Annotated in this window: 48 protein-coding genes, 3 pseudogenes and 1 riboswitch (2 of these 52 only partly in view); of the genes and pseudogenes, 27 read left to right on the forward strand and 24 right to left on the reverse strand. The window is 68.0% G+C overall.

Annotated elements, in window-relative coordinates; genetic code table 11:
- Together CDN38_RS08230 and CDN38_RS08235 are read left to right on the forward strand one after the other, a co-directional pair.
- Positions 1-2013, forward strand: partial view of an ATP-binding cassette domain-containing protein gene (locus CDN38_RS08230; protein WP_075510978.1) — the 3' portion only. Its footprint begins 606 nt before the window's first position; only the last 2013 of its 2619 coding nucleotides appear in the window; its start codon lies beyond the left edge, outside the window; its stop codon occupies positions 2011-2013.
- Positions 2014-2037: 24 nt separating this feature from the next.
- The gene (locus CDN38_RS08235; RefSeq protein WP_075510977.1) at positions 2038-4509 is read left to right on the forward strand and encodes an ATP-binding cassette domain-containing protein; all 2472 of its coding nucleotides are present in this window, start codon (positions 2038-2040) and stop codon (positions 4507-4509) included.
- Positions 4510-4532: 23 nt separating this feature from the next.
- On the opposite strand, the gene CDN38_RS08240 is transcribed toward CDN38_RS08235, so the two are convergent.
- From CDN38_RS08240 to CDN38_RS08260, 5 genes are read right to left on the reverse strand one after another with little or no spacing between them, the layout of a single operon-like run.
- Positions 4533-5093 carry a pentapeptide repeat-containing protein gene (locus tag CDN38_RS08240; protein WP_075510976.1) on the reverse strand — a complete coding sequence of 187 codons (561 nt, stop codon included), beginning with the start codon at positions 5091-5093 and terminating at the stop codon, positions 4533-4535.
- A gap of 5 nt (positions 5094-5098) precedes the next feature.
- Positions 5099-5692, reverse strand: a complete 594-nt coding sequence (locus CDN38_RS08245; RefSeq protein ID WP_075510975.1) for a GTP-binding protein — start codon at positions 5690-5692, stop codon at positions 5099-5101.
- Positions 5673-6056 carry a DUF742 domain-containing protein gene (locus CDN38_RS08250; RefSeq protein ID WP_036418194.1) on the reverse strand — a complete coding sequence of 128 codons (384 nt, stop codon included), beginning with the start codon at positions 6054-6056 and terminating at the stop codon, positions 5673-5675. The genes CDN38_RS08245 and CDN38_RS08250 overlap by 20 nt, the downstream gene beginning before the upstream one ends.
- The gene (locus CDN38_RS08255) at positions 6032-6463 is read right to left on the reverse strand and encodes a serine protease inhibitor (RefSeq protein ID WP_075510974.1); all 432 of its coding nucleotides are present in this window, start codon (positions 6461-6463) and stop codon (positions 6032-6034) included. Before CDN38_RS08255 ends, CDN38_RS08250 begins: the two co-directional genes overlap by 25 nt.
- Positions 6460-9204 carry a sensor histidine kinase gene (locus CDN38_RS08260; RefSeq protein WP_099318896.1) on the reverse strand — a complete coding sequence of 915 codons (2745 nt, stop codon included), beginning with the start codon at positions 9202-9204 and terminating at the stop codon, positions 6460-6462. Before CDN38_RS08260 ends, CDN38_RS08255 begins: the two co-directional genes overlap by 4 nt.
- A gap of 532 nt (positions 9205-9736) precedes the next feature.
- Between CDN38_RS08260 and CDN38_RS08265 the strand changes: the two genes are divergently transcribed.
- On the forward strand, positions 9737-10405 hold the full coding sequence (locus CDN38_RS08265; RefSeq protein ID WP_075510973.1) for a GAF and ANTAR domain-containing protein: 669 nt from the start codon (positions 9737-9739) through the stop codon (positions 10403-10405).
- 25 nt (positions 10406-10430) lie between these two features.
- On the opposite strand, the gene CDN38_RS08270 is transcribed toward CDN38_RS08265, so the two are convergent.
- Positions 10431-11462 (reverse strand): helix-turn-helix transcriptional regulator, encoded by a 1032-nt coding sequence (locus CDN38_RS08270; RefSeq protein ID WP_233026811.1) that lies wholly within the window; start codon positions 11460-11462, stop codon positions 10431-10433.
- Between the two features lie 193 nt (positions 11463-11655).
- On the opposite strand from CDN38_RS08270, the gene CDN38_RS08275 reads away from it, so the two are divergent.
- Together CDN38_RS08275 and CDN38_RS08280 are read left to right on the forward strand one after the other, a co-directional pair.
- The gene (locus CDN38_RS08275) at positions 11656-12138 is read left to right on the forward strand and encodes a tRNA (cytidine(34)-2'-O)-methyltransferase (RefSeq protein ID WP_075511033.1); all 483 of its coding nucleotides are present in this window, start codon (positions 11656-11658) and stop codon (positions 12136-12138) included.
- A 121-nt stretch (positions 12139-12259) separates the two neighbouring features.
- A pseudogene (locus CDN38_RS08280) lies at positions 12260-14038 on the forward strand (PE family protein).
- A 12-nt stretch (positions 14039-14050) separates the two neighbouring features.
- Here CDN38_RS08280 and CDN38_RS08285 read toward each other — a convergent pair.
- The gene (locus CDN38_RS08285) at positions 14051-14695 is read right to left on the reverse strand and encodes a nitroreductase family protein (RefSeq protein ID WP_075510972.1); all 645 of its coding nucleotides are present in this window, start codon (positions 14693-14695) and stop codon (positions 14051-14053) included.
- 23 nt (positions 14696-14718) lie between these two features.
- On the opposite strand from CDN38_RS08285, the gene CDN38_RS08290 reads away from it, so the two are divergent.
- Positions 14719-15129 (forward strand): TIGR03667 family PPOX class F420-dependent oxidoreductase, encoded by a 411-nt coding sequence (locus CDN38_RS08290; protein WP_075511032.1) that lies wholly within the window; start codon positions 14719-14721, stop codon positions 15127-15129.
- A gap of 79 nt (positions 15130-15208) precedes the next feature.
- Here CDN38_RS08290 and CDN38_RS08295 read toward each other — a convergent pair whose 3' ends face one another.
- Complete coding sequence (locus tag CDN38_RS08295; RefSeq protein WP_075510971.1) at positions 15209-18511, reverse strand: error-prone DNA polymerase; 3303 nt, start codon at positions 18509-18511, stop codon at positions 15209-15211.
- A gap of 175 nt (positions 18512-18686) precedes the next feature.
- Here CDN38_RS08295 and CDN38_RS08300 point away from each other — a divergent pair, with 175 nt between their 5' ends.
- The 3 genes from CDN38_RS08300 to CDN38_RS08310 all read left to right on the forward strand — a co-directional run bounded on the left by CDN38_RS08300 (position 18687) and on the right by CDN38_RS08310 (position 22959).
- Entirely contained in the window at positions 18687-20045 is a 1359-nt protein-coding gene (locus CDN38_RS08300) for a wax ester/triacylglycerol synthase domain-containing protein (RefSeq protein WP_082277151.1), read from the forward strand.
- 41 nt (positions 20046-20086) lie between these two features.
- Complete coding sequence (gene otsB, locus CDN38_RS08305; RefSeq protein WP_075510970.1) at positions 20087-21250, forward strand: trehalose-phosphatase; 1164 nt, start codon at positions 20087-20089, stop codon at positions 21248-21250.
- Positions 21251-21558: 308 nt separating this feature from the next.
- Positions 21559-22959, forward strand: coding sequence for an APC family permease (locus CDN38_RS08310; RefSeq protein WP_267888277.1), 1401 nt, complete (start codon positions 21559-21561; stop codon positions 22957-22959).
- A gap of 829 nt (positions 22960-23788) precedes the next feature.
- On the opposite strand, the gene CDN38_RS08320 is transcribed toward CDN38_RS08310, so the two are convergent.
- The 3 genes from CDN38_RS08320 to CDN38_RS08330 form a co-directional block, all read right to left on the reverse strand.
- Positions 23789-24313 (reverse strand): bifunctional adenosylcobinamide kinase/adenosylcobinamide-phosphate guanylyltransferase, encoded by a 525-nt coding sequence (locus CDN38_RS08320; RefSeq protein ID WP_075510968.1) that lies wholly within the window; start codon positions 24311-24313, stop codon positions 23789-23791.
- Between the two features lie 123 nt (positions 24314-24436).
- A complete protein-coding gene (locus CDN38_RS08325) occupies positions 24437-26143 on the reverse strand; it encodes a PPE family protein (RefSeq protein ID WP_075510967.1) in 1707 nt (568 codons plus the stop codon).
- A gap of 313 nt (positions 26144-26456) precedes the next feature.
- A riboswitch (cobalamin riboswitch) is annotated at positions 26457-26637 on the reverse strand.
- 291 nt (positions 26638-26928) lie between these two features.
- Entirely contained in the window at positions 26929-27798 is an 870-nt protein-coding gene (locus CDN38_RS08330) for a MaoC family dehydratase (RefSeq protein WP_075510966.1), read from the reverse strand.
- 92 nt (positions 27799-27890) lie between these two features.
- On the opposite strand from CDN38_RS08330, the gene CDN38_RS08335 reads away from it, so the two are divergent.
- The 3 genes from CDN38_RS08335 (at position 27891) to CDN38_RS08345 (ending at position 31470) form a co-directional block, all read left to right on the forward strand.
- Positions 27891-28616: a histidine phosphatase family protein gene (locus CDN38_RS08335; protein WP_075510965.1), complete on the forward strand. Its 726-nt coding sequence runs from the start codon at positions 27891-27893 to the stop codon at positions 28614-28616.
- Positions 28617-28657: 41 nt separating this feature from the next.
- Positions 28658-30664: an SDR family oxidoreductase gene (locus CDN38_RS08340; RefSeq protein ID WP_075511030.1), complete on the forward strand. Its 2007-nt coding sequence runs from the start codon at positions 28658-28660 to the stop codon at positions 30662-30664.
- A gap of 137 nt (positions 30665-30801) precedes the next feature.
- Positions 30802-31470 carry a 2OG-Fe dioxygenase family protein gene (locus tag CDN38_RS08345; RefSeq protein ID WP_075511029.1) on the forward strand — a complete coding sequence of 223 codons (669 nt, stop codon included), beginning with the start codon at positions 30802-30804 and terminating at the stop codon, positions 31468-31470.
- Here CDN38_RS08345 and cmaA1 read toward each other — a convergent pair.
- Positions 31454-32317, reverse strand: coding sequence for a cyclopropane mycolic acid synthase CmaA1 (gene cmaA1, locus CDN38_RS08350; RefSeq protein WP_075510964.1), 864 nt, complete (start codon positions 32315-32317; stop codon positions 31454-31456). The genes CDN38_RS08345 and cmaA1 overlap by 17 nt on opposite strands.
- A gap of 33 nt (positions 32318-32350) precedes the next feature.
- Between cmaA1 and CDN38_RS08355 the strand changes: the two genes are divergently transcribed.
- Positions 32351-33301: a nucleoside hydrolase gene (locus CDN38_RS08355; RefSeq protein ID WP_075510963.1), complete on the forward strand. Its 951-nt coding sequence runs from the start codon at positions 32351-32353 to the stop codon at positions 33299-33301.
- Positions 33298-33657 (forward strand): hypothetical protein, encoded by a 360-nt coding sequence (locus tag CDN38_RS08360; RefSeq protein WP_233026812.1) that lies wholly within the window; start codon positions 33298-33300, stop codon positions 33655-33657. The genes CDN38_RS08355 and CDN38_RS08360 overlap by 4 nt, the downstream gene beginning before the upstream one ends.
- A gap of 67 nt (positions 33658-33724) precedes the next feature.
- On the opposite strand, the gene CDN38_RS08365 is transcribed toward CDN38_RS08360, so the two are convergent.
- Positions 33725-34837: an enolase C-terminal domain-like protein gene (locus tag CDN38_RS08365; protein ID WP_075510962.1), complete on the reverse strand. Its 1113-nt coding sequence runs from the start codon at positions 34835-34837 to the stop codon at positions 33725-33727.
- 44 nt (positions 34838-34881) lie between these two features.
- Between CDN38_RS08365 and CDN38_RS08370 the strand changes: the two genes are divergently transcribed.
- The 3 genes and pseudogenes from CDN38_RS08370 to CDN38_RS08380 form a co-directional block, all read left to right on the forward strand.
- On the forward strand, positions 34882-35145 hold the full coding sequence (locus tag CDN38_RS08370) for a trehalase-like domain-containing protein (RefSeq protein WP_408633005.1): 264 nt from the start codon (positions 34882-34884) through the stop codon (positions 35143-35145).
- A gap of 98 nt (positions 35146-35243) precedes the next feature.
- Positions 35244-35468, forward strand: coding sequence for a recombinase family protein (locus tag CDN38_RS08375; RefSeq protein WP_408633061.1), 225 nt, complete (start codon positions 35244-35246; stop codon positions 35466-35468).
- Positions 35455-35885 (forward strand): annotated as a pseudogene (locus CDN38_RS08380) (glycoside hydrolase family 15 protein); the annotation flags it as partial. The gene CDN38_RS08375 and the pseudogene CDN38_RS08380, both read left to right, overlap by 14 nt.
- Before the next feature lie 1035 nt (positions 35886-36920).
- Here the strand turns inward: CDN38_RS08380 and CDN38_RS08385 are convergent.
- Together CDN38_RS08385 and imuA' are read right to left on the reverse strand one after the other, a co-directional pair.
- Complete coding sequence (locus tag CDN38_RS08385) at positions 36921-38471, reverse strand: DNA polymerase Y family protein (protein ID WP_075511028.1); 1551 nt, start codon at positions 38469-38471, stop codon at positions 36921-36923.
- A gap of 37 nt (positions 38472-38508) precedes the next feature.
- Positions 38509-39171: a DnaE2-dependent mutagenesis accessory factor ImuA' gene (imuA', locus tag CDN38_RS08390; RefSeq protein ID WP_075510958.1), complete on the reverse strand. Its 663-nt coding sequence runs from the start codon at positions 39169-39171 to the stop codon at positions 38509-38511.
- A gap of 110 nt (positions 39172-39281) precedes the next feature.
- On the opposite strand from imuA', the gene CDN38_RS08400 reads away from it, so the two are divergent.
- Complete coding sequence (locus CDN38_RS08400; protein WP_408633006.1) at positions 39282-39935, forward strand: hypothetical protein; 654 nt, start codon at positions 39282-39284, stop codon at positions 39933-39935.
- 47 nt (positions 39936-39982) lie between these two features.
- Here CDN38_RS08400 and guaA read toward each other — a convergent pair whose 3' ends face one another.
- Positions 39983-41563 carry a glutamine-hydrolyzing GMP synthase gene (guaA, locus tag CDN38_RS08405; RefSeq protein ID WP_180276307.1) on the reverse strand — a complete coding sequence of 527 codons (1581 nt, stop codon included), beginning with the start codon at positions 41561-41563 and terminating at the stop codon, positions 39983-39985.
- A 135-nt stretch (positions 41564-41698) separates the two neighbouring features.
- Positions 41699-42346 carry a winged helix-turn-helix transcriptional regulator gene (locus tag CDN38_RS08410; RefSeq protein WP_075510956.1) on the reverse strand — a complete coding sequence of 216 codons (648 nt, stop codon included), beginning with the start codon at positions 42344-42346 and terminating at the stop codon, positions 41699-41701.
- A gap of 80 nt (positions 42347-42426) precedes the next feature.
- Here CDN38_RS08410 and CDN38_RS08415 point away from each other — a divergent pair.
- The 5 genes and pseudogenes from CDN38_RS08415 to CDN38_RS08435 form a co-directional block, all read left to right on the forward strand.
- Positions 42427-43460: pseudogene (locus CDN38_RS08415) on the forward strand (MFS transporter); the annotation flags it as partial.
- A gap of 8 nt (positions 43461-43468) precedes the next feature.
- The gene (locus tag CDN38_RS08420; protein WP_099319357.1) at positions 43469-44164 is read left to right on the forward strand and encodes a class I SAM-dependent methyltransferase; all 696 of its coding nucleotides are present in this window, start codon (positions 43469-43471) and stop codon (positions 44162-44164) included.
- The gene (locus tag CDN38_RS08425) at positions 44161-44730 is read left to right on the forward strand and encodes a class I SAM-dependent methyltransferase (protein WP_075510955.1); all 570 of its coding nucleotides are present in this window, start codon (positions 44161-44163) and stop codon (positions 44728-44730) included. The genes CDN38_RS08420 and CDN38_RS08425 overlap by 4 nt, the downstream gene beginning before the upstream one ends.
- A 96-nt stretch (positions 44731-44826) precedes the next feature.
- Entirely contained in the window at positions 44827-45567 is a 741-nt protein-coding gene (locus CDN38_RS08430; RefSeq protein WP_075510954.1) for a beta-phosphoglucomutase family hydrolase, read from the forward strand.
- The gene (locus CDN38_RS08435) at positions 45564-47927 is read left to right on the forward strand and encodes a glycoside hydrolase family 65 protein (protein ID WP_075510953.1); all 2364 of its coding nucleotides are present in this window, start codon (positions 45564-45566) and stop codon (positions 47925-47927) included. Before CDN38_RS08430 ends, CDN38_RS08435 begins: the two co-directional genes overlap by 4 nt.
- 17 nt (positions 47928-47944) lie before the next feature.
- Here CDN38_RS08435 and CDN38_RS08440 read toward each other — a convergent pair whose 3' ends face one another.
- Positions 47945-48508 carry a TetR/AcrR family transcriptional regulator gene (locus CDN38_RS08440; protein WP_082277149.1) on the reverse strand — a complete coding sequence of 188 codons (564 nt, stop codon included), beginning with the start codon at positions 48506-48508 and terminating at the stop codon, positions 47945-47947.
- Between the two features lie 57 nt (positions 48509-48565).
- Here CDN38_RS08440 and CDN38_RS08445 point away from each other — a divergent pair, with 57 nt between their 5' ends.
- Positions 48566-49456 (forward strand): TauD/TfdA dioxygenase family protein, encoded by an 891-nt coding sequence (locus tag CDN38_RS08445; RefSeq protein WP_075510951.1) that lies wholly within the window; start codon positions 48566-48568, stop codon positions 49454-49456.
- Between the two features lie 8 nt (positions 49457-49464).
- Here the strand turns inward: CDN38_RS08445 and CDN38_RS08450 are convergent, their stop codons facing one another.
- Complete coding sequence (locus tag CDN38_RS08450) at positions 49465-51210, reverse strand: GMC oxidoreductase (RefSeq protein WP_075510950.1); 1746 nt, start codon at positions 51208-51210, stop codon at positions 49465-49467.
- Between the two features lie 113 nt (positions 51211-51323).
- On the opposite strand from CDN38_RS08450, the gene CDN38_RS08455 reads away from it, so the two are divergent.
- Both CDN38_RS08455 and CDN38_RS08460 read left to right on the forward strand, forming a co-directional pair.
- Positions 51324-51545, forward strand: a complete 222-nt coding sequence (locus CDN38_RS08455) for a hypothetical protein (RefSeq protein WP_036411107.1) — start codon at positions 51324-51326, stop codon at positions 51543-51545.
- A 7-nt stretch (positions 51546-51552) separates the two neighbouring features.
- Positions 51553-51969, forward strand: coding sequence for a type II toxin-antitoxin system VapC family toxin (locus CDN38_RS08460; RefSeq protein WP_075510949.1), 417 nt, complete (start codon positions 51553-51555; stop codon positions 51967-51969).
- A gap of 72 nt (positions 51970-52041) precedes the next feature.
- Here CDN38_RS08460 and CDN38_RS08465 read toward each other — a convergent pair whose 3' ends face one another.
- Together CDN38_RS08465 and guaB are read right to left on the reverse strand one after the other, a co-directional pair.
- Entirely contained in the window at positions 52042-53181 is a 1140-nt protein-coding gene (locus CDN38_RS08465; RefSeq protein ID WP_075510948.1) for a GuaB3 family IMP dehydrogenase-related protein, read from the reverse strand.
- Positions 53182-53190: 9 nt separating this feature from the next.
- Positions 53191-54810 (reverse strand): IMP dehydrogenase, encoded by a 1620-nt coding sequence (gene guaB / locus CDN38_RS08470; RefSeq protein ID WP_075511025.1) that lies wholly within the window; start codon positions 54808-54810, stop codon positions 53191-53193.
- Between the two features lie 176 nt (positions 54811-54986).
- Between guaB and CDN38_RS08475 the strand changes: the two genes are divergently transcribed.
- Positions 54987-55400, forward strand: a complete 414-nt coding sequence (locus CDN38_RS08475) for a DUF5319 domain-containing protein (RefSeq protein ID WP_023371174.1) — start codon at positions 54987-54989, stop codon at positions 55398-55400.
- 23 nt (positions 55401-55423) lie between these two features.
- Here the strand turns inward: CDN38_RS08475 and CDN38_RS08480 are convergent, their stop codons facing one another.
- The 3 genes from CDN38_RS08480 to CDN38_RS08490 all read right to left on the reverse strand — a co-directional run.
- Positions 55424-56308, reverse strand: a complete 885-nt coding sequence (locus CDN38_RS08480; protein ID WP_075510947.1) for an anti-sigma-D factor RsdA — start codon at positions 56306-56308, stop codon at positions 55424-55426.
- The gene (sigD, locus tag CDN38_RS08485; protein WP_082277148.1) at positions 56301-56876 is read right to left on the reverse strand and encodes an ECF RNA polymerase sigma factor SigD; all 576 of its coding nucleotides are present in this window, start codon (positions 56874-56876) and stop codon (positions 56301-56303) included. The genes CDN38_RS08480 and sigD overlap by 8 nt, the downstream gene beginning before the upstream one ends.
- 80 nt (positions 56877-56956) lie before the next feature.
- A protein-coding gene (locus CDN38_RS08490) for a hypothetical protein (RefSeq protein ID WP_075510945.1) crosses the window boundary here: on the reverse strand, positions 56957-57671 show its 3' portion. It continues 104 nt past the right edge of the window; only the last 715 of its 819 coding nucleotides appear in the window; its start codon lies beyond the right edge, outside the window; its stop codon occupies positions 56957-56959.

A 57671-nucleotide genomic window follows, 5' to 3' on the forward strand; every position in this document is an offset into this window, starting at 1 on the left:
CAGATGCAGCCCAGCGCCGCCAAGCCGCCGGACGTGGCGAACCTGGCGACCAAGATGATCCATGCGCTGTTGCCGCGGACCGGGTCCAACGAAATGCCGGCGGGCTCAGTCACTATCGGCCGCGCCACCGACAACGACGTCGTCATTCAGGACGTCCTGGCGTCGCGACACCACGCATTCCTGACCATGACACCGCTGGGCACCGAAATCCGCGACGCCCACAGCGTCAACGGGACGTTCGTCAACGGGGTCAGGGTCGGGTCGGCGATCTTGAGCGACGGCGACATCGTCACCATCGGCAACGTCGACCTGGTATTCACCGGGGGCACGCTGATTCGCCGCACCGAAGCGGCCACCCGCACCGGCGGCCTGGAGGTCAAGTCGGTCAGCTTCTCCATCGACGGCAAGCAACTGCTCGACCAGATCTCGCTGACCGCGCGGCCCGGCACGCTGACGGCCATCATCGGCGGTTCCGGCGCCGGCAAGACCACACTGTCGCGGCTGATCGCCGGGTATACCAGCCCCAGCTCGGGAACGGTGACCTTCGAGGGCCACAACATCCACACCGAGTACGCGTCCATGCGCAGCCGGATCGGGATGGTCCCCCAGGACGACGTCGTGCACCGGCAGCTGACCGTCAACCAGGCCCTCGGTTACGCCGCCGAACTGCGGCTGCCGCCCGACACCAGCAAAGCCGACCGTGACCAAGTGGTCGCCCAGGTACTCGAGGAACTCGAGCTGACCAAACACGCCGACACCCGGGTGGACAAGCTGTCCGGCGGACAGCGCAAGCGAGCCTCGGTGGCGCTGGAGCTGCTCACCGGGCCGTCGCTGCTGATCCTCGACGAGCCGACCACGGGTCTGGACCCGGCGTTGGATCGACAGGTGATGATGATGCTGCGGCAACTCGCCGACGCCGGCCGGGTGGTGCTGGTGGTCACCCACTCCGTGTCCTACCTGGACGTTTGCGATCAGCTGCTGCTGGTGGCACCGGGCGGCAAGACGGCGTTCCTGGGTCCGCCCGACGAGATCGGCCAGGCCATGGGAACCACCAACTGGGCCGATATTTTCGCCAAAGTCGGCGCCGACCCCGACGAGGCCAACCGCCGCTTCCTGGCCGACAAGCAGGCCCAGCCGGCGTTTCCGTCCCAGGCCAGTCCCGCTGCCGACTTGGGCGAACCGGTGCACACCGACGTGCTTCGCCAGTTCTCCACGGTCGCCCGCCGCCAGGTTCGCTTGGTCGTTTCCGACCGCGGCTACACGGTGTTCCTGGCATTGCTGCCGTTCCTCATCGGGGTGCTGAGCCTGACCGTTCGCGGCAAGACGGGGTTCGGCATGTCGGATCCGATGGGCAACAATCCCGCCCAGCCCGACCAGATTCTGGTGATGCTCAACGTCGGCGCGGTGTTCATGGGCACCGCGTTGACGATCCGCGACCTCATCGGTGAGCGTCCCATCTTCCGTCGCGAACAGGCGGTCGGCTTGTCGACCGCGGCCTATCTGGCCGCCAAGATCGTGGTGTTCTCCGCGTTCGCGATCATGCAGGCGGCGATCGCCACCACCATCTGTGTGATCGGCTGGGGCAAGCCGCTTTCCGACGCGGTGCTGCTGGGAGACGTCAGATTCGAGCTGTTCGTCACCGTGGCCGCGACCTGTGTGGCTTCGGCGCTGCTGGGCATGGCACTGTCGGCGCTGGCTCAATCACAGGACCAGGTCATGCCGATGCTGGTGTTCTCCATCATGTCTCAGCTGGTGTTCTCCGGCGGCATGATCTGGGTGACCGACCGGATCCTGCTCGACCAGCTGTCTTGGGCCACGCCCGCCCGCTGGGGCTATGCGGCATCGGCGTCGACGATCGACACCCACCGGCTGGTACCCGGCCCGACCGATCCGAAAGACCAGCACTGGGACCACAAGGCGAGCGCGTGGCTGTTCGACATGGCCATGCTCGGGGTGGTGTCGATCGCCTATACCACCATCGTGTGGTGGAGGATTCGGCTCCGACGCCGCTGACGCGGGCGCAACTAGGGTGAAGCGATGACCCGAGCTCACCGGCCGGTGCTGACAGTGCGGTCGGACCGGTCGCAGCGCAGCTTCGCACCGGACGCTGACGCGATCGTGGGCAGTGACCTGCGTGCCGACCTGCGCGTCGCGCACCCGCTGGTCGCCGGGACGCACGTGGTGGTGCGCTTCGAGCAGGGCAACTGGATCGCCATCGACAATTCGCGGACCGGGATGTACGTCGACGGCCGCCGGGTGCCGCTGGTGGACATCCGGGACGGTCTGATCGTCCACCTCGGCAGGCCCGACGGGCCACGCATCAGCTTCGAGGTCGGGCATCACCGAGGCATTATCGGCCTGCTCCCGCAGACCGGCTCCCCGCCGCCGGGGGGTGGGCCCGTCGGCACCGAGCAGCAGCGTCGGCCGCCCGCACAGTCACCGGGAGCCGCGCCGCCGGCTCCCGGCCCACCCGGCTACCCCGGCTACCCGGAAGCCCGGCGCACCACCGTCATACCGGTTTCCCCGCCTCCCCCGCAGGCGGGACGCGACACCACGACGCGCAACGTCCTGGCCGCCGACTCCCACCCCGCGCCGCCACGCGGGGACATCGCCTGGATCGGCCGGGCCCTCGACAACGACATCGTCGTCGCCGACGTGCTGGCATCGCGCCACCACGCATTCTTGACCCCCACGCCGGTGGGCACCGAGATCAACGACGCACACAGCATCAACGGGACGTTCGTCAACGGGATCCGGGTCGGCTCGGCGATCCTCCGCGAGGGCGACGTGGTCACCATCGGCAACGTCGACTTGGCGTTTACCGGGGACACCCTGGTCCGTCGCACCGAAGCCGCGGCCCCCACCGGCGGCCTGGAGGTCAGCGCGGTCAGCTACCGCGTCGACGGCACCGCGTTGCTCGACAACGTGTCGCTGACCGCGCGGCCCGGCACGCTGACCGCCGTCATCGGTGGCTCCGGCGCGGGCAAGACCACGCTGTCGCGGCTGATCGCCGGCTACGCCAGCCCCACCTCGGGCACGGTGACCTTCGAAGGCCACAACATCCACACCGAATACGCATCGTTGCGCAGCCGGATCGGGATGGTCCCCCAAGACGACGTGGTGCACCGGCAACTGACCATCAACCAGGCGCTCGGCTATGCCGCCGAGCTCCGGCTGCCACCCGACACCAGCAAGCAGGATCGCGCGCGGGTGGTCGCCGGCGTGCTCGAGGAGCTGCGGCTCACCGAGCACGCCGACACCCGCGTCGACAAGCTGTCCGGCGGCCAGCGCAAACGCGCCTCGGTGGCCCTGGAACTGCTCACCGGCCCGTCGCTGCTGATCCTCGACGAGCCGACCTCGGGCCTGGACCCGGCGCTGGACCTGCAGGTGATGACGATGCTGCGGCAACTCGCCGACGCCGGCCGGGTGGTGTTGGTGGTCACCCACTCGCTGACCTACCTCGATGTCTGTGATCAGGTGCTGCTGATGGCGCCCGGGGGTAAGACCGCGTTCCTGGGTCCGCCCGACCAGATCGGCCAGGCGATGGGCACCACCAACTGGGCCCAGATTTTCGCGAAGGTCGGCGCCGATCCCGACGAGGCCAACCGGCGCTTTCTGGCCCGCAACCAGCCCCCCGCACCGGCACAGACCGAGACGCCCACGGACCTTGGCGCACCGGCGCACACCAGCGTGCGCCGCCAGTTCTCCACCATCGCGCGCCGACAGGTTCGGCTGGTCGTAGCCGACCGGGCCTACTTCACCTTCCTGGCGGCGTTGCCGTTCGTCCTGGGCGCGCTGTCGCTGACGGTTCCGGGCGACACGGGGTTCGGCATGGCCCAGCCGACCAGCCAGACGCCCGACGAGGCCGCACAGATTCTGACGCTGCTGTCCATCGCCGCGATCTTCATGGGTACCGCACTGACCATCCGCGATCTCATCGGCGAGCGCGCCATCTTCCGTCGCGAGCAGGCCGTGGGGTTGTCGACGAGGGCCTACCTGGGCGCCAAGGTCACGGTGTTCTCCATGTTCGCCATCACTCAAGCGGCGATCACGACCGGGGTCGTGCTCCTGGGCAAGGGCGTACCGACCCAGCAGGCGGTGCTGCTCGGCAACCCCGGCTTCGAGCTGTTCACCACGGTCGCTGCCACCTGTGTGGCCTCGGCGATGCTGGGCTTGCTGCTGTCGTCGGTCGCCCGGTCCAGTGAGCAGATCATGCCGTTGCTGGTGGTATCGCTGATGCTGCAGCTGGTACTCTCCGGCGGCCTGGTCCCGGTGACCAACCGGATCTTCCTGGACCAGTTGTCGTGGGCGGTCCCCGCGCGGTGGGGTTATGCGGCGTCGGCGGCAACGGTCAACCTGCGCGAGCTGGTGCCCGGCTCGTACAGTCCCGAGGACAGCCACTGGACGCACTCGCGCGCGGCGTGGCTGTTCGACATGGCGATGCTCGCGACGCTGTCGGCGGCCTATGCCGGCCTGGTGTGGTGGCGCATCCGGCTCAAACGCCATTGACCGGTCAGGCCCGGAGCCTGGCCTTACGCGTCGGCGCCGCCGTCCAGCCGCAGCCCGTGTGCCAGCGCAAATGCGAGGGCCTGCGGAACGTCAATGCGGGCACCTGTCAGCGACGCCGTCGTCCACAATGACGGGTCCACGGTGGCCCCGCGCAGGTCGGCGCCGTCCAACTGGGCGCCGGTGGTGCGCGCGCCGCTCAGGTCGGCGCCGCGCAGCACGGCCTTGCGCAGGTCGCTCTCCACCAGGCTGGCCTCGCGCAGCCGGCAGCCGCTCAAGTCGACCCCGCGCAGGTCGTTACCGGCGAGCACCGCAAGGGTGAAGTCGACCTCGTCAAACGTCAGCGGCCGCATCCGGCACTGCGCAAACACCGAGCCAAGCATGCTGCATTGTGCAAATGTGCTGTGCCACAAGGTAGTTCGTTCAAATGTGCAGTTGCGAAACGCCGATCCCCGATGTTCGGATTCGCTGAGGTTGACGCCGCTGAAGTCGCATTCGGTGAACACCACGCGTTCTGTGCACAACCGGCTGAGGTCTTCGTCGCGGAAATCCCGGCCGTCGAACTCGCGGTCCACCCAATGCCGCAACGCGGTCAGCTGCCCGTCAGGCTGGCCAGGGCGTATTCGCTGACCGCGATCAGCGCGTCGGTGGCAGACCTGCGGCTGCGGGCGTCGATGCTGATCACCGGGATGTGCGCGGGCAGCGTCAGCGCCTGACGCACCTCGGCGGCCGGATACCGTGGCGCGCCGTCGAATTCGTTGACCGCGACCAGGAACGGCAGGTTGCGGTGCTCGAAGAAGTCGACCGCGGCGAAGCCGTCCTCCAGACGACGGCAGTCGACCAGGACGATCGCGCCGATGGCGCCGCGCACCAGGTCGTCCCACATGAACCAGAACCGGCGCTGGCCCGGAGTGCCGAACAGGTAGAGCACCAGATCCTCGCCGAGGGTGATACGGCCGAAGTCCATCGCCACCGTAGTGGTCCGCTTGTCGGGGGTGGCCTCGATCATGTCGACGCCGGCCGAGGCATCGGTGACCATCGCTTCGGTGCGCAACGGCATGATCTCCGACACCGCGCCAACGAACGTGGTCTTGCCGGCGCCGAATCCGCCCGCGATCACGATCTTCGTGGAGGCATGGGCCGCGGAACCCCGCCCCGGGTGCACCTCAGAGTGCTTGGAGGCCACGCAGCGTCCTTCCTATGAGTTCGCGGCGCTCATCGCTGGTCGAGCGGTCGGTCATCGTCCGATGCACCCGAAGGTAGTCGGAGCTGACCAGATCACCCACCAAGACGCGCGCGACGCCGACCGGCAAATCCAGCCGGGCAGCAATTTCGGCCACCGACGGGTTCGACGGGCCGTCGAGGCACAACCCGATGATCTTGCCTCTCGTGTCGTGCGGCGGCCACCGGTGAGCCGAGCCCGCCGGCAGCGCCTGGACCGCGGCTTCCAGTGGCAGGTCGATGTCGGTGCCGGTGCGTCCGGCCGTCAGGGTGTACGGGCGGACCAGATTCGCCCCCGGCCGGGCTAGCGGCGGCTCGCGTCTGTCCATTGCGGCTCGGGTTGGGCACGGCGGGAGGACTGCACGACGCTGCCGACCCGCTCGACCAGGAGGGCCATCTCGTAGCCGATCTGTCCGATGTCGCATCCGGTGACCGCCAACGTCGCCAGGTGCGAGCCGTCGCCGACCCGCATCAGCAGCAGAAAGCCGTTCTGCATCTCGACCACCGACTGCAACACCTGACCACCCTCGAACAGCTGGGCGGCCCCGGTGGCCAGGCTGGCCAGGCCGGAAGCCACGGCCGCCAGCTGGTCGGCGCGTTCCTGGGGTAGATACTCGCTGGCGGCCAGCGGCAGACCGTCGACGGACACCAGCAGGGCATGCGCGACGCCGGGCACCTCGCGGGCGAACTTCGACACCAGCCAGTCCAGCGGGCTGTCCAACGAACGGGTGTTCATTGCTGATCGGCTTCCTGACTGGTCGTGCGGGCGTGCGCCCGGCCGGTGTGCACGCCACCGAAGTGGCTGCCGATGGAGGCTCGAACCGCATCGGGGTCGCGCACCGCGGCCGCAGCCGGCGGTTGCCGGTCGGGCTGCGGTCCGCCGCCGGGCTCGGGTTCGGCGGCGCCGGGGACCAGCCGGGCGCCGGGGGTGCGCACCGGCAGGCCGTGGTCGGTGCGCGATTCCACCGGCTGGTCCTGGGCCTGGGCGGCGGCCGACCAGCCGCGGTCCCACACCGACCGCCAATCCAGATCCGGGCTTGCGGCCAGCTCGCGCGGGTCACCCAGCATTTCCGACAGCATTCGTTGGTAGATCACGTCGTCATCAACGGGACCGGCTGGAACCGACGGCGTGGGCGGCGGATCGGCGGGCCGGGCACCGGCGGCAGCCGAGCGCTGTGCGAAAAACGCCGAGGTATCCGACGCGCTGGCCTGCTTGGCGGGCGGTTTCTGAGCCGGGGTCTGTCCGGCATCCTGGCGGGCTTCGTGTCCGGCATCCTGGCGGGCTTTGTGTCCGGCATCCTGGCGGGCTTCGTGCTGGGTCTCCCACCAGGGCGTTTTCAGTTCGCGCCGGGCCGGTGGCTGGCGCCCGGCGGGCTGGGCGGGAATGTCGGTGATGCCGCTGGAGCCCGGGTTGCGGCGCGGCAGCAAGGTCACCGGCGGCACCGGCTTGTCGGCACCGTTTTGGTACGACGCCTCCGAGGCGGCCGGGTCCGGCGCCGGTTCGGGGGCGGGCGGCTTGATGATGAAGGGCCGCGGCGTGGCCGCGGGCGCGCCGGCCTGGCCCACTGCCGCCTCGCCGGCCAGCACGGCAACGGGCAGGTAGACCTCGGCCGTGGTGCCATTACCGGCTTCACCGGTCGACGGGCCGCGCAACCCCACCCGGATGTCATGGCGGGCCGCCAGCCGGCCAACCACGAAAAGACCCATGTGGCGCGCATTGTCAGGGGTCACCTCGCCGCCGGACTGCAGCCGCATGTTGGCGATGCGCCGATCGGAGTCGGTCATGCCCAAGCCGCAGTCGGCGATGCGCAGCAGCACCCCGCCGGCGCTGCCGCGAACCGCCGACACCCGAACCGTCGTGGTGGGCGGCGAATAGCTCAGCGCGTTGTCGATCAGCTCGGCGAGCAGGTGGATGACACCGCCGCCGGCCGTCCCGATCACCATGCAGTCGGCCACGCCGCCGACGGAGACGCGGCGATAATCCTCGACTTCCGAGACGGCGGCGCTGACCACCGTCGGCAACGGAACCGGCTCACGTCGTTCCCGGGAAATCTCCGCGCCCGCCAGAACCAGCAGGTTGGCGCTGTTGCGGCGCAGCCGCGCGGCCAGGTGATCCAGCCGGAACAGGCTGTCGAGCCGGTCGGGGTCCTGCTCGTTGCGCTCGAGCCGGTCGATCAGCGACAGCTGCTGGTCGACCAGGGAACGGCTGCGCCGCGACATGGTTTCGAACATGTCGTTGACCAGCAGCCGCAGCCGCGCCTCATCGCCGGCCAGCAGCAGGGCCTGGGTGTGCAGCGCGTCGACCGCATGGGCGACCTGGCCGATTTCCTCGGTGGTGTAGACCGCCAGCGGCTCCGGCTGCGGCTCGGCGCCGGCTCGCACCCGGGCGATTTCGCCCTCGAGGTCGGTGTGGGCGACTTTCAGCGCGCCGTCGCGCAGCACCCGCAGCGGCCGGACCAGCGCGCGCGCCACGAGCAACACGACGATCAGGGCGATCGCGATGGCGGCCAGCACCACCGCGGCGTCGCGGATGGCGGCGTCGCGCCGCGCGGTGGCCTGCGCCTGGACCGAGTTCGTCACCGACGCGGTGGCGTCCTTGATGACCTGTTCGGCGATTCCGTCGGTGACCTTGATCGAACGCAGCAGGTCGGGGTTGTCGACGAGTTCGCTGGCCGGATCGGACATGATCGCCATCCGGGTGAGCAGCTGCTGCTGCAGATTCTTGGCGTCCGGCGAGCCGACGCCGAGCACTTCGCTCATCCCGAACAGCGTCGACGGTTCGGTACCGGCCAGGGTGATCATCGAGGTGCGCAGTTGCGGCTCGGGAAGATCGGCGCCGCGGGTCACCAGGATCTCCTGCATCGTCATCTGCCCGCGGGCTCCGACGGCGCGGCTCAGACCCTGAACCTGGGCCCGGATCTGCTCACTGTCCACCCGCACCGACGCGTTGATCGCATCCTCGGCCGTCAACAGCTGCGACGCATAGGTGGTGATCCGGTCCCGCAGGCCGATGCTGTTCTCCAGCACCTTGTCCAGCAACACCTGGCCGCCGTTCAGCAAGGTGTTCACCCCGGACCGGACGTCGGGGATCACGTCGGTGTCGGCCAGCCGGGTCTGCAGCTCGTACTTGCGGGACGTGAAGTTCTTCTTGGCTCCCTCGACGTCGCGTCCGGTGGAACCCGCCAGCAATGCCACGTCCAGGGCCGACATGTACTTGGTGATCGCCGGTATCACGTTGGCGCGGGCGGCGGCCAGTCGCAGATTGCCGGAATTGGCCATCGCGGCGTCGACCCGCAATACCCCGAACACCATCGCCAGCAGCAGCGGTACCACGGCGATCGCGACGACTTTCCAGCCCACCGGCCAGTTGCTCAGCGACCAGGCCGCGGGGCGGGCCCTCGCGGGCCGCGGTCGGGCGCCGGGCACCCTGGGTGGAACCGCCGCGACCGGGGTGGTCGGGCGGGCGAACATGGTCACGTTATTGCGGCCGGGCAACCGGCCGCACCCCTGATTCGTCGCGCTCGCAGAGACCAGAGACTCATCAAAACTTCCTGCCTTGTTCCGCCCGGCCCGGCAGCTCAGAGCCAACGCAACGCCTGGCAATCCGACGAGTATGACAGGCTCCCCTGTGAACAAAGCCGAGGCCTCCACAATTGTTACTGAGCAGATAACGCCCGCCGCAACACACCGGGGCGCCGGCAGTAGTCCGAAATGCGAAGACTGCGTGGTCGGCGGCAATCCGGCATGCGAAGCAGTTTCCGCCTTGCTCCTCAATTGTGTTGTGCTGCAATGGATTAGCGTATGCCAGGGCACCATGCGCAGCGATGAGCACATCGGCGGCGGCGTTTGTCGGCCTGGTCGGCGGATGGGATAGTCCTGCATGAAGGGGGCTGCACGGGTGCCGGTCGGGAGGGAGTGAGGATTCATGCGCTGCGGTGAGGGTGCCGACTCGCGCTCCCACGACGGCTCGAGACGGCCCGAGACGGCGTTGTCGCCTGAGCGACAACACATGTACACGGTGCTCAGCGAGGTCGACGAGTTGCAACGCCGGGGCGAAACGGATTTCGAATCGGCGCTGCGCGACATCAACGCGATCACGGTGGCTTCGGTCCCCGGCGCTCAGTACCTCGGCGTCACCGTCGTCGACACCTCCGGGACCATCAAGACGTTGGCTGCCACGCACCGTTACCCGGCCTTGCTCGACGACATCCAGCGCGATGTCCGCGAGGGCCCGTGTCTGTCGGCGGCCTGGGATCAGCACACCATCCGCATCGACGACCTGGCGACCGATGGGCGCTGGCCGCGCTATCGCACCGCCGCGCTGGACCGCACCCCGGTGCGCTCGATCATGTCGTTCCGGCTCTTCGGCAGCGACAAGGCACTAGCCGCCCTGAACTTCTACGCGGAGCCCTCCCGGGCCTTCGACGACGAATCCATCGAGCTGGGACTGATCTTTGCCGCACACACCACCGTGGTCTGGAACCTGATCCGCCGCCAACAGCAATTTCGCAGCGCGCTGGCCAGCCGCGATCTGATCGGCCAGGCCAAGGGCATCCTCATGGAACGGTTCGACATCAACGGAGTCGCCGCTTTCGAATTGCTGCGCCGGCTGTCCCAGGAATCCAACACCAAGATCGTCGAGATCGCCGAGAAGCTGATCGAACTCAAGCGCCGCTAGCGCGCTTAGTGTCCTACCCCTGGGTTCAACCCCGCAACGTCGCATGGGGCGAGCGGCCGTAGGTCTCTCGGTAGTAAATGGCGAACCTGCCGATGTGGGTAAAGCCCCATCGACTGGCGATCTGCTTGACCGTGGCGCTGGCCCGGGAGGAATCCAGCAGCTCGCGGTGAGCCCGGTCCAGCCGGACTCGGCGAAGATACTGCATCGGCGTGCAGTCCAGGCGCTGGCGGAACATGTACTGCAGGGCACGCGGGGTCACGTAGACGTGGGCGGCGATGTCCGCCAACGCGATGTCTCGGTGAGCGTTTTCCTCGACGAAGGCCATGGCCCGGCGCAGCAGCACCGGCTGGGCCGAATCGCGCCGGTCGGTCGCAGTGGGATCGAGCAACGCGCTATGGGGGAAGGCGTTGAGGATGGCGACGGCCAGGTGCGCTGCCGCGGTGTCGATCACCAGCGGCGCCGAGGCGGCGCTCGGATCAGCCAGAATGTGGTCACGCAGATAGTCGATCAAGGCGCAGAGTCTGTTGCCGGCCGCAACCGACACCGGTCGATGGCCGGTCAACCGAACCGGTTGGTGGGCGCTGTCCGGGGCATTGGCTGCCACCCGATCCAGCAACGTGGGGTCAAACCCGGTCAGCTGGTAGCCCGCGTGGCTCACCCGTCCGGAATGGGGCAGCTCCGGCGGGCCGATCACGGCGAGCTCACCGGGGGCGAACACGTGCTGCGGTTCGCCGACGAAGTTCTCCTCGATCCGGCCACTGCGGACCCGGCAGACCAGGATCTTCCCCAGCGGGTTTGCGTCGTAGCTCATGTCGTAACTGAACGCGAGTTCGTCGACGCTGAGCGAGCCCAGGCAACGACGTTGGATACGGGCTCGGCACTGGCGGCCCTCGCCGCTGATACGCATCTTGGTATAGGTCCGCACGAGGAAATCTTCGGTCTCAGCGAGATCGCTGCTGTCGAAATCGACGTCGCGCAGCGCACTCGTGGCCGGTTCGCGGGCCGGTGGCTTGGACCGGGCCGCCGGCCCGGTCGAAATCGAGATCTCACACCGCACTCTTTGCCCTTTCGCCGCAACGGTCCAGTCGCCGTTACCGCGGCACCGCCGCCCGCGGTCCGGGCCCCGAATTCCCGATGTGGCGGGCCGCTGATCCGGTCCACGCAGCGCCTTATTCAACCGTACCGGTGTTGGTCACCTGGGTCCGCTTCGTCGCAATGTGACGCGACGCATGCGCTGAGAGGATGGCGTGGTGTTCAAGCTGATGTTTGTTTCCCCACGTATTGCCCCCAATACCGGAAACGCCATCCGCACCGCCGCCGCAACCGGTTGCGAACTGCATCTGGTGGAACCACTGGGTTTCGACCTGTCCGAGCCCAAGCTGCGGCGGGCCGGTCTGGACTACCACGACCTGGCGTCGGTCACCGTCCATGCGTCGCTGGCGGCGGCGTGGGACGCGCTGTTGCCGGCGCGGGTGTTCGCCTTCACCGCCCAGGCCATGACGTCTTTTTCCGACGTCCGCTACGGCGCGGGGGACGTGCTGATGTTCGGCCCGGAACCCACCGGGCTCGACGAGACGACCCTGGCCGACGCGCACATCACCGAGCAGGTGCGCATTCCCATGCTGGCGGGGCGGCGGTCGCTGAACCTGTCCAACGCCGCGGCGGTGGCCGTGTACGAGGCCTGGCGGCAGCATGACTATTGCGGAGCAATCCAGGGGCCCGGTTGCCTGTGAGCCAGATGCCCTTCGCCTGCGAAACCGGCTGTGGCTGCCGGACAAACGCCGGATCGGGCCTGCCGGGCCGCAATACGGTGAAGAATCGCGGATTTCGCAGTAATGGCCCTAAAGGACAGCGATGTCTTACGTGGTAGCGGTCCCCGAAGCGGTGAGCGCGGCGGCGGCGAAAGTGGCCGGCTTCCGGGATGGCGCTCAGTGACGCGAATTCGTCGGCGGCGCTCGCCACCACCGGGTTGCTGGCCGCCGGTGGCGACGAGGTGTCGGCGGCCATAGCGTCGTTGTTTTCCGTGCACGGCCAGGGCCACCAACAGGTCGCCGCGCAGATGACGGCGTTTCACGACCGCTTCGTGCAGGCATTGACCGCCGGTGCGGGCGCTTATGCCCACGCCGAGGCGGCCAACGCCTCCCCCCTGCAGACCCTGGAGCAAGACGTGCTCGGCGTGATCAACGCCCCGACCCAGGCCTTGTTGGGGCGTCCGTTGATCGGCGACGGTGCGGCCGGCACCGCTACCCATCCAACGGAGCAGACGGCGGACTGCTGTTCGGCAACGGCGGCGTCGGCTACAACAACAGCGCCACCGCCGCCATGGCCGGCGGCAACGGCGGCAGCGCCGGGCTGATCGGCAACGGCGGCGCCGGCGGGGGCGCGGCCGGTGGCGCCGGTGGCGCGGGCGGCTGGCTATACGGCAGCGGCGGCAACGGCGGCATCGGCGGGAATGCGGTCATCGCCGGTGGCGCGGGCGGCAACGGGGGCCCCGGCGGCGCCGCCGGGCTGTGGGGCACCGGAGGCAGCGGCGGCCACGGCGGCAACGGCCTGCCCGGCAACGATGGCGTCAATCCCACCCCCGTCACAAACCCCGCGCTCAACGGCGCCGCCGGCGACAGCAATATCGAGCAAAACACCCTCTGGAGCGGCACGCGAGGCGGTGACGGCACGCCCGGGGGTACCGGCGTCAGCGGCGGCAACGGCGGCACGGGCGGAGACGCCAATGCCAACGTCCAAAATTCCTCGGGTGGCCTCGCGGGCAGCGGCGGAAACGGTGCCACCGGTGGCGATGGCGGCGCCAACGGCGGCACGGGCGGCGCCGGCGGGCAGGCCGCGTCCTCCGGCTTCAGCTCGGGCGGTGACGGCGGCGCCGGCGGCGCTGGCGGTACCGGCACGAACGGCCAGACCGGCGGTGCTGGCGGCACCGGCGGTGCCGGTGGTCGCGGCGGCTGGCTGGCCGGCAGCGGCGGCAACGGCGGCAACGGCGGCAACGGCGCCACCGGCGGCGACGGCGCCATCGGCGGTATGGGTGGCGCCGGCGGCAGCCCCGCCAACCAGGGTGGTAACAGCGCCCTAGGCACCCAGGCGTACGGGGGCGACGGCGGCGACGGCGGCAGCGGCGGTACCGGCGGAACCGGCGGGCACGGCGGCGCCGCGGGATCCGGCGGTGACGGCGGCGCCGGCGGCTGGCTGATCGGCAATGGCGGCAACGGCGGCAACGGCGGCACTGGAGGCTTGGGCGGCGCCGGCGGCGACGGTGGCATCGGCGGCGACGGCGCCGTCGGCGGCAACGCCAAGAGCACTTCCGTCACCCCCTTCGACGCCCACGGCGGTAACGGTGGCTCTGGTGGTGACGCTGGCCATGGTGGAGCTGGCGGCGACGGCGGTGACGGGGGGCATGCCGGCACCGGCGGACGTGGCGGGTTGCTGGCCGGCCAGCAGGGCAACTCCGGCAACGCCGGCGGCGGCGGCACCGGCGGCCACGGCGGCGTCCATGGCACCCCCGGCAGCGGAAAAGCAGGCGGCATCGGCACCGGTAACGCTGCCAGCACAAACGGCGCCCCCGGCGCCGCCGGCCTCGGCGGCGATGCCTTCAACGGCGCTCACGGCAGCGACGGCAACCCAGGCTGATCCGCGGCTGGACTACCAGCCGTTCCAGTGCGTCAGGCGTTCAGCGGGCAGCCGCTTGGCCGGCCGGAAGTCGGTGCCCTTGGTGTAGGCGACCGGAAACAGCCCGCCCTGGCTGAATTCGTCGTAGGGAATGCCAAGTACCGCGGCCACCTTGCGCTCGCCGTCGTCGAGTAGGTGCAACGTCGTCCAGCAGGAACCAAGGCCGCGGGAACGCAGCGCCAGGCAAAAACTCCACACCGCCGGGAACAGCGACGCCCATAACGACACGCCGCCCAGCGGCGTCTGGTCTTCCCGGCCCTGGATGCACGGGATCATCAGCACCGGCGCCTCGTGCATGTGCTCGGCGAGATAGGTCGCGGAGTCTCTGACCTTACCCATCCGCTCACCGCGGGTGTCGCCCTCGGGGTACTCGGGCGCGGGTGCGCTGAGGTATGCCCGGGCATTGGTCAGGTAGACGTCGGCGATCGCTTTCTTGGTGGCGGCGTCCTCGACGAACACCCACTGCCAGCCCTGGGAATTGGAACCGGTGGGCGCCTGCAGCGCCAGTTCGAGGCATTCCATCAGCAGCTCGCGCGGCACCGGCTTGCCGAAGTCGAGACGTTTGCGGACCGAGCGGGTGGTGGTCAGGACTTCGTCGACGGTCAGATTCGGGGTCATGTGTGGAGGCTACCGTTGTGCCCATGAGCGTCGAACTGACACAAGAGGTTTCCAGCAGGCTCACGTCGGACCACTATGGGTGGCTGACCACGGTCACGAAGGCGGGACAGCCGGTTCCGCGGCTGGTGTGGTTCTACTTCGACGGCGCTGAGCTAACGGTGTACACCATGCCAGGGGCAGCCAAAGTCGGCCACATCAAAGCGCGTCCCGAGGTCAGCCTGAACCTGGACTCGGACGGCAATGGCGGAGGGATCATCGTCGTCGGCGGGACCGCCGCCGTGGTTGCCACCGATGTCGACTGCAGCGACGATGAGCCGTACTGGGCCAAGTATCGCGAGGACGCCGCGCAACTCGGTTTGACGGAAGCCATGGCCGAATACAGCACCCGGCTGAAGATCACTCCGACGAGGTTGTGGACAACGCCGACCGGCTAGCGAGCGGGCGGGCCGAAAGTGAACTGCACGACGCAATGTCGGCGTGTCGCGTCGTCGATTTCACTGTCAGCACCAAGGTTCAGCGGAAGTCGCGGGACCTGGAGCCCACCGCCAGGCTGATGCGGCCCAGCCGCTCGGCCACGACGGTGATTGCGCCGCTGGCGTTTTGGACTTGGCCGCGGATCAGCAGCGCCGGCGCCGTGTTCGCCAGTCTGCGGTGCCGTGCCCACACCCCCGGTGTGCAGAGCACGTTGACCATCCCGGTCTCGTCTTCGAGGTTGATGAAGGTCACCCCTTGGGCCGTCCCAGGGCGCTGCCGATGGGTCACCGCACCGGCGATCAGCACCCGGTCGCCGTCGGGCACCGATCCCAGCGCCTCTGCCGGGAGCACCCCCATCGCGTCCAGGTCGGCCCGCAGGAACTGCGTGGGATAGCTGTCCGGGGAGATGCCGGTGGCCCACACGTCGGCGGCGGCCAGCTCCAGCTCGCTCATTCCCGGCAGCGCCGGGATGTGCGACCCATCAGCACCGTGGGCACCCACCCCGGGCAGCCGGTCCGGCCGTTGGGTGGCGGCGGCGCCGGCCGCCCATAGCGCCTCCCGCCGCGACATCCCGAAGCAGCCCAGCGCCCCGGCCGTCGCCAGCGCTTCGGTCTGCGGCACGGAAAGCTGCACCCGGGATGTCAGGTCCAGCAGCGAGGCGAACGGGCCGTTGGCTTTTCGCTCCTCGACCAGCTTCTCGGCGAGGTCGTCACCGATACGGCGGACGGCGCCCAGCCCGAGGCGGACCTCCATACCCGCGTTTTCCAGAGTCGCATGCGCCAGGCTGGCGTTGACGTCGGGACCGCGTACCACCACACCGTGCCGGCGCGCGTCGGCCACCAGCGACTGGGGTGAATAGAAACCCATCGGCTGGGCGCGCAGCAGCGCCGCGCAGAACGCCGCCGGGTGGTGCAGCTTGAACCACGACGAGTAGAACACCAGCGACGCGAAGCTCAGCGCGTGGCTTTCCGGGAAGCCGAAATTGGCGAACGCCTCCAGCTTTTCGTAGATCCGGTCGATCACCTCGTCGGGGGCGCCGTGCAGCGCACGCATACCGTCGTAGAACCGCGCGCGCAGCCGCTGCATACGTTCGGTGGAGCGCTTGGACCCCATGGCACGGCGCAGCTGGTCGGCCTCGGCGGCGGAAAAGCCGGCGCAATCGACCGCAAGCTGCATCAACTGCTCTTGAAAAAGCGGTACCCCCAGCGTCTTCCGCAATGCCGGCGCCATCGACGGATGTTCGTAGACGACCGGGTCGATGCCGTTGCGCCGCCGGATGTAGGGGTGCACCGACCCGCCCTGGATGGGTCCAGGACGGATCAGCGCGACCTCGACCACCAGGTCGTAGAACACCCGCGGCCGCAGCCTGGGCAAGGTGGCCATCTGCGCACGCGACTCCACCTGGAACACACCGACGGAATCGGCGCGGGCCAGCATTTCGTACACCGCCGGCTCGAAGAGGTCTAGCTCGGCCAGGTCCACCTCGAGGCCCTTGTGTTCGGCCACCAGGTCGATCGCATAGTGCAGTGCCGAGAGCATGCCCAGCCCGAGCAAGTCGAACTTCACCAAACCGATTGCCGCACAGTCGTCTTTGTCCCATTGCAGGACGCTGCGGTTTTCCATGCGCGCCCACTCCACCGGGCACACGTCGGCGATCGGGCGATCGCAGATCACCATGCCGCCGGAGTGAATGCCCATATGCCGCGGCAGATTCCGAATCTGGGTGGCCAGGTCGACCACCTGCTCGGGGATGCCTTCCACCTCAGCGGCCTGCCCGTTCCAGTGGCTGATCTGCTTGCTCCACGCATCCTGCTGGCCCTGCGAGAAGCCCAGCGCGCGAGCCATGTCGCGCACCGCACTGCGTCCCCGGTAGGTGATGACATTGGCGACCTGGGCGGCGTAATCGCGGCCGTATTTGTCGTAGACGTACTGGATGACCTTTTCCCGCTGATCCGACTCGATGTCGATGTCGATGTCGGGTGGGCCGTCGCGGGCCGGCGATAAGAAGCGCTCGAACAACAACTCGTTGGCCACCGGGTCGACGGCCGTGACGCCGAGGGCATAACAGACCGCGGAGTTGGCCGCCGACCCCCTGCCCTGGCACAGGATGTTGTTCCTTCGGCAAAACTGGGTGATGTCGTGCACCACCAGGAAGTAGCCCGGAAACCTCAGCTGGGCAATGACTTTCAGCTCATGCTCGATTTGAGCATAAGCCCGCGGCGCACCGTCGGGCGGTCCGTAGCGGTGGCGGGCGCCCGCCATGACCAACTGCCGCAGCCAGCTGTCCTCGGTGTGCCCGTCGGGTACGTCGAACGGCGGCAGCTGCGGCGCGATGAGCGCCAACTCGAACGCGCACTGCTCGCCCAGCTCGGCGGCGGCGGTCACCGCCTCGTGGCACCAAGCGAACAGCCGGGCCATCTCATCGCCGGACCGCAGATGCGAGCCACCCAGCGGCGCCAGCCACCCGGCGGCGGAATCCAGGGACCGCCGGGCGCGGATCGCACCCATCGCCATGGCCAGCCGGCTGCGTGACGGGTGGGCGAAGTGCGCTCCGGTGGTGGCGACGACGCCAACGCCGAAGCGTGGCGCCAGCCCGGCCAGCGTCGCGTTGCGTTCGTCGTCGAGCGGGTGGCCATGGTGGGTCAACTCGATGCTGACCCGGTACGCACCGAACCGGTCCACCAGATCGGCCAGCGCCCGCTGCGCCACGTCCGGGCCGCCTTGGCAAAGCGACTGGCGCACATGGCCTTTCCGGCATCCGGTCAAAATGTGCCAGTGCCCGCCGGCGGCCTCGGTCAACGCGTCGAAGTCGTAGCGCGGCTTGCCCTTCTCACCGCCGGCCAGATGGGCTGCGGCCAGTTGCCGGGACAACCGCCGGTAACCCTCGGGACCGCGGGCCAGGACCAGCAGGTGCGGGCCGGGCGGGTCCGGCTGCTCGGTGCGGGCCTCCGATCCCAGCGACAGCTCGGCGCCGAACACGGTACGCATATCGAGTTCGGCAGCCGCTTCGGCAAAGCGCACCGCCCCGTACAGGCCGTTATGGTCGGTGAGCGCCAGTGCGCGCAGATCCAGCCGGGCGGCTTCTTCGACCAGCTCCTCCGGCGTGCTGGCCCCGTCGAGGAAGCTGTACGCCGAATGCGCATGCAGCTCGGCATACGCGACCGACGAACCGATCCGAGCACTCTCTGGTGGCTGGTACGTCCCGCGCTGGCGCGACCAGGGGCCCTCCAAGCCGGCATCGTCGGCCGGCTCGGCCGCAACCGGCGCCCCGGCATGGCGCGGCTTGCCGTCCAGCACCCGCTCCATTTCCGCCCAGCTCGGCGGCCCGTTGCCCCAGCCCATACCGTCAGCGTATCGAACATGTGTTCGATTGTCCAGCTATCCTGCCGATGCTCGATCGCCGCTGTTAAACCCTTCGTTAACTCGGAAAACGCGTTCTTAACCTGGCAGGCCTATCGCACCCGGGCGCTCGCGACGGATACTGGACGGATTCACAAAAGGCGGTGGGGAACCCGGCATGGCACAACTGACCACATTGGACACCGGCTTGCTCAAGGCCGGGGATTCGCAATGGTACACCAGCCTGGCGACCGGTGCGGTGGCGGTCGTCAACGGTGCCGTGCCTGACTTTGATCTACTCAAAGACGTTCTGGCCCAACGGCTTCGATCAATGCCACGATATGCCCAGGTGCTCCGGGCCGAGTGGGCCGAGTGGGTCGACCATCCGCAATTCGATCCGGCCCAGCACATGCAACGGATGGCGCTGCCCAGCCCGGGCGACGACACTGAATTGTTCCGGGCGATCGCTCACGCCTTGACCCGTCCTCTCGACGTGGACCGCCCGCTGTGGGAATGCTGGATCATCGAAGGCCTCAACGACAATCGCTGGGCGATCCTGCTCAAAATCCATCCGTGCATGGCGGACGGCATCTCGGCTGCGCAGCTACTCACCGGCCTCTGCGACGATGCCGACAGCGACGCCTTCGCCAATCGCGGTGCCGTGACACCGCTTGCGGCACCGCACACCGGCACCCGAAGCCGAGCCGATGCGCTGTGGCGAACTGCCGCAGCCGTCACCACAACCGTGTTCCAGGCGGCCGCCCGCGCTGTGACCTGGCCGGTGGCGCGCACGTCGTTGACCGGACCGCTGATCACCATGCGGCGTTATCACACGGTGCGCGTTCCGCTCGCCGACGTCGACAGGGTGTGCCGCAAGTTCGGGGTCACCGCCGACGACGTTGCGCTCACGGCCATCAGCGAGGGCGTTCGGACCCTGCTACTGAACCGCGGCAACCAACCGCGTCCGGCCTCACTGCGGGTTCTCGACAAGACCGACCGGCACATCGCGACCCAACTGCCGCATCTGCCCGTCGAACAGGAAGACCTGATCAACCGACTGCGCACGGTACACGCCCAGCTGCACCTGGGCCGGCAGAGCGGCCGCGACAACCCCGTAGGGCTTTCGCAATACCCGCCTTTTTCACTGTGCGCCAAGGTGATTCAAGCGCTGACCCGGCTCTCGCAGCGCAGCGTGGTGACCCTGGCAACCGACATGACCGGGCCGCGCCACCGGCTACGGCTGATGAGTCAAACGTTGGATCGGCTGCTGCCGATCCCACCGACCGCCCAAGAGTTGAGCACCGGGGTCGCAGTGCTGAGCTACGGTGACGAGCTGGTATTCGGCATCACCGCCGACTACGACGCGGCGCCCGACATGGCGCGACTTGCTGCCGGTATCGAGCTGGGGATGGCGCGTCTGGTGGCACTCAGCCAAGACTCCGTTCTGCTGTTCTCCAGGGACCGCCGCAGGCGTGCGGCCGGCACCCGGACCGGCGGCGCGCGCAGCCGCATGTCCGCGTCCCCGGTGCGCCGCTGAGCCCGATCCGTCGGCCTTGACCACCGTGAGAAGGTGGGAAGATGTCGGTCACCATCGACCCGCGCCGCCACGATGCGGTGCTGTTCGACTCTTCTTTCGACTCGTCAGCTGACTCCGCCGAGCCGCTGATCGGGCAGCTACGCGACGCCCGCGTCGGTACCGGGGTTTACTCGTCCAGCGGTGATTGCCGAGACGCCCTGAACGACGCGGCCGATCGGCTGGCGGTGCGGCCGGGTAGGTGCGTGGTCATCGCCGTCGACCCGGCCGGCGCCACGGCCGCACGCGAGAGCGGGTTCGCGCTGGTGATCGGGGTCGACCGAAACGGACACGGTGACGCGCTGCGCCGCTGCGGCGCCGACGCCGTCGTCACCGGCCTGGGGGAGGTGCAGGTGCGCACCGGCGATCGCCGCATGTCCGAACTTCCGGACGCACTGGACGCACCTGGCCTCAACGCCCACCGGCCCGCGGTGTTCTTCGACTTCGACGGCACCCTGTCCGACATCGTCAACGATCCCGACGCGGCCCGGCCCGTCGCCGGTGCGGCCGAGGCGCTCATCCAGCTGGCCGCGCAGTGTCCCGTCGCGGTGCTCAGCGGCCGCGACCTCGCCGACGTGACAGCGCGGCTGGGCGTCCCCGGGATCTGGTATGCGGGCAGCCATGGTTTCGAGCTGACCGCACCCGACGGAACACACCACCAGAACGAGGCAGCCGCGGCGGCCATACCGGTGCTGGAGCAGGCCGCCGCCCAGCTGCGCGAGCGCCTGGGGTCAATTCCCGGTGTTGTGGTGGAGCACAAGAGGTTTGGCGTAGCCGTGCATTACCGCAACGCGGCACGCGACCGCGTCGGCGACGTCGCCGCGGCGGTGCGCGCCGCAGGCCAACGCGACGCGCTTCGGGTGACGACCGGCCGCGAGGTGATCGAGTTGCGCCCGGATATCGACTGGGACAAGGGAAAAACGCTGCGCTGGGTGATCGACCACCTGCGTTCGGGCAATGCTCCGCTCGTGCCGATCTACCTGGGTGACGACATCACCGACGAGGACGCGTTCGACGCCGTCCGGCCGGACGGCGTGCCGATTCTGGTGCGGCACACCGAGGATGGCGACCGCGCCACGGCGGCGCTGTTCGCCCTGGACAGTCCGGCGCGGGTCGCCGAGTTCACCGCGTGGTTGGCCGGTCAGCTTACTGACGCTCGCGTGAATTAACCGGCGGCGCTTGGCCTGACTCGGCGGTGGTCTTCCTCGGTTTCCTCGGTCAACAGGAGGGCCAACGACACCTGGCCGCCTGGCGCATAACCAGCACGGGGCGATCGCGGCCATCACAGCGCCTAGCGGCCACGCGCTTGCCGCCATCGGGCGCAACCGGCAAAAATCGACACCGAGTCGCTGCGCCGTCACACGCTCGTCGCATCAATAAATCGCGGCCCGCGCCAATCTATGGCACTGCCCCCTGTTGAGTGCTAACAACGCAGTGCTAACACTGCGTGCAACGGATGTCATGAGGAGGACCCGCGATCGGCAAACTTGGCTTCCGGAGCGTTGCGATGCTCGGGATCAACTCGATAATCGGAGCCGGCATCTTTCTTACCCCCGGTGCGGTGATCAAGCTCGCGGGACCATGGGCGCCCGTCGCCTACATCCTGGCGGGTCTTTTCGCCGGCATCATGGCACTGGTCTTTGCCGGTGCGGCCAGATACGTCAAAACCAATGGCGCATCGTATGCCTATACGACAGCCGCTTTCGGGCAGAAAATCGGCATCTATGTCGGTGTGACCCACGCGATCGTCGCATCGATCGCCTGGGGCGTGCTGGCGTCACTGTTCGTCTCGACATTGTTGAAAGTGGCTTTCCCGGAGAAGAATTGGGCCGACGACAGCGAGTTGCTGAGCGTGAAGACGTTGACGTTCCTCGGGTTCATCGTCGTGCTGTTGGTGGTCAATATTTTCGGCAACCGGGCAATCAAATGGGCAAACGGAACCTCGACGGTAGGCAAGGTTTCCGCGCTTTCCGTCTTTATCGCCGGCGGCCTGTGGCTCATCGTCACGCGTCACCCGAGCCATTACGGAACGGCAACTGCGCCAGGCGTTTACCAACCGGCCCCCTATGCGTTGTTCGGCGGGATTCAGCTCGCGCACGGTGCCGTCTCGGGACTGATCCTTGCCACCATCGCGGCGTTGTATGCATTCACCGGATTCGAATCGATCGCCAACGCCGCCGAGGAGATGCACGAGCCGGAACGGACGCTCCCGAAAGCCATACCGCTCGCGATCCTCGGTGTCGGCGCCGTCTACGTGCTTGCTGTCACAGTGGCGATGCTGCTGGGATCGGACAAGGTTGTCCAATCCAACGCCACGGTGCGATTGGCGGCGGCCATCGACGACGGCCCGTTGCGCACGACCGTCGTTCTCGGCGCCTTGGTCTCGATGTTCGGCATCAATGTAGCCGCCTCGTTCGGTGCGCCGCGCGTGTGGACAGCGCTGTCGGACAACCGGATCCTGCCGGCACGGTTATCGACGCAGAACCGATTCGGAGTCCCGATGATCGCGTTCGCGATCACGGCATCGTTGGCACTGGCGTTTCCACTGGCTCTTCGCTTCGATAGCGTGAACCTGATCGGGCTTGCGGTGATCGCCCGGTTCGTCCAGTTCATCATCGTCCCGATCGCTCTGCTCGCATTGGCCCGCGACACCACCGGCGACCGGCCGACGGCGAAGCGAAACCCATTGATCGACAAAGTGTTACCGATATCTGCCGTTACCGTCTCGGTGGCGTTGGCGGTGTCCTTCGACTACCGGACCATCTTCGCCACACCGCAGGGTGGCGCCAACTATTTCTCGATCGCGTTGATGGTGATCACGTTCTTGGTCGTGCCGGCGATCGCCTATCTGCACTACTACCGAACCTGCGACCGCTAGGTGCCGGGACGCGCTGATCTAGCGCCCCAAGGTGTAGTACGCAACTGCGACTTTCTCATCAGCCGCATCAGTCCCCACGGGTTCGGGGTGCTCGTTGACTCTGAAAAATGCTCGCGTTTCCGCAACAATTCCGTTGCACTCCTTTGCTTGTCGCTAAAAGCGTTCATGGGGCTGCGCCCCGTTGGGGGGAGATGGAAATCGCGTGCTGGTGCGGTTGGGTCGGTGGCTGAAGGCGCCGAGTGTGCACTGGCGGCGCCGAGTGTGCGCTGGCGGCGCCGAGTGTGCACTGGCGGCGCCGAGTGTGCACTGGCGGCGCCGAGTGTGCGCTGGGGGCGCCGAGTGTGCGCTGGAGGCGGCCGATCGCGGCGGTTACCGCCCTACGGACACACTCAAAGCCGTCACCGCACACTCGATACGGCGGCATCATAGCCGACTCGGTAAACACGTGCGACATCCCCCGAACGCCTGCCATCACAAGCGGTTTGAGCGAAGGTGCGGTATCGGCGTGCCGAAAACAGGGCCCAGGTGTGCCGAAAACAGAGCCAGGCATCCAAGCCAGCGCACGAGGACATCGTTGACCAGCAGCATTCATGGTCACCATGAATTTCCAAGTGAGGCGGGCAGTTCGCACACCCGCCGAGGACCTGGACACCCGCGGACGCCGGGTGCGACGGTAACGACGCACGACGTCCGACTGCAGCTCGCGAACCGCCAGCTTGACGATGGCGGACGAGTCGAGGTAGACCGCGTTCTACCGGCTCGGGTAGATCGTCGAAATCGAGCGTCGCGGCATCGATCTCGCCACTTGCCGGCAGCTGCTGGCAGTGATTCACAGCTTGAGAACACGACCCGCGATCAGCACGTGCACCTCGTCGCAAACATTTGCCACCCGTTGGTTGATCGTGCCCAGCAGATCGCGGAACATCATCCCCGAACGATGGGCGGGCACCACACCTAAGCCGACCTCATTCGTCACCACGACCGCATCGACCAGTTCGGTCAGTGCCGCGCACAACTCGTCCAGTCGTTCCTCGACCGCAGCGTAGGCCTCGGCGGTCGTAGTGTTCCACAACGCCTCACGATCCATGAGAGCCGTTAGCCAAGTGCCCAGGCAGTCCACCAGGACGGGACACCGGATGTTGGACAAAGCCGTTGCGACGTCCGCGGTTTCGATCGTCAGCCAGGTCGGCGGGCGACGAGCGCGGTGTAGTGCGACCCGGGAATCCCAGTCCGGATCGCTGCCATCGGGGCGGCGGCTCGGAGCGATGTAGACAGCCTCTACGGCATTGGCCAACAACGCTTCGGCGTGCGTGGACTTTCCCGAGCGGACTCCACCGGTGACCAGTATCCGCATCGCGTCATCGTAAGCACCTCGTTCGCGTGCAACCGACGATGACCGCCCGCGGGCTGGTGTGTGCTGGACTTTGTAGCTGGCAACGACGGCGGCCACGCTGCCCCGCCCCGACAAGATCGTTCCCTACGACGGTGAGTCGTGGGGTAGCGTCGAGTCGACGCCCCACGTGCCTGGCACCATCGGCGCGCGTGGGCTGCCGGGCAACGTATCGTCGGGGAGCGTGATCAATCCCGCGGCTGGCCTGGAACCGGCCAGTTGCGTGGTTCCGGCGAACCCCAGGGTTCCTGCTCCCTGGTCTGGTGCCGCCGAGGTCGTCAGCTCGCTCGGGTCGTCGGCGTCCGGGCCCAAATCCAGGTATTCATAACCGCGGCCGAGCCGTTTGGCTTTCACCCGTCGACGCCACTGCGGTCGAGGTTTTTCCTGAGGTGTGGCCGTGACCGCTGGGGCCTCGGCGCTGTCGGGTTCTGGTGCCTTCTTTCGGGAACTGGCGCTTGCGGGCCTCTTGGCATCCGCGCTCAGGCCACCCACCAGGTAGCCGAAGTCTTCCATTCCCACGCCGAGCGCCGCATCGCTCACCGGTGGCGCCGCGGCAGCCGGCGGCGGCGGTCCGGGCGTGGGCGCCTGGACCGTCACCTCCACGGGCGGCTGGATCGGGGCCGTGGCAGAGGTCGGGGCGCTCGCACCGAGGGCCGCAAGGGGCGGCGTGGTAGGTGTGACGGGTGGCGACGGCGGTGGCGGCACGGCAGCCAATGCCGCTAGCCCTTTGACACCGATCGGTGCCAGCACAGCACCGGCCGCCAACGGTACCAGTGGGGCAGTCAGCAGCGGCACCACAGCCGTAAGCAGCACCGCAGTCTGCTCCAACAGCGTCTTAAGCAGCGCAATCGTGTCGGTGATGATCGTGCCGATAGCTTCGACACTGGTGAACAAAATGGTAAAACCGATCGTCACGGGGTTACCCGTAGCGAAGGCCGCGGCGAGATCTGCCCCGATAAACGCAAAGGTTTGTGACAACAGAGCCACATAGGTGCCGATATCCATCGGGTAGCCAAGTGCGAACGCGATGTTCAACGGGCTCAGATAGGTAAGCGGGTTGCCGAGGATGACCAGGTAAGGGTCGATCCCCGCAAACATCGTTTGGAAGAACGGCAGATTCGCCAACCAATCGACGAACGGTTGAATGACATTGTTGTAGAAGGCGGTATACATCTGCCACAGCCATTGCTCGAACTGGTGCAGCGGGTCCGAACTTGATATCCCTGCCTCAGCGGCCCTGACCAGCTCCGCATCGGCTTTCATGATCGGCGGCGCCGGCGCGGCCTGCGGTGCGGCGACAACAGCCGCAGTGCAGACCGCGTGATAGGTGCCCATTACGGCGGCGGCCTGCACCCACATCCGTACATAGTCGGCCTCGTTGAGCGCGATCGAGATGGTGTTGATGCCAAAGAAATTTGTCGCCGTCAATACCGCGTGCGCGGCATGGTTGGCGGCCAACTCAGCCAACGTGGGCATCGCGGCCACGGCGGCGCTGTATGCGGTAGCCGCGGTTTGTTGGTGAGCGGCCATTGCGGCGCTGTCGGTGCTGGCCTGCGTCAGCCAAGCAAGATAAGGGACATGGGCGGCGACATATTCTTCGGCGCTCGGACCTGCCCAGCTGTCCGCCTGCGCCCCGGCCACCACCGCGGCCAACTCGTCTGCCGTCTCGGTGTAGGCAGCGCTCAACAAATCCCATGCTGCCGCCGACGCCAGCAACGGACCCGGGCCGGGGCCGCTGTTCAGCAGCGCCGAATGCACCTCCGGGGGTGCAGCCAACCAGATGGGGGCGCTCATCACGAGCCGCCCGCGACTGGATGCACCGACCGGCTGATCAGCAAGCGCACAGCAGTGCCGCGGTCCGCCTCACCAACGGTGAGGACGCCGCGCTGCCGGCACTTCGACGCCCCTACCTGCCGCGACGTCATGCTTGCGGGAACAAGACCCCGACGGCGCCGGCGAACGACACGGTGATCGGCGGTGCTAAACCGGCGTGCGCAGTGCACCGCCGGCACCCGATCAGCGTTTGGACGAGGATGGCGGAAGCCAGGCGGCCGGAAATTCGGATGCGTCATGACGGTTCGCTCTCTCCGGGGTACACCGCCCCAGGTTCGCAGGGCACGATGACGCGAGTCTCCTGGCTCTCGGATCGCCGCTCGCCTCGCCTTCCAGCCCGTGGCCGTGGCCGATGAGGGTCGCTCCCCGATTACAGTGGCGGGACCGCGCCGGTTTCGCACCGGCTTCCTGCATTCGTCATCGCATTACACGCAGCATCATCGCACCCCGGCAGCACCGTCGCCATCCCAACTCGTTACCCGCGTTTGCCGTAAGCGATAACCGTCCTGTCGTCGCCCCGAATTCCAACCCGCTGATACTCACCAGCTGCGCGGTCACAGATCGACCAATCGGGGCCGAGCCCAGTGGTTTCTCGTCTGATGTCACGGGATCAGGCGACGCTGCCGCGATGTACCACCCACTCAAAGTCGGCACCGTGGTGGATGAGTGTGAGCGGATGGTCAGCGGCACGTACGGCGATCAAGAGCTGCCGGACAGGCACTCTCGCCTATCAACACCCGGGCCGGCTAAGCCACGTACTCGACCTCACCGTCGTCGAGCACCACTCGCGCCTCGGCGCCGTCGGAACCGCAAGCCTCGGTTCGATACACCGCCTTGCCCGGTTCGGTGCGCCAGATCAGCGTGGTCAGCGTCTCGCCGGGGAACACCGGCGACGTGAACCGCGCCGCGACCGAAGTGATGTTGGCGGCCACGCCGCCGCCGAGTTCGGCGACCAGCGCGCGTCCGGACACGCCGTATGTGCACAGCCCGTGCAGGATTGGTTTGGGAAAGCCGGCCATCTCCTTGGCGAACCACGGGTCGCTGTGCAACGGGTTGCGGTCGCCGGAGAGCCGGTAGATCAGCGCTTGGTCCTCGCGGGTGGGCAGCGCGACCCGGGCGTCCGGCTCGCGGTCCGGGAATTCCGGCGCTGCCGGCCGCTGACCCGGCTCTCCCCCGAAGCCGCCCTCGCCGCGGATCACTAGGGTGGTCAGCGTTTCGGCAATGAGCGCACCTGATGCCGGATCAGTGCCGCGGCCGCGCAACATGATGATGGCGTTCTTGCCTTCGCCCTTGTCCTGGATGTCGGCGACTTCGGAGACCACCGACAACTTTCCGGCCGGCGGCAGCGGCGCATGCAGCCGCACGGTCTGCGAGCCGTGTAACAGCCTGGCCCAGTTGAACTTTCCCACCTTGCCGGCCGCCCCGAACGCCGGGCAGCAGATCACCGCGTAGGTCGGCAGCACCTGCTGGGCAATGCCGTGGCTGTTCTCGGTGGTGAACGACAAGTCCTCGGTCCCGGCACCCACCCCGAGCGCATAGAGCAAGGTTTCCCGGTCGGTCCATTCGAACAACATCGGCTCGGTCACCGCACCGATGGCGCCGGGGTCAATGGCCATGCGAGTCTCCTTTCGATTCCAATCAAAGCTTTTCGCCACTCAACCATCGCAAACCCTTCCCACCAAGGCCGTCGGCAGGGCAGGCTATCGCCATGGCCAAGCGCACCATGATCTGGAAGATGACCTGGAAAACCTCCAACGTCCTAGCTGTGCTCGCCTCGGTCATGATCGTCGGCGCCTGCGGCGGCGGAGGCACGCAGGCCCGCAACATCACCGTGACCTTCATCCGCAACGCCCAATCGCAGGCCAACGCCGACGGGGTGATCAACACCGAGGTGCCCGGCACCGGGCTCACTGCCGACGGCAAGGGGCAAGCCCAGCAGCTCGCCCACCAAGTTGCGCACAACGAATTCGACAGCATCTACTCTTCGCCGATGGCCGAAGCCCAGGAGACCGCCGCACCGTTGGCAAGCGAACTGGGCAAGCAGGTCGAGATCATTACCGAGCTGCAGTCCATCGATGCCGGCTGGTACAACGGCGAACCCGAATCACGGGCCAGCTCGACGTATCTGCTGGCTCCGGTGGGTTGGATCAACGGCGATGCGGAGAACGCCATCCCCGGCTCGATCACCGGCAACGAATTCAACAGCCGGTTCAGCAGTGCCATCCGCAAGATCTACGACAGCCGCCATAACAAGCCGGTGGTGTTCTCCCAGGGCACGGCGATCATGGTGTGGACGCTGATGAACGTGAAGAACCCCAAGCTCAACCTCTTGAACAACCACCCGCTGCCCAACATCGGTCGGGTCGTGGTCACCGGCAACCCGATCGACGGTTGGAAGCTGGTGGACTGGGACGGCATCCGCAACTTCACCTGACCGGTTGACGGGTGCGGCCGCCAGCCGCCACGATGGGCTACATGCGCTATGTCGTTACCGGCGGTACCGGGTTTATTGGTCGCCGTGTCGTCTCTCGCCTGCTCGACGCCCGGCCCGACGCGCAGGTCTGGGTGCTGGTCCGCCGTCAGTCGCTGGGACGCTTCGAACGCCTGGCGACCGAGTGGGGTGAGCGAGCCAAACCGCTGGTCGGCGAGCTGCCGCAGCTCGCGCTCAGTGACGAGACGCGCGGCGAGCTGGGCCGGGTGGATCATGTCGTGCACTGCGCGGCGATCAGCCACAGCACGGCCATCACCGCGGGCGAGGCCGAGCAGCGGGCCGTCAATGTGGACGGCACTGCCGCTGTCATCGAATTGGCGAAACGGCTCGATGCGACCTTGCACCACATATCGTCGATCGCGGTGGCCGGCGACTTCGCCGGCGAGTACACCGAGGACGACTTCGGCGTCGGCCAGCAACTGCCGACACCGTATCACCGAACGAAATTCGAAGCCGAGCAGCTGGTGCGGTCGGCGCCCGGACTGCGCCACCGCATCTACCGGCCGGCGGTGGTGGTGGGCGATTCGCGCACCGGCGAGATGGACAAGATCGACGGCCCGTACTACTTCTTCGGGGTGCTGGCCAGGTTGGCGGTACTGCCCAGGCTGACCCCGATCCTATTGCCCGACACCGGACGCACCAACGTCGTCCCGGTCGACTATGTCGTCGACGCGCTGGTGGCACTCATGCACGCCGACGGTCGCGACGGGCAGACGTTCCACCTGACCGCGCCGAAAACTATTGGCTTGCGCGGCATTTACCGCGGTGTGGCCCCGGCGGCCGGGTTGCCGCCGCTGCGCGGGTCACTGCCCCGCTCGGTGGCCACCCCGGTGCTGAACGTGCGCGGGCGGGCCAAGGTGCTGCGCGACATGGCCGCCGCCCAGCTCGGCATCCCCGCCGAAATCTTCGACCTGGTTGATCTCAAGCCCGCCTTCGTCAGCGACCAGACCCGGAAGGCGTTGCACGGCACCGGGATCGAAGTTCCCGAGTTCGCGGCGTATGCACCCCGGCTGTGGCGGTACTGGGCGCAGCACCTCGATCCCGATCGTGCCCGCCGCGACGATCCACGAGGACCGCTGCACGGCCGGCACGTCATCATCACCGGCGCCTCCAGCGGCATCGGGCGGGCGTCGGCCATCGCCGTCGCGCAGCGCGGCGCAACGGTGTTCGCGCTGGCCCGCAACGCCGACGCGCTGGACCGGCTGGTGGCCGAGATCCGGGCGAGCGGCGGCCAGGCGCACGCGTTCACCTGCGATGTCACCGACTCGACGTCGGTGGAGCACACGGTCAAAGACATCCTGGGCCGCTTCGGTCAAGTCGACTATCTGGTGAACAACGCCGGCCGGTCGATTCGCCGCTCGGTGGTCAACTCCACCGACCGGCTGCACGACTACGAACGGGTCATGGCCGTCAACTACTTCGGCGCGGTGCGCATGGTGCTGGCGCTGCTACCTCACTGGCGGGAGCGCCGGTTCGGTCACGTGATCAACGTCTCCAGCGCCGGGGTGCAGGCCCGCAACCCGAAGTACAGCTCGTATCTGCCCAGCAAGGCGGCGCTGGACGCGTTCGCCGACGTGGTCGCCTCCGAGACACTCTCCGATCACATCACCTTCACCAACATCCACATGCCGCTGGTGGCCACGCCCATGATCACCCCGTCGCAGCGGCTCAACCCGATACGGGCGATCAGCGCCGAGCATGCGGCGGCCATGGTGGTGCGCGCGCTGGTCGAGAAGCCGGCGCGGATCGACACCCCGCTCGGCACGCTGGCCGAGGCCGGAAACCACGTCGCGCCCCGCCTGTCGCGGCGCATTCTGCATCAGCTTCACCTGGGCTACCCCGATTCGGCTGCGGCGCAAGGGCTGCCATCCGCCCCGGCGGCGCCCCCGAGACGTAAGCCGAAGCGCCCGGTGCGTGCCGTCAGCGGCGGCATCCGGACACCCCGTCCGGTCCGACGGCTGGCGCGGTTGGTTCCCGGCCTGCACTGGTAAACCCACGGTTCGGCGGTTTCAGGGACACCGGATCGCGGTATTCGAGCGCGGTGACTCCGATTCCCGCCGACAACCGGACCGACGCCGACCCGGTAGCCGCCGCGGCCGCGCTGCTCACCGCGACCGGCGTTGCCGTCATGTCCCCGCTCAACCTGACGCGCAGCCTCGGCGTGGGCCGGGAAGCGTGGACCCGATTCGCCCGGCATTGGGACGATTTGGCGCAGGATCCCTATGCCGCGGAGCTGGGTGTCCGCCGACTGCGCCGCTATGGCCATTACCTGTGGCGTGACCGGGCCTGGCGCCTGCTGCCCAACGGCGCGTTCGCCCAGCCGGACAACTCCAACCCGCTCTACGTCGGCAAGAACCGTGACTTCGAACCGTTGACCGACGCGTTCGCCCAAGACCCACTGCTGCACGCCTTGATGCGCTTGCTGGGCCGGGTAGCGACCGGTCTCGACGACGCCGCCGAATGGCACGTCAAGGTGCATCCGTTCCGCGTCCAAGCCGTTGCCGACGGCGACGGACGGCCGGCGCCGGAGGGCCCGCACCGCGACGGGGTCACCCTGGTCAGCTCGCTCATGGTGCGGCGACGTAATACCGTCGGCGGCCAGAGTTCGGTGTGCGACCTCAGCGGTCGGCCGCTGCTCACGACGACGTTGGACGAGCCGGGGACGTTGCTGCTCGGCGACGACCGTCGCACCCTGCACGACGTGTCGCCGATCCGGCCGATCGACCACTCCGAGCTGGCGCAGCGTGACGTGCTGGTGATCACCTTCGCGGCTGCGGATGTCACTTCGCACAGGTGAATTGGTTGACGTCGATATAGCCGATGCGGAACATTTCGGCGCAGCCGGTCAGATACTTCAGGTATCGCTCGTAGACTTCCCGCGATTGCAGGGCAATGGCCTGGTCTTGGTGGGCCTGCAATGCCGCCGACCAGATGTCGAGGGTTTTCGCGTAGTGCGGCTGTAACGACTGAACCCGGGTGACGGTGAAACCGTTTGCGGTGGCGCGTTCTTGGACCATCGGGATCGACGGCAGCCGCCCGCCCGGAAAGATCTCGGTGACAATGAATTTGAGGAACCGGGCGAAGGTGAACGACATCGGCAGGCCGCGTTCGTGTATTTCTTTCGGGTGCAGCCCGGTGATGGTGTGCAGCAGCATGATGCCGTCATCGGGTAACAGCCGGTGCGCCAGGGCGAAGAACGCGTCGTAGCGCTCATGTCCGAAATGCTCGAAGGCCCCGATGCTGACGATCCGGTCCACGGGCTCGTCGAACTGCTCCCAGCCCTGCAGCAATACTCGCTGGGTGCGCGGGCTCGCCGATGTGGCGATCAATTGCTCGACCTGGCGGGCCTGGTTGCGGCTCAGGGTGAGACCGACAACGTTGACGTCGTAGGTGTGCACCGCGCGCATCATGGTGGCGCCCCAGCCGCAGCCGACGTCGAGCAATGTCATGCCCGGCTGTAATCCGAGCTTGCCCAGTGCCAAGTCGATCTTGGCGATCTGCGCCTCTTCCAGTGTCATGTCGTCGCGTTCGAAATAGGCGCAGCTATAGGTCTGGGTCGGGTCCAGGAACAGCCGGAAGAAGTCGTCGGACAGGTCGTAATGCGCTTGCACGTCCTCGAAGTGTGGTTTCAGGTCATCGGGCATTGGGCCAGCCTAATCGGGCGTATCCTCATCGCGGTGAGCGCGGTTTTCGCCGACATCGACACCGGCATCGACGACGCGCTCGCCCTGATCTATGTGCTGGCCAGCGACGACGCGGATCTGGTCGGCATCGCATCGACCGGCGGCAACGTTGCGGTGGACCAGGTGTGCGCCAACAACCTGGGCTTGCTGGAATTGTGCCGCGCCCCCGACATACCGGTGTCCAAAGGCGCCGACCATCCAAGTCGTGGAAACATCCACGGCCCCAAGGGTTTAGGCTATGCCGAACTGCCGGCCACCGATCGCCGGCTCACCGGTCACGATGCCGCGACGGCGTGGGTGCGCGCCGGGCGCAGCCATCGCGGCGAACTGATCGGTCTGGTCACCGGCCCGCTGACCAACCTTGCGCTGGCGCTGCGCGCCGCACCGCAGCTGCCGAAACTGTTGCGCCGGCTGGTGATCATGGGCGGCGCTTTCGAAGGCGAGACGACCGCCGAGTGGAACATCAAGGCAGACCCCGAGGCAGCAGCCCAAGTGTTGGCCGCATGGTCCGCTGAAGCCGTTGAGCCGCAAGCTCTTCCGATCCTCTGCAGCGTGGACCTCACCCGGCAGGTGGCGATGACCCCACACATCCTGGCCCGGCTGACGGCAGCCTGCGGCCCGTCGGTTCCGTTGACCCGGTTCATCGAGGACACCATGCGGTTCTCCTTCGAGTCTCACCGGGACCGTGGATACGGCTATCTGGCATACCTGCACGATCCGCTGGCCGCCGCGATCGCCCTGGATCCCGAACTGGTCAGCACCCGGCGCGCCACCGTCGACGTCGACGTGACCGAAACCCCGGCCCGCGGCACGACGGTGCCCGACTGGTCCGGAAGGCGAGCAGCCAACGCGCTGGTCGGCATTGACGTCGACCCGGAGGTGTTCTTCGAGCGGTTCATCGCGCGGGTTGGAACATTCGCGCGCCGGTTAACTGGGAGCACATGAAAGTTCGCCACATCGAGCTGCCGCGCGCCGGATGGGGCGCCGCGCTGCTCACCGCCCCCACTGTGGTGCTGAACCAGATTCACGGGGTGCACGTCGATCGAAAAGCAGTCGTCGTCACCCGGGTGCTGGGGGCGCGTCATCTGGTCCAGGCACTGGTGTCGGGTCTGGATCCCAGCCCGGTGATGCAGGCGGCCGGCGTGTGGGTCGACACCGTGCACTCGCTGACCGCGTTCGGGCTGGCCGCGCTCGACCGTCGCCGAATCCGTGGCGGGGTCGCCGACGGGCTCGTCGCGGCGCTCTGGGCGGGGCTGGGCTGGCGCCACCTCAGCACCGCGCGAGGGACGCGCCCAGCGTGACGTCACTGCGAGTTTCGCGCGGAATTTTCGCAGTGACGTCACGCTCGGCGGCCAGCGCGGCGCGACGTCACGCGACCCGATAGTCCTCCAGATCGGTGTGTTTGACCGTCAGCCCGTGCCCCGGCGCGCTGCGGTCCGGACGCAGTAGACCGTCGGGTTCGGGGTCGATGGTGCCGTCGAACGCCAGCCCCTCGATGCGCACATGGTCGTGGAAGTACTCCAGGTGGCGCAGGTGCCACACGGCGGTGCCGACCTGGACGCTGATCTGTGGGGCGCAGTGCAGCGAGAGGTCGATGCCACGCGCGTCGCACAGCGCGGCGACTTTGAGCACCCCGGTAATCCCCAGGGCGCGGGTGACGTCGGCCTGTAGGCAGTCGACCGCGCCCGCGGCCAGCATCTGGTGGAAATACGGTAGGTGATAGCCGTATTCGCCGGCGGCGATGTCCATGCCGGCCGGGCCGTGCTCGCACAGCCGGCGCAGGCCGTCGAGATCGTCGGAGCTGACCGGTTCTTCGAACCACCGCACGTCGTATTCGGCGAAGCGCCGTGCCCACAGCAGCGCTTGTTTGCGGTGGTAGGCGCCGTTGGCGTCGACGAACAGCTCGACGTCGTCGCCGATGGCCGACCGGGCCGCCGCCACCCGGCCCAGGTCGGCATCCGGGTCGCTACCCACCTTCATCTTGACCCGCGGAATGCCGGCCTCGACCCAGCCGCACAGCTGCGCACGCAGCGTGTCGTTGTCGTAAGAAGTGAACCCGCCGCTGCCGTAAACCGGGGTGGCGTCGTGGATCGCGCCCAGCGCGACGACCAGCGGTTCGTCGAGCAGCCGCGCCCGTATGTCCCACAGGGCGATGTCGACCGCCGAGATCGCGCAGGCCACCACACCCGGCTTGCCCAGGTTGCGGACGGCGTGCTGCATCTGCGCCCAGCGGGCGGGCGGCTGCAAGGCGTCGGCACCGGTCAGGACGTCGGCGAGCTTGGCGCCCACCACCGTCGCCACCGCGGTGCCACCGTAGGTGTAACCGGTGCCCACCTGGCCCCCGGCCCGCACACTCACCAAGACGAAAGTGGTCGAGTCCCAGGCCAGAGTGCCGTCGGACTCCGGGGCGTCGGTGGGAATCGTGTAGGCCGAGGCTTCGACGGATTCGACTGGGATGGGTTCGCCCGCGCGCAATGTCATGCCCGGGTGACTACCCGCAACCCGAATGGGGTATGCCGCTTCGCGTGGACGACAGACCACCGGTGGCCGAACTGCTGTCGCCGCATGTGTTGCGCGAATACGCGGTGCTCGCCGACGGGGAACGCGGAATCGTCATCGGACCGCGCGGGGACTGCTGCTGGATGTGCCTGCCGCGGTGGGACAGCCCGGCGGTGTTCGGCTCGCTGCTGGGCGGCAACGGTGTGTACGCCGTCTCGCCGGATCATCCGCGGTTCGTGTGGGGGTTGCGAACTGTTCGGCAAAACGCGCGTAAATGTACGTGTTTGTGAGTGAATGTGTTTGACTAGCCGGTGTGAAGTTGGCGGCGTGGGCGCGGTCGGTGGGTGTGCATCCGCAGACGGCGTATGCGTGGGTGCGTGAGGATCGGATGCCGGTGCCGTATCGGCGGTTGGCGTCGGGAACGATTTTGGTGGGTGCCGCCAAGCCCGACGGTGTGCAGCATGTGGTGTTGTATGCGCGGGTTTCGTCGCATGATCAGCGCGCGGATTTGGATCGTCAGGTATCTCGGCTGACCGAGTGGGCCACCGATGCCGGGTGGGAGGTCGGCCAGGTGGTGTCCGAGGTCGGTTCCGGATTAACGCGCGCCGGATGATCCACGAATCGACGCGGCGCTGCTGATACCGGCGATTCGCGGCGCGATCCCGGCGACCGATCCGCGCAGCGTCGCCACCGTCGCCGCGGTGCGCACCGACCTCGGCCGCACGGGTTCGTGTACCGGTTCCAACCGGGCGAGCAACCACTCGGCGAAGCCGAGGGCGCCTTTCTGCTCTGCGGATTCCTGATGGCGCTGGCCGATCATCAGCAGGGCAACAACCTGGCGGCCGTGCGCTGGTTCGAACGAAACCGCACCGCCTGCGGTCCGCCCGGCCTGTTTACCGAGGAATTCGACATCGGTCAGCGTCAACTGCGCGGCAACCTGCCCCAGGCCTTCGTCCATGCGCTGTTGTTCGAAGCGGCGCATCGGCTGACGGACGGGTACGGCCCGTGCGTCGGCAGCGGAACCGGGTAACTCGGCCATCTGGGCCGTTTGATCAGCGGCGCCCGGGTCGGCCCGAGCCCGACTCCGCACCCGCCCGCTACCCGGGTGGCGGTTCCGACGGCGGCACTGGTCGCTGCTGCGGTGGGCGATGCTGCCCTGGCACGGAAATTCTGGGCCACCCGGCGAGCCTCCTTGGGGTCCCGCGGCAAACGGCGCCGGTAACCCCCGACGTCGAGCGTGGCGTCTTCGCGCACGCAACCATCACATCGATCACGGGGGTCTCTGCCGGGCCGGGGTTATCGTTTTGCCCGGCTGACCGGAAATTCATGGTGACCACGAATGCTGCTGGTCAGCGATGTCCTGTTGCGCAGCCTTGGCTGCCCACGCACCCTGTCTTTCCGCACGCCGATACCTGTCGGCTCCGCCCAAACCGCTTGTGATGGCAGGCGTTCGGGGGATGTCGCACGTGCTCACCGAATCGGCGGTCATGCCGCCGTTTCGAGTGTGCAGTGACGGCTTTGACTGTGCATGTAGGGCGGGAACCGCCACCATCGGCCGCCCTGACGGCACACTCGGCGCCGCCAGCACACACTCGGCGCCCTCAGCACGCACACCGGCGCCCTCAGCCACCGACTCAACCGCACCAGCACGCGATTTCCATCTCCCCACACCGGTGCGCAGCCCCACAACCGCTCACAGCGATAAGCTAAGACGCCCAACGGCTTTGCCGCTAGTAGCCGGGTAAACTGCACACCCGCCTCGATGCTGGGATCCGTGTGGCAGGTGTGGTTCAGGTGACTCCAAGGCCGCCCGAGCGAACCCGCCGGGTTTCGCGTTCCCTGCCGGTTGCGCACGACGACCATGCGCCTGGTCGTCGAATACTCCGTGCGCCACATGATGTCGGCCACCTGGTGCGTCGACCGGATCCCACAGGTCGGCCGGTCGATGTGAGCCGGTTCGGGAGACGTAGCGGTGCGCGGCGGCGCCGCGATTGGGGTCCCGGGGATACGGTGCCGACCGCGCGAGCAGCAGTTCGCCGGTGGCGCCGGAGACGAGCGCCCACACTTACTCATAGCTGCCCTCGAGATACCAGCGCCGCTGGCGGTAGCACAGCAGCAACGCGCGCTCACTTTCCAGCAATACCTGGGCGCGGGCGGTGCGGCTTCCCCCTTGACCGGCTTCGGGCCGGTCATCCCACCACCGCTCGTCGACCGGCCATGGTCCGGCCCACCAGCGCAGCCGATCGTCTCGACCACGGGACGTCAATCGCGCCGGGTCGGCGGAGAACATCCCCCGGCCGGTTACCCGTACCGGATTACCTTGGGCGTCAAGCAATTCCACCGGATCGTCGAGCAGCACCGCCGGTGACGGCTCGGGCAGTTGGCCCGGCCACGGCTGATTCGGGTCGGCTTGCGGCACCGGCTCGTCGCCCAGCGGGGTCAACGTGATGCGCTCGGCCGGCCCACGACCGCCGGACAGCACCGGCACCTGCACCGCCTCCGGGCCGAGCAAACCTTGCACCCGCACCAGCGCCCGACGTGCCCGCAGCCTGTCTTCTTCACCCAGGCCGCCCCACAGCGGCAACTGCAGCGCCCCGGCGGACACCACCTCGATCGCCTGCAGCCGCAGCCGCGTCACCGGCGCGGTGGGCCGGTCGCGGGCGATCCGGTTGGTCAACCATCCGTCCAGTTGCCAGCGCACCCGGTCGGCGGTGGCATCCTCGGTCAACGGTTCGGCGCAGCGCCACACCCGGCTGCGCTCTTCGCCATTGGCGGTGACCGCGTGAATGGCCAGCCGGGTACATCCCACGCCGGCGGCCATCAGCGCCTGATGCAGCGCTCCGGCCAGCGACCGCCCGGCAAATGCCGCGGCATCGACCCGGTCGATCGGTGGATCGCAGTACAGTACGGCGTCGAGTTCCGGCGGCGGTTCGCGTCCGGAGGGAAGGCGTTCGGGTTCACCGCGGGCGAACCGGTGCGCGGCCACCGCGTCGGCGCCGAACCGGGATGCGATATCGGTGCGGGATAATGCGGCGAACTGACCGATGGTCCGAATCCCCATCCGCCACAACAGATCCGTCAACTCCTCTCGCCCCGGCCCGGACAGGCTCGGCTCGGTGGCAAGCTGGCGGATCGACAACACCGACAGGAACCGCGCGTCCTGCCCGGGCTCCACGACGCGACCGGCACGCGCGGCGTAAACCGCGGTGGACAATTCGTCGGCGATCCCGACCTGACACTCGGCGCCCGCCACTGAGCTCATAGCCACCGCGTCGATCAGCCGCTCGGCCGCCTGCTGCTCGGACCCGAAAAACCGCGCCGCCCCACGCACCGGCAACACCAAGAGCCCGGGCCGCAACACCTCGGCCCGGGGCACCAGATCATCTACCGCCGCGATCACCCCTTCGAAATAGCGAGCGTCGCGGTCGGCGTCGGCGGCCGCGATGTGCAGCTGCGGACAACGGGCCGCCGCCTCCCGGCGCCGTAGCCCACGACGTACTCCGGCCGCACGTGCCGTCGCCGAGCAGGCAATCACCCGGTTGGCCAAAGTGACCGCGACCGGAGCCGTCGCCGGCTGGCCCGCGGCCGCGGCAGCCGCGACCGCGGGCCAGTCCATGCACCAGATCGCCAGCACTCTGGACGAGACCACCGGCTCACCCCATTCGCACTCGGCCGACCGGCTGCCCCCGCGAGCATCCGCTGACCTGTAGACGCACCCGGCTGATTCGTCCGAATCCGGGTGCGGGTGTGCCCCGGCTGCCCGCAGTGATCTCATAGCCGCAGACCCGGGCTTCCAACCGCGTCGACGCCCCTTCCCAGTCGCCGTCGGTGACCAGCAGCGTGCACCCCTTATGACGGGCGCGGGCCACCACGGCCCGCGCCCGGGTCCGCGTCACCCGGCGTCCGCCCAAGCCGAGGACCACCAGATCCATGCCGTCGAGGAGCACCGCGGCCACTTCCACCGGATCGGTCCCGGGATCCGGTATCACCGCGAGCCGGCTCAGGTCCGCTCCCATCTCCACGGCGGCCAGCAGCCCGATATCCGGTTGGCCGACGATGGCGGCGTTGCCCCCGGCCGCCGTCGCCGCGGCCACCATGCTCAGCAGCAGGGAGCGGGCTCCGGACAGCATCGCCACCGTTCCCCGGGGCAGCAGCGCCGGCAACTCCGGGACCGCCAGCGTGGATTCCGATTCCGGCAGCAGCTCATCGGAACGAACAAGGTCTTTTCCGGACAGCACAGCGATCTGCCGGCGCAACGATTCCAGCTGCTCGGCACGACTTCCATGCGGTGGGTGGGAGGCGAAAGCCGCGGTCATGACTCGCCCTCCTACCAGCTCTTGAACCTCATATTTTCGAATGTATGTTCGATACAGTCGAGTAAACACCCACTCCGCGACAGCCGTCAAGCAACGTGAGAAGCTGCTGTGTGCGCTCGGTGCTGGTGTGGCTGATGGTGTGTTTCGGCAGCATTTTCGCGCCGGCAAGCAGCGCTGCCGGATCCTGTCGACCGGCGGAGCTGTTCGCCACCGACAACACCTGGGTCATCACCGGCCCCGATTCGGAGGCAGCCGGCCAATTGCACGACGACTTGGAGCCGTTCGAGCGTCAAGCCGTAGTGACCATCGCCCAGACCGGCGCCGAGGTGACGGGATCGAGCTTGGTCGACGGGGTGTTCTGGTCCGCGACGCTGCAGCAGATCGCCTATGAGCGCGCCCGCCAGTTCCATCTGTGCGTTGTCGACGAACCCACGCTGCACATCGCCGCCGAGGCGATGAATCGCCAGTTCCACCAGGAAACGGTGCTGACCTTCGAATATCTTCCGCAAGGTGCGCCCGGAGCCGACGCGATCCTCATCGCGGTGCCCGGCATCGACACCGCGCGCTTCGGCGATGCGTTGATGGCCGATTCAGCCGCACGCCAGCGACTGCTGGGCGGATCTGTCACCACGGCCGACCACACCCTGCTACTGGTCGCCGCCAACCACGATCTTGATATCGCGCGCCAACTCGTCGAGGAGGCCGGCGGGTCCTGGACCGCGGCCACGATCGACTACGGCAGGCGCGAACTCGTCCAGACGTGACGCCGAGATCGCCTCGAGCGGATTCAAGCCCCAGCCCCAGCTCCCGGCTACTCCCACTCGATGGTGCCCGGTGGCTTGCTGGTGATGTCCAGCACCACGCGGTTGACCTCGGGCACCTCGTTGGTGATGCGGGTCGAGATGCGCTCGAGCACCTCGTAGGGCACCCGCGTCCAGTCGGCGGTCATGGCGTCCTCACTGGATACCGGGCGCAGCACGATCGGATGCCCGTAGGTGCGGTTGTCGCCCTGCACACCGACCGAACGGATATCGGCCAGCAGCACCACCGGACACTGCCAGATCTGGTTGTCCAAACCCGCGGCGGTGAGTTCCTCACGGGCGATCGTGTCCGCGCGCCGCAGCGTCTCCAGCCTGGCCGCGGTGACCTCGCCGACGATCCGGATACCCAGGCCCGGCCCCGGAAACGGCTGGCGCGCAACGATTTCCTCCGGCAGACCCAACTCCCGTCCCACCGCGCGCACCTCGTCTTTGAACAATAGCCGCAGCGGCTCGACGAGTTTGAACTTCAGGTCCCCGGGCAGGCCGCCGACATTGTGGTGGCTCTTGATGTTCGCGGTGCCACTGCCGCCGCCGGATTCCACCACGTCGGGATACAACGTGCCCTGCACCAGGAACTCAACCTCGCGCCCGTCCAACACATCTCGCACCGCACCCTCGAAGGCCCGGATGAACTGCCGGCCGATGATCTTGCGCTTGCCTTCGGGATTGTGTACTCCCGACAGCGCCGCCAGGAAAGTGTCCGCCGCGTCGACGGTGACCAGGCTGGCCCCGGTAGCCGCCACGAAGTCACGCTCCACCTGCGCACGCTCACCGGCGCGCAACAAGCCGTGGTCGACGAAGACACACGTCAGTCGGTCCCCGATCGCGCGCTGCACCAGCGCCGCGGCTACCGCCGAATCCACTCCCCCGGACAGACCGCAGATGGCGTGCCCATCGCCGATCTGCACACGCACCTGCTCGATCAGCGCGCTGGCGATGTTGGCCGGCGTCCACTCCGCGCCGATCCCGGCGAACTCGTGCAGAAACCGGCCCAGCACCTGTTGCCCGTGCGGAGTGTGCAGCACCTCCGGGTGGTACTGCACCCCGGCCAGGCGCCGTTCCCGGTTCTCGAAGGCGGCCACCGCCGCCCCCGCGCTGCTGGCCACCACCTCGAATCCCTCCGGGGCGGCCGTCACCGCGTCACCATGGCTCATCCAGACCGGCTGGACCTGTGGCAGGTCCGAATGCAGCTTGCCGCCAAGGACTTTCAGCTCAGTCCGGCCATACTCGCTGGTGCCGGTGTGGGCGACCGTCCCGCCGAGCGCCTGCGCCATAGCCTGAAACCCGTAGCAGATACCGAACACCGGCACACCCAGGTCGAACAGTTCCGGATCCAGCTTGGGAGCGCCGTCGGCGTAGACGCTCGCCGGCCCGCCGGACAGCACCAGCGCTCGCGGATTACGGGCCTTGATCTCCTCGATGGCGGTGGTGTGCGGAACCACCTCCGAAAAAACCCGGGCCTCTCGGACCCGGCGGGCGATCAATTGGGCATATTGTGCGCCGAAGTCCACCACCAACACCGGCCGCGGCGGCGCATGTCCAGCTGCTTCGGGATCGTCAGGTTTCGCCACGCAGCAAGTTTAGTGGGCGCCGCCACCCGGTTCGCGCCGCACGGTGTGCCCGTGGTGTGCCCGCACGGCGCGCCCGGGCTGCACCAAGCCCAGACCCCGGTGGCCGGTGGCCACCGGGGGGCTCGCCGCTCCTTGCTAGCCGGACGGCAACGAAAATGCTTGGCGCACTGCCTCGATCGCGTTGTGGTCGCCGTCGACCCGGATTCGGCGCAGCGCCGCCTTGCGGTCGGCCTCACCGGCACCGAGGCGGGCCGCGACCAGATCTGCCGCGTCGGCGGTGATCGTGATCGAAGGCTCGCCGCGGACGCCGCCGAGACGGCCCCGTGTCACGGCGAATTCGAACCGGCGGCCGTCGACCTCGACGCGGCAGGTCGCCTCCACACCCGCGGCCTTCACCGGGTCGAAGCCCAGCAGTATCCCGGCCAAAAATCCGTTCAACGGCGACACCTGGCCGTCGCCGACGGGATCGAGCAGATCCAGTCCGAACCGCGCAAGGCTTCCCAGGACGGGAGGCACCCGCCGCCAACCGACGTCGCTGAGGGTGTAGACGGTGCGCGCGATCGGCGGCGGCAAGTCGGTGCGCTCGACCAGCCCGAAGTCCTGTAGTTGTTTGAGTCGCTCGGCAAGCAGGTTCGTGGCGATGCCGGGCAGTGCAGCACGCAGATCGCCGTAGCGGCGTGGACCGCCGACCAACTCGCGCAGGATCAGCAGCGTCCATCGCTCGCCAAGGATGTCGAGCCCGCGCGCGATGGGGCAGTTCTGGTTGTAGTTGCGGGTCGCCATTGCGCCAGCCGATCGGCATAAGACATCTTTTTCCACTACATGCTTGAATAGTTTGTCTTTCAAACTTTGCTACCTTGTCTATGACTCGACCGATCTTCCGCAACCACCGGATTCCCGCGCTTGCCGTCATCTGCCTCGGCGTCTTCCTCATCAGCGTCGACGCCACGATCGTCAACGTCGCTCTGCCCAGGCTGTCGCGCGACCTGAGCGTCGACACCGCGCAACTGCAATGGTTCGTCGACGCCTACACCCTGGTCATGTCCGGCCTGTTGCTGTCGGCCGGCAACCTCAGCGACCGCTACGGCAGGCGCGGCTGGCTCAACGCCGGTCTCGTCCTGTTCGCGATCACCTCCGGCGTTGCCGCACAAGCGAATTCGGCGGATGCGCTGATCGCGGCGGCGGGCCGCCATGGGTGTCGGCGCCGCGGTGATCTTCCCGACCACGCTGGGGCTGATCACCAACATCTTCACCGACCCCGTCCCCTGGGCCAAGGCGATCGGAGTGTGGGCGGCCATGGTGAGTGTCGGGGTGGCCGTCGGGCCGATCAGCGGCGGGGCTGGCTGCTCGAACACTTCTGGTGGGGCTCGATCTTCATGGTCAACATCCCAATCGCAATCATCGCCATCGCCGGCGGAATCCTGTTCGTCCCGACCTCGCGCGATCCGGCCGCACCCCGGGTCGACGTCCCCGGCCTGCTGCTGTCCGCGGTGGGGATCACGGTGTTGGTCTACACCGTCATCGAAGCACCCACCTGGGGCTGGGCCAGCACCCGAAGCGCCACCGGATCGGTTTGGCCACAATGGTTCTCGTTGGCTTTGCGGTGTGGGAATGGCGCAGCAGCCACCCGATGCTGGACGTGTCGGTATTTGCCGACCGTCGATTCTCCGGCGGCAGCCTGGCGGTGACCGCAGGCTTCCTGACGCTGTTCGGCTTCATCTTCGTCATCACCCAGTACTTCCAATTCATCAAGGACTACCGGGCATTGGAGACCGGGGTGCGGCTGCTGCGGCGGCCGTCTCGATCGCGCTGGCCAGCATCCTGGGGCCGCGGCTGTTCGAGCGGGTCGGCACCACCGCCGTCGTCGTCGCCGGTCTGAGCGTGTTTGCCGCGGGGCGGCCGGGCATGCGGGTACTCGATGTCGGCTGCGGGCCCGGTGATGTGTCGTTCATCGCGGCCCGGCTGGCCGGCCCCACCGGAACCGTTATCGGTGTGGACGCCGCGCTCGAGATGATCCGGCTCGCCCGCGATCGCGCCGCCGAACAAGGTTTGCCCGCAGTGCGATTCAAGCAAGCCGCCATCGACGCGGTCAGCGAGGACAAACCCGTCGACGCGGTTGTCGGCCGGTTGATCCTGATGCACCTGCCCGACCCGGCCGCCACGCTGCGACACCTCAGCTCGTTGGTGCGCCCCGGCGGTGTGATCGCCTTCTCTGAGAACGACATCACCGGGACCCGCAGCGTTACGGAGCTGCCGCTCTTTCGACACGTGACGACGCGGATCGCCCGCGCCTTCGAGGCCATCGGGCTGCCGCCGAGCTTCGGCACCAGCCTGCACACGGTGTTTCAGGACGCCGGTCTGGGCGCACCGCGCCTTACCCTCGGCACCCCTATCGGTACCGCCGCCGACAACGAGATCTTGGCCTACGCCGCCGAAGTATGGCGCTTGGTGTCTCCGATAGCACAACGGCTGGGCTTCGCGATCGACGAGCTCGCCGACATCGACGAATTCGTGCCACGATTCCGCCGAGAGATGCTGGCGGTCAACGCCGTCGTCACCATGCCTCCGCTGATCACCGCGTGGGCCCGGGTGCAGAAATGACCGACAACCAGATCCATACCCAGTACTCGACTGGGTTGACTCAGCCCAGTATCCGGCAGGCGCTTCTGGCCGCCGGAAAAGACCTTGAGCACCTGCGGCCCGAAGACCTGACGCTGCTGGAGGACTTCCACACGATGGGCCGCTTTGCCACAACGGAATTGGTCGACCTGATCGGCATTACCGCCGACATGCGGGTTCTCGACGCCGGCAGCGGGATCGGCGGTGCCGCCCGCTTCGTCGCCGATCGGTGTCGGTGCCGGGTGACCGCGGTCGACCTGACCGATGAGTACTGCGAAACCAATCGTTGGCTCAATCGACTTGTCGGGCTCGACGAGCGGATTAGCGTCCGGCAGCCAGATGTCACCGAACTGCCCTTTCCCGCAGCCACTTTCGATATTGTTTTCAGCCAAGGCCACCACGACGATGCGGCTGCTGCTGTCACTACCCGCCAACCCGCTTGGGCTGCACGCCTTCGTCACCGACTTCTTGTTCCGCACCTTCGTCGGCGCACCGGCGACGTCCGCATCACCTCGGATCCGCGGCTCCGGGATGCCCGATCCACATGAACGTATCCGCGTCACGCGCTAAGGTGCCGTCATCGCCAGGGTGACATGGTGAACTGGTATCACCCGAAATAACTGTGAGCGGGAGCGAGGTTGGCTGTGCTGGGTCTGCCGGAGAAGGTACGTGCCTGTTTGTTCGACCTCGACGGTGTCCTCACCGATACCGCCAGCGTGCATAGCAAGGCCTGGAAGGCCATGTTCGACGCGTACCTGTCCGAGCGGGCCGAGCGCACCGGGGAACCCTTCGTCCCCTTCGATCCGGCCACCGACTACCGCCGGTACGTGGACGGCAAGAAGCGTGAGGACGGGGTGCGGTCCTTCCTGGAGAGCCGGGGAATCCAGCTGCCCGACGGAAATCCCGACGACTCCGGCGAAACCGAAACGGTTTACGGACTGGGCAACCGCAAGAACGACATGTTCCAGCAGGTCCTGCGCGACGAGGGGGTCGAGGTGTTCGAAGGGTCGCGGCGCTATCTGGAAGCGGCCGCGGCGGCCGGGCTCGGCATTGCCGTGGTGTCGTCGAGCGCCAACACCCGCGACGTGCTCGAGATCACCGGCCTGGACCGGTTCGTCCAACAGCGGGTGGACGGCGTGCGGCTGCGCCAAGAGCACATCGCCGGCAAGCCGGCCCCCGACTCCTTCCTGCGCGGGGCCCAGCTGCTCGACGCCGACCCGGACACGGCCGCCGTGTTCGAGGACGCGTTATCCGGCGTACAGGCCGGGAGGGCCGGTAATTTCGGGTTCGTGGTAGGCGTCGACCGAGTGGGCCAGGCCGAGGACTTGCGGCGCAACGGCGCCGACGTGGTGGTCAACGATCTCGCCGAACTGCTCCAGTCATGATTACTGAAGAAGCCTTCCCCGTTGAACCGTGGCGGGTTCGCGAGACCAAGCTCGACCTGAACCTGCTGGCCCAGTCGGAATCCCTGTTCGCGTTGTCCAACGGACACATCGGCCTGCGCGGCAACCTCGACGAGGGCGAGCCGTACGGCCTGCCCGGCACCTACCTGAACTCCTTCTTCGAAATCCGGCCACTGCCCTACGCCGAGGCGGGATACGGGTATCCGGAGGCCGGCCAGACCGTCGTCGACGTCACCAACGGCAAGATCCTGCGCTTGTTGGTCGACGACGAGCCGTTCGACGTCCGCTACGGCACGCTGATCTCCCACGAGCGCGTTCTGGACCTGCGCGCCGGGACGCTGACCCGCCGGGCCCACTGGCAGTCGCCGGCGGGCAAGCAGGTCAAGGTGGTATCCACCCGGCTGGTGTCACTGGCCCACCGGGCCGCCGCGGCCATCGAGTACGTGGTGGAAGCCGTCGGCGAATTCTCGCTTGTCACAGTGCAATCCGAACTCGTCACCAACGAGGACCAACCGGAGACCTCCGCCGACCCGCGGGTGTCGGCAATCCTGGAGAAACCGCTGGAGGCCGTCGACCACGAATGCACCGAGTGCGGCGCACTTCTCATGCACCGCACCCGCAGCAGCGCCCTGATGATGGCCGCCGCGATGGACCACGAGGTCGAGGTCCCCGGGCGGGTCGAGATCACCACCGACGCACGCGCCGACCTCGCCCGGACCACCGTGATCTGCGGGCTGCGCCCGGGACAGAAGCTGCGCATCGTCAAATACCTGGCGTATGGCTGGTCCAGCCTGCGCTCCCGCCCGGCGCTGCGCGACCAGGCCGCCGGGGCGCTGCACGGCGCGCGCTACAGCGGGTGGCAGGGGCTGCTGGATGCGCAACGCGCCTACCTCAACGACTTCTGGGAGAACGCGGACGTCGAGGTGGAGGGCGACCCCGAGTCCCAGCAAGCGGTCCGGTTCGGGCTCTTTCACCTGTTGCAGGCCAGCGCGCGCGCCGAGCGCCGCGCCATCCCGAGCAAAGGTCTCACCGGCACCGGCTACGACGGACACGCCTTCTGGGACACCGAGGGTTTCGTGCTGCCGGTGCTGACCTACACCGCGCCGCACGCGGTCGCCGACGCGCTGCGGTGGCGGGCGTCGACGCTGAACCTGGCCAAGGAGCGGGCCGCCGAACTCGGCCTCGACGGCGCCGCGTTCCCCTGGCGAACCATCCGCGGCGAGGAGTGCTCGGCCTACTGGCCGGCCGGCACGGCCGCCTGGCATATCAACGCCGACATCGCGATGGCGTTCGAGCGGTACCGGACCGTGACCGGCGACCACACGCTGGAGAAGGACTGCGGCCTGGCCGTGCTGGTCGAAACCGCCCGGCTGTGGCTCTCGCTCGGCCACCACGACCGGCACGGCGTGTGGCATCTCGACGGGGTCACCGGCCCCGACGAGTACACGGCGGTGGTGCGCGACAACGTCTTCACCAACCTGATGGCCGCCAACAACCTGGTGACCGCCGCCGACGCGTGCCTGCGTCATCCCGAGGCGGCGGAAAAGCTGGGCGTCACGACCGAAGAGATGGCCGCCTGGCGCGACGCCGCCGACGCCGTGAACATCCCCTACGACCAGGAGCTGGGGGTTCACCAGCAGTGTGAAGGGTTCACCACGCTGGCCGAGTGGGACTTCGAGGCCAACACCACCTACCCGTTGCTGCTGCACGAGGCCTACGTGCGGCTCTACCCCGCCCAGGTGATCAAGCAGGCCGACCTGGTGTTGGCCATGCAGTTCCAAAGCCATGCCTTCACCGCCGAACAGAAGGCGCGCAACGTCGACTACTACGAGCGGCGGATGGTGCGTGACTCGTCGCTGTCGGCGTGTACTCAGGCGGTGATGTGCGCCGAGGTCGGACACCTGGAGCTGGCCCATGACTATGCCTACGAAGCGGGGCTGATCGATCTGCGCGACCTGCACCGCAACACCCGCGACGGCTTACACATGGCCTCGCTGGCCGGCGCCTGGACGGCGCTGGTCGGCGGCTTCGGCGGCCTGCGCGACGACGAGGGTGTGCTGTCCATCGATCCCCAACTGCCCGACGGCATCTCGCGGCTGCGCTTCCGGCTGCGGTGGCGGGACTTCGGGGTGACCGTCGATGCCAATCACTCCGACGTCACCTACACCCTGCGCGACGGGCCCGGCGGCGAGCTGACGATCCGACACGCCGGCGAGGACATCAAACTGGACACGTCGTCGCCGTCGACCATCGCCGTGCGCCCGCGCAAGCCGCTGCTGCCGCCACCGCCGCAGCCACCGGGCCGCGAGCCGGTCCACCGTCGGCGCATCGGCGGCCACTGACACCGACGCCGCCGGTGTCAGTGCGGTTCCAGTATCCGGGCGGCCTCGGCGATCACCGCCTGCCGCAGTTCAGCCTGCGGCAACTCGTCGAGTCCGGTCGCCGAGCGCAGCATGGGTTCGAACAACCGCCAACCCAGTTGCAGCGCCATGTAATTGGCGACCGCCAGCCGCGCGCTTGAGTCGTCGCGGTGGCGGGTCCGCACGTAGTCCAGCAGTTCGGCGACGTTAGGAAAGCGGGTCTGTAGCTGCTCGGCCGAATACCCGTCGAGCAGGGTACGGGCCCACACCCGCATCTGCCGGTCCAGAGCGCGGTCGACGAGCTCGGTGGCCGCCCCGGAGTGCAGCAGCCCGGTGAGCTTGGCGCCCAGGTGGTTCAGTACGGCGCCAACGAGTTGGTCCTTGGTCCCGAAATGCCGAAACACCAGCCCGTGGTTGACCTTCGATCGGGCGGCGATGTCGCGGATCGAGGTGGCGGCCGGGCCGCGCTCGGCGAACAGATCGGCGGCGGCCTCCAGGACTGCGGCGGCCACCTCGTCTCGCCCGGTGGGCGCCCGGCGACCGCTTGCCGTTTGTGTAGTCACTCGACTACGCTACCTTATGTAGTCAACCGACTACACCCGTCTCCGAAGGATCACGCAATGACTGACCTGATAGCCGTGCAGAAACTGGGCAGCCGTATTGGCGCCCGAGTCGACGGCGTCCGCCTTGGCGGTGATCTCGATCCCGCCGCGGTCGACCAGATCCGCAAAGCACTGCTGACCCACAAGGTGATCTTCTTCCGCGGCCAACACCACCTCGACGACCAGCAGCAGCTGGCGTTCGCCGGCTTGCTGGGCACGCCGATCGGCCACCCTGCCGCGGCCATGCTGGCCGCCGAGAACGCGCCGATCATCACCCCGATCAACTCCGAATACGGCAAGGCCAATCGCTGGCACACCGACGTCACCTTCGCCGCCAACTACCCGGCGGCTTCGGTGCTGCGCGCGGTCACGCTGCCCGGCTATGGCGGGTCGACGCTGTGGGCCAACACTACGGCGGCCTACGAAGGGCTGCCCGAACCGCTCAAGTGCCTGGCTGAAAACCTGTGGGCGCTGCACACCAACCGCCACGACTACCTGGATGCCGAACCACTGACCGAGGCCCAGCAGGCGCACCGGCAGGCGTTCCAGAAACCCGACTTCCAGACCGAGCATCCGGTGGTACGGGTGCACCCGGAAACCGGTGAGCGCACCCTGCTGGCCGGCAGCTTCGTGCGCAACTTCGTCGGCCTGGACAGCCACGAGTCGAGCGTGCTCTTCGAATTACTGCAACAGCGAATTACCATGCCGGAGAACACGATTCGCTGGAACTGGGAGCCGGGCGATGTGGCCGTCTGGGACAACCGGGCAACCCAGCACCGGGCCATCGACGACTACGACGACCAGCACCGGCTGATGCACCGGGTCACCCTGATGGGCGACGTGCCCGTCGACGTGCACGGCCGGCGCAGCCGCGTGGTCACCGGCGCGCCGCTGGCTCTGGCCGGCTGACGAGCCGGCTAACCGGCGTCGGCTGCGGTGCTGACCGGATCGACCGGCAGCCACCGCAGCGCCCCCGGCGCGCCGGCGGGCACCACCGGGTGCTCGGGCTCGATGGGCTGCAGCCGGCGGTAGGCATCCCCCTGCAGCGGCCGCTGGTCGTTTTGGCCCTTGTTCGGCCAGAGCGACGCGGCGCGCTCGGCCTGGGCGGCGATGGACAGCGACGGGTTGACACCGAGGTTCGCCGAGATCGCGGCACCGTCGACGACGAACAGTGTCGGATAGCCGTAGACCCGGTGATAGGGGTCGATGACGCCGTTCTCCGGGCTGTCGCCGATCACCGCGCCGCCGAGGAAGTGCGCCGTCAGCGGGATGTTGAACAGCTCGCCCCAGGTGCCGCCGGCCACGCCGTCGATCTTGGCGGCGATGCGGCGGGTGACCTCGTTGCCGATCGGGATCCAGGTCGGGTTGGGCTGGCCGTGTCCCTGCTTGCTGGAGTACCAGCGGATGCCGAGCTTCCCCCGCTTGGTGAACGTGGTGATCGAGTTGTCCAGGTGCTGCATCACCAGCGCTATCACGGTCCGTTCGCTCCACTGCCGGGGATTGAGCAGCCGGATCATCTTGCGCGGATTCTCGCCGGCTTGCACCAGCAGCTGCTTCCAGCGCGGCACTGCGCTGCCCTCGGGACCGGTACCGTCGGTCATCAACGTCTGCAGCAGCCCCATCGCGTTGGACCCCTTGCCGTAGCGGACCGGCTCGATGTGGGTGTCGGGCGTCGGATGGATCGACGACGTGATCGCCACCCCGTGCGTCAGGTCCAGGTCCGGGGAGACCTTCAGCCGCGCGGCGCCGACGATCGACTCGGAGTTGGTCCGGGTCAACACGCCCAGGCGCTTGGAAATTCGGGGCAACTTGCCCTTGTCGCGCATCTTGAACAGCAGATGCTGGGTGCCCCAGGTGCCCGCGGCCAAGATCAGGTACGTGGCGGTGAAGGTACGTCGGTCGCGGCGTGCCCAACTGCCGGTGCGCACGGTGCGAACCTCCCACAGCCCGTCGGACCGCTGTTCGAAGCCCTTCACCGTCGTCATCGGAATCACTTGCGCCCCAGCCGATTCCGCCAGCCCGAGGTAGTTCTTCAGCAACGTGTTCTTGGCGCCGTGACGGCAGCCGGTCATGCACTCACCGCATTCGATGCAGCCGGTGCGGGCCGGCCCCGCGCCGCCGAAATAGGGGTCGGGCACGGTCTTGCCCGGCGCCTTGGTGCCGTCGGGTCCGAAGAACACCCCGACCGGGGTGGGCACCCAGGTGTCGCCGAATCCCATCTCGTCGGCGACTTCCTTGACGATGCGGTCCGCGTCGGTGAAGGTCGGGTTTTTCACCACGCCCAGCATCCGCTGCGCCTGCTCGTAATGCGGCATCAGCTCATCGCGCCAGTCACTGATGTGCTGCCACTGCTGGTCTTTGAAGAACGGCTCCGGCGGTACGTACAAGGTGTTGGCGTAGTTCAGCGACCCGCCGCCCACCCCGGCGCCGGCCAGGATCATCACGTTGCGCAGTGGGTGGATGCGCTGGATGCCATAGCAACCCAATCGGGGTGCCCACAAGAACTTACGTAGATCCCAGGACGTCTTGGCGAACTCCTCGTCGGAGAACCGGCGGCCCGCCTCCAGCACGCCTACCCGGTAGCCCTTCTCCGTCAGCCTCAGCGCGCTGACGCTGCCCCCAAAACCTGAACCGATAATCAGGACGTCGTAATCCGGCTTCATCGATGCAGTATGACCTTCTTTACGTCGGCCCGTTAACCCCACCCTGGTAAGTGACGGCCACGACGGCCGCAGCGGTGCCGGGTCGTGATGCGTTGATGCGATATCATCAACCGGTGCGAACGACGCTGGATATCGACGACGATGTGGTCGCCGCCGCCCGGGAACTTGCGGCCAGTCAGCGCCGATCGCTCGGCGCGGTCATTTCCGAGTTGGCGCGCCGCGGCCTCACCCCCGCGCGCGTCGAGACCGACGACAAGTTGCCCGTGATCCGGGTCCCGGCCGGCACACCGCCGATCACCCCCGAGATGGTTCGGCGCGCCCTCGACGAGGACTGACCCGGCCGTGGCGCTGCTCGACGTCAATGCCCTGGTTGCGCTGGCGTGGGATTCACACATCCACCATGTGCGCATCCGGGAGTGGTTCGCCGCCAACGCGTCCCGGGGCTGGGCCACCTGCCCGATCACCGAAAGCGGCTTCGTCCGGGTGTCGACGAACCCGAAGGTGCTGCCCAGCCCGATCGGCATCGCCGACGCGCGCCGGATGCTGGCGGCGTTGCGGGCCGTCGACGGTCACCGCTTCCTGGTCGACGACGTGTCGCCCGTCGACGGCGACGTGCCGGCGATCGTCGGTCACCGCCAGGTGACCGACGCGCACCTGCTGGCGCTGGCCCGCCGCCGGGGAGTTCGCCTGCTCACCTTTGATGCCGCCCTGGTCGCCCTGGGGGAAGGGCGCGACGTCGAGTTGCTGACGCCGCTGTAGACCAGCTGCGCCAGCAGACGCGGAATCGCACGCGCGGGCCCCGCGCGGTGCGATTCCGCGTCTGCTGGCGGATCAGCTGCCGACCGTCAGGCCGACCTTCTGGAACTCCTTGAGATCGCAATAACCGGCCTTGGCCATCGACCGGCGTAACCCGCCGACCAGGTTGAGGGTGCCGAACGGGTCGTCGGACGGCCCGTTGAGGAGCCGTTCCAGCGGCGGCCGCTCACCCACCGCGATCTGCAGCAACGCCCCGCGCGGCAACGACGGGTGCGCCGCCGCGGCCGGCCAGAACCAGCCCTGGCCCAGCGCCTCGGCGGCCTCGGCCAACGGCGTGCCGAGCACCACCGCGTCGGCCCCGCAGGCGATGGCCTTGGCCAGCTCACCGGAGGTGTGGATATCGCCGTCGGCCAGCACGTGCACGTAGCGGCCGCCGGTCTCGTCGAGGTATTCGCGCCGTGCGGCCGCGGCGTCGGCGATCGCGGTGGCCATCGGGACGCTGATGCCCAGCACCTCGTCGGTCGTGGTCACCCCGTGCGTGGAGCCGTACCCCACGATCACGCCGGCGGCGCCGGTGCGCATCAGGTGCAGCGCCGTGCGGTGATCCTGCACGCCGCCGGCGACCACCGGAATGTCGAGCTCGGCGATGAAGGTCTTCAGGTTCAGCGGCTCCCCATCTCGTTCCTTATCCAAGGCCACCCGCTCGGCCGAGACGATCGTGCCCTGAATGACCAGCAGATCGATCCCGGCCTGCAGCAGCACCGGGGTCAGCGACTGGGCGTTTTGCGGACTGACCCGCACCGCGGTGATCACCCCGGCTTCCCGGATGCGGGCCACGGCGGCGCCGAGCAGCTCGGGGTTCAACGGGGCCGCATGCAGCTCCTGCAACAGCCGAATCGCCGCCGAGGATTCGGGTTCTTTCTCGGCGGCCTCGACAAGTTGGGCGATCCTGGTTTCGACGTCGGCGTGCCGGCCGATCAGTCCCTCACCGTTGAGCACGGCCATCCCGCCCAGCCGGCCCAGCTCGATCGCGAACTCCGGCGAAACCAGGGCATCTGTCGGGTGTGCCAGCAGGGGGATCTCGAACCGGTAGGCGTCGAGCTGCCATGCCGTGGACACGTCTTTCGACGAGCGGGTACGCCGCGACGGGACGATGCTGATGTCACTGAGCTCGTAGGTGCGCCGCGCCGTGCGGCCCATGCCGATCTCGACCATGATGCGCCCTCAGCGTGCGTAGTAGTTGGGCGCTTCGACGGTCATGGCGACGTCGTGCGGGTGGCTCTCTTTGAGACCGGCCGCCGTGATCCGGACGAACTGCGCCTGCTGCAGCACTTCGATGGTGGGTGAGCCGGTGTAGCCCATCGCCGCGCGCAGGCCGCCGGTCAACTGGTGGATCACCGAATTCAGCGGGCCGCGGAACGGCACTCGGCCCTCGATCCCCTCGGGCACCAGTTTGTCCTCGGACAGCGCGTCGTCGGCGAAGTAGCGGTCCTTGGAGTAGGACTTGGAATAGGAATTCGCCGCCGCGCCAGAGCCCCTGCCCGCCATGGCTGCCAGCGATCCCATGCCGCGGTAGCTCTTGTATTGCTTGCCGTTGACGAAGATAAGCTCGCCGGGCGCCTCGGCGGTGCCGGCCAGTAGCGAGCCCAGCATGGTCGTCGACGCACCCGCGGCCAGCGCCTTGGCAATATCGCCGGAATACTGCAGTCCCCCGTCGGCGATCACCGGCACCCCCGCCGGCCGGCACACCGCGACGGCTTCCAGGATCGCGGTGATCTGGGGTGCGCCGACGCCGGCCACCACCCGGGTCGTGCAGATCGAGCCGGGGCCCACGCCCACCTTCACCGCGTCGGCACCGGCGTCGACCAGGGCCGCGGCCGCCGACCTGGTGGCAACGTTGCCGCCGACCACATCGACCCGGTCGCCCACTTCGGCCTTGAGCTTGCGAACCATATCCAGCACCAGCCGGTTGTGAGCGTGCGCAGTGTCGACGACCAGCACGTCGACCCCGGCGTCCACCAGCATCATGGCGCGGACCCATGCATCGCCGCCGACCCCGACGGCGGCACCGACCAGCAGCCGGCCATCGCTGTCCTTGGTGGCCAGCGGATGCTGCTCGGTCTTGACGAAATCCTTCACGGTGATCAGGCCGGTGAGCCGGCCCCGCCCGTCCACGACGGGCAGCTTCTCGATCTTGTGCCGGCGCAACAGACCCAGCGCCGCCGACGCACTGACCCCCTCCTGGGCGGTGATCAGCGGGGCTTTGGTCATCACCTCGGCGACCTGCTTGGCCTGATCGACCTCGAAGCGCATGTCCCGATTGGTGATGATGCCGACCAGCGCACCGTCGTCGTCGACCACCGGCAACCCGGAGATCCGGAACCGGGCGCACAGCGCGTCGACCTGGGCCAAGGTGTTGTCCGGTCGGCAGGTGACGGGATCGGTGACCATGCCGGCCTCGGAGCGCTTGACCATTTCGACCTGGCCGGCCTGTTCGGCGACCGGCAGGTTGCGGTGCAGCACACCCATGCCGCCGGCCCGGGCCATCGCGATCGCCATCCGAGATTCGGTGACCGTGTCCATCGCCGAGCTGACCAGCGGCACCTTCAGCCTGATCTTCTTGGTGAGCTGGCTGGAGGTGTCGGCGGTGGCCGGCACCACATCGGAAGCCGCCGGCAGCAGCAGCACGTCGTCGAAGGTCAGCCCGAGCATGGCCACCTTGTGCGGGTCGTCGCCACCGGTCGGCACCGGGTCACCGGTCAGGCCACCGACATGCGCGTCGCGCACATACGGGCTGCCGACCAGGTCGGAGCTTTCTTCCAGGCGAGACATGCCACGGGACATCGGGGGGCCCTCCATACGCATGCGGAGTGAGAAACCCATCCTATCGGCTCCCGCCCGGGTGACGATGCAGGCCGCGAAGCGGGCGAGATGCGGTTGCGGCGTGGCCGGGTCCGACCCGCACGGCGCGCCCACTGAATTTCTGGCGCTATGGCCGCCTGGCTGCGTAGTGTAGAGGCGTGCGCGACCACCTGCCGCCGGGTTTGCCGCCCGATCCGTTTGCCGACGACCCCTGTGACCCGTCGGCGGCGTTGGAGGCCGTCGAGCCCGGTCAGCCCCTCGATCAGCAGGAGCGGCTGGCGGTAGAGGCTGACCTGGCCGACCTCGCCGTCTACGAAGCTCTATTGGCGCACAAGGGGATTCGCGGCCTGGTGGTCTGCTGCGACGAGTGCCAGCAGGACCACTACCACGACTGGGACATGCTGCGCGCCAACCTGCTGCAGCTGCTGATCGACGGCACCGTCCGCCCGCACGAGCCGGCCTACGATCCCGAGCCGGACGCCTACGTCACGTGGGATTACTGCCGCGGATACGCCGATGCCTCGCTCAACGAAGCGACGTCAGACGCGGACGGGTTTCACCGCCGTCACTAGGCGTCTCGCCGCTATCGCTCCTTCTAGCCGGGTTCCCCGGCCGGTGCCGGCGATGAGCCGGGTTCTGTTGTGCCCGCAGCCGGAGACCCCGGCGTGCTGGTGGGCGGCGGCGACGACGGACTGGCCGTCGGCTTCGACGTTGGTGCCGGGCTACCGGTCGACATCTCGGAGGTGACCGGACTGGTCGGCGCCGTCGATTCCGGTGCCCCTGATGTCGCTGCCGGCTCGGCGTCGGGAGCTGGCGGGGCCGACGACGTCACCGGGGAGTCACTCGGGCCAAGGACCCTGGAAAGCACGGACCGGGGCGACGGGGTCGGTGGCAGAGTCGCGTTGGGATCGCGCTTTTCCACCTTGGTGTTCAGCTGGTTCAGCTCGTTCAGCAGGTTCTGCCGTCGGCTGCCGTCATTGACGGCCTGCAGGGTGCTGCTGACTTCGGCCAGCTGGGTTTCGGCCTGGTCCCACTGCCCCTGGGCGATCAATTGCTCGACCTTGGCCAGGTCGGCCTTGGCAGACAACACAATCGGGTCGTCGCTGACCCGCGGCTCGTTGAACATCATCGCGTGCAGCCCGTAGAGGGTATCGCCGGGGCGGGCATCGGCCACCAGCGCACCGAACCCACTGAGCGCGAGCAACGTCGCGGCCACCGACCCGACCGCGGCCAGCGCGCGCCGAGAGCGCCGGCGCTGCGCGATTCCTTCGATCAGCGCGTCGACGGCCTCATCGGGCGACACCAGTGCACTGGCCGGTGGCCATCGCAAATCGTCGCGCCACTGCCCCAGCAGTGCGGCCAGCGCGTCTTCGTGTGGATCGTCGAGGGTGACATCGGCGCGGCCGGCGAGCGCGTCGAGGAGTAGCTCGGTGCCGGCCAGTTCGTCCAAGCCGGGCCGATCGAAACCGGAATCACGCATAGTCACCTGCCGCGACAATTTCGTCCTTGAGCCGCTGAAGTGCGCGATGCTGGGCCACCCGGACCGCCCCCGTCGTACTGCCGACGGCGGCCGCGGTCTCCTCGGCCGATAGGCCGACGACAACGCGCAGGATGAGGATCTCGCGCTGCTTGGCCGGCAAGATCTCAAGCAATTCGTTCATCCGGGTCACCGAATCGGCTTCAATGGCAAGCTGTTCGGGGCCGGCGTCGGCCGATCGGCGGTCCGGAACCGACTCCGCGGGGTATGCAAGGTCACGGCCGGCCGCACGATGAGCGTCCGCGACCTTGTGCGCCGCGATGCCGTAGAGGAAGGCCAGGAACGGGCGTCCTCGGTCCCGATAGCGCGGCAGCGCCGTTATGGTGGCCAAGCACACCTCCTGTGCCACATCGTCTGCTGAGAGGCCACTGCGCTCGATCGTGCCGACTCGCGCCCGGCAATATCGCACCACGATCGGACGGATGGTCTCCAGCACCTCCCGAAGTGCGTTCCGGTCTCCTGCCACGGCCTCCGCAACCACCGCGTCGAGACGTTCCCCTCCAATTGTCATTGACGGCGATATCTCCAACGTTACGAACCGGCCACATCCCGGGCTAACTCACGGATTGACAATAACGGTCGAGCGGCGAATCAAGCGGGACGCCAGGTCCCACCGGCGCGCCGTACTTGATCTGCGCAGATATCACGAATTTCGCGCAACTGCCGCGTCGAAAACGTGACACTTCCGATATCGATCAGCAAGCAAGCCAACGCCCAGCGCAGCGGAATCAGACCCAGCCGCCCGGTAGCTACCAGCGCCTCTTCCCCCACGCCGCGAGCCCGCTCAGCAGCGCCGGCACTGCACAGCGCCGCCGCCAGCACCACCTCACTTTTGACCAGGTGTCTGGCCGACCCGCCGGCCATCACGCGCGCCAATTCGACCGCTTCCTCGGCATGGTCGACGGCGGTGGCCGCCTCACCTGAGGCCATCGCCAACTCCGCGGCTACCCAGCCGCGTCGTACCGCCAGCCGGTTCGCCACGTCGGCCGGCAACCCGGCCGCATCGAGCACCGTGTCCGCACGCGTCAACAACGTCGCCGAGACGGCGAAGCGGCCGACGCCCAGGCCGTCGGCCGCCAGCCCGATCAGCGCATCGGCGCGGGCCTCCGGATCTGCCTCGGCCAGTGCCATGGCGCGTCCGTCCCAGCCCCGCGCCAGGGTGTGCCAGCCGAGCTGGCGCAGAAAGGACCCCTGAGTGCTGTGCGCCAGCGACGCCAAGCGGCCCGCCGGGACGCGGCGTCGCAGCAACTCCAGGTCGGTGTACGCCGAGCCGTAGCGACCTTGTCCCCCGGCGGCCACGGCACGC

Source organism: Mycobacterium ostraviense, assembly GCF_002705925.1.
In the GTDB taxonomy this organism is placed as follows: Bacteria; Actinomycetota; Actinomycetes; order Mycobacteriales; family Mycobacteriaceae; genus Mycobacterium; species Mycobacterium ostraviense.

Coding starts and splice junctions, on each gene's coding strand:
- CDN38_RS08235 (WP_075510977.1), top strand. CDS start 2,038: ATGACCCGAGCTCACCGGCCGGTGCTGACAGTGCGGTCGGACCGGTCG.
- CDN38_RS08250 (WP_036418194.1), bottom strand. CDS start 6,056: ATGGACAGACGCGAGCCGCCGCTAGCCCGGCCGGGGGCGAATCTGGTC.
- CDN38_RS08255 (WP_075510974.1), bottom strand. CDS start 6,463: ATGAACACCCGTTCGTTGGACAGCCCGCTGGACTGGCTGGTGTCGAAG.
- CDN38_RS08265 (WP_075510973.1), top strand. CDS start 9,737: ATGTACACGGTGCTCAGCGAGGTCGACGAGTTGCAACGCCGGGGCGAA.
- CDN38_RS08285 (WP_075510972.1), bottom strand. CDS start 14,695: ATGACCCCGAATCTGACCGTCGACGAAGTCCTGACCACCACCCGCTCG.
- CDN38_RS08290 (WP_075511032.1), top strand. CDS start 14,719: ATGAGCGTCGAACTGACACAAGAGGTTTCCAGCAGGCTCACGTCGGAC.
- CDN38_RS08295 (WP_075510971.1), bottom strand. CDS start 18,511: ATGGGCTGGGGCAACGGGCCGCCGAGCTGGGCGGAAATGGAGCGGGTG.
- CDN38_RS08300 (WP_082277151.1), top strand. CDS start 18,687: ATGGCACAACTGACCACATTGGACACCGGCTTGCTCAAGGCCGGGGAT.
- otsB (WP_075510970.1), top strand. CDS start 20,087: ATGTCGGTCACCATCGACCCGCGCCGCCACGATGCGGTGCTGTTCGAC.
- CDN38_RS08320 (WP_075510968.1), bottom strand. CDS start 24,313: ATGCGGATACTGGTCACCGGTGGAGTCCGCTCGGGAAAGTCCACGCAC.
- CDN38_RS08325 (WP_075510967.1), bottom strand. CDS start 26,143: ATGAGCGCCCCCATCTGGTTGGCTGCACCCCCGGAGGTGCATTCGGCG.
- CDN38_RS08330 (WP_075510966.1), bottom strand. CDS start 27,798: ATGGCCATTGACCCCGGCGCCATCGGTGCGGTGACCGAGCCGATGTTG.
- CDN38_RS08335 (WP_075510965.1), top strand. CDS start 27,891: ATGGCCAAGCGCACCATGATCTGGAAGATGACCTGGAAAACCTCCAAC.
- CDN38_RS08340 (WP_075511030.1), top strand. CDS start 28,658: ATGCGCTATGTCGTTACCGGCGGTACCGGGTTTATTGGTCGCCGTGTC.
- CDN38_RS08345 (WP_075511029.1), top strand. CDS start 30,802: ATGTCCCCGCTCAACCTGACGCGCAGCCTCGGCGTGGGCCGGGAAGCG.
- cmaA1 (WP_075510964.1), bottom strand. CDS start 32,317: ATGCCCGATGACCTGAAACCACACTTCGAGGACGTGCAAGCGCATTAC.
- CDN38_RS08360 (WP_233026812.1), top strand. CDS start 33,298: ATGAAAGTTCGCCACATCGAGCTGCCGCGCGCCGGATGGGGCGCCGCG.
- CDN38_RS08365 (WP_075510962.1), bottom strand. CDS start 34,837: ATGACATTGCGCGCGGGCGAACCCATCCCAGTCGAATCCGTCGAAGCC.
- CDN38_RS08375 (WP_408633061.1), top strand. CDS start 35,244: ATGCCGGTGCCGTATCGGCGGTTGGCGTCGGGAACGATTTTGGTGGGT.
- CDN38_RS08385 (WP_075511028.1), bottom strand. CDS start 38,471: ATGGACTGGCCCGCGGTCGCGGCTGCCGCGGCCGCGGGCCAGCCGGCG.
- imuA' (WP_075510958.1), bottom strand. CDS start 39,171: ATGACCGCGGCTTTCGCCTCCCACCCACCGCATGGAAGTCGTGCCGAG.
- CDN38_RS08410 (WP_075510956.1), bottom strand. CDS start 42,346: ATGGCGACCCGCAACTACAACCAGAACTGCCCCATCGCGCGCGGGCTC.
- CDN38_RS08420 (WP_099319357.1), top strand. CDS start 43,469: ATGCGGGTACTCGATGTCGGCTGCGGGCCCGGTGATGTGTCGTTCATC.
- CDN38_RS08425 (WP_075510955.1), top strand. CDS start 44,161: ATGACCGACAACCAGATCCATACCCAGTACTCGACTGGGTTGACTCAG.
- CDN38_RS08435 (WP_075510953.1), top strand. CDS start 45,564: ATGATTACTGAAGAAGCCTTCCCCGTTGAACCGTGGCGGGTTCGCGAG.
- CDN38_RS08445 (WP_075510951.1), top strand. CDS start 48,566: ATGACTGACCTGATAGCCGTGCAGAAACTGGGCAGCCGTATTGGCGCC.
- CDN38_RS08450 (WP_075510950.1), bottom strand. CDS start 51,210: ATGAAGCCGGATTACGACGTCCTGATTATCGGTTCAGGTTTTGGGGGC.
- CDN38_RS08465 (WP_075510948.1), bottom strand. CDS start 53,181: ATGGTCGAGATCGGCATGGGCCGCACGGCGCGGCGCACCTACGAGCTC.
- guaB (WP_075511025.1), bottom strand. CDS start 54,810: ATGTCCCGTGGCATGTCTCGCCTGGAAGAAAGCTCCGACCTGGTCGGC.
- CDN38_RS08480 (WP_075510947.1), bottom strand. CDS start 56,308: ATGCGTGATTCCGGTTTCGATCGGCCCGGCTTGGACGAACTGGCCGGC.
- sigD (WP_082277148.1), bottom strand. CDS start 56,876: ATGACAATTGGAGGGGAACGTCTCGACGCGGTGGTTGCGGAGGCCGTG.